We start from the raw sequence: 54000 nt of genomic DNA, 5'->3' as shown, positions 1-54000 counted from the left end.
TGTTTGTTGACAACACCAACATTAGCCGCCTTAACGTAGGCACCACCGGTTAAAGGATAGTAGCTTTTACCATTAATAGAAGTAGTTTTGGCACTACCGTTTACAGTGGTGCCCATACGCAATGTTCCTTTACCGTTATAATAAGTACGCTTGCCCTGAGCCGTATAAACATAAGAATTATGATTTAACGTAAGAGTATCAGTCTTAGCAGCTAATACTTCTGTATTGCTTGGCATTACTGCGGGTAGCATAGGACTAATAGCAAGAATGCTTGCTATAGAACCATAAACAAACTTTTTATTTAATTTCATGTAATCACCTCAAAAATTGATTAAATATCTACTAATCATTATAGAGCAGTATAGCTGTCTTCGGTTAGGCTTTCAAAGAGATTAATACTAATTAATGAATTGAAAATAAGCTAAAGCTATTTAAATTGGAAAGCAGATAAAAAATTAACTTCCCAAGAATAGTGAAGTTAATCAAGATAGAATTTTAATTTAACTGTAGTGCCTCATGACTTTCTAGATAATTTTGTCATAAAATTAGTCCCAAAAGTTATCCAACTTTTGGGGCTTAGTACAATATCATGCTATTGTAGGAATTCTAATTATTACACTGTTTTACTTTTTAAACCTTTTCCTTATTTTTGGATTTCACTTCAAAAAAATACATAACAAACGTCCAAATAATTGAACTAATTACACACCCAGCAATATTTCTCATTGTAAAAGTATTTTTGGGATCCATTAACCACCCTATAAAGATTATTAATATCAGAAAAGAAAAGAATTCCCAAATAAGTTTATAAATACTTTTTTTTATTTTTATCACCTCTTAATAATTGTATCATATATATATCATTTTAATATATACCTGGTCATAAATTTTATATGACTGGTAATGTTAATCAGATAAACGTAGTTGATGGCTATGTCAAGACAAAAGATGTCAAGTTTATTTATTGCATCAAATTGAAGCAAGACAACATAAAAGTAAAGGCATATATAAATTAAGTGAAAATTTATCAAATGATGAAATCATATTTAGGGTTTTTTAGTCATTTTCAAGCAGTAGTAACTCTAAGAATAAAAAAGACTGTCCCAATCATACTTTAGCAGGTTAGAGACAGTCTTCTATTTCTTAATCAACTTACCGCTTATCAAGCGGCTAATTATTTTTAAAAGAGCTACAAAACTTCTTTTTCTTTATTAAATTTGCTAAACATAGTAGGACAATATAATGGGTATTTCACAAGGTTTAGCACCTATCAAAATTAATTAAAACTTGTGTAAACCTAGCGCATGTTGTGCAGCCAAATTCAAGATATTCCATTGCCGATCAAAACTTGGTGAGAAGAAAAAGTCTTGCTCAGCTAAATCTTCTAACGTTAATTTATGACCAATTGCTAAACTTAAAACATTTCCTTGAGCAGTGATGTCATATTTAGACATAACTGCACCCCCCAGAATTTGATGAGTATCCTTATTATAAGTTAAGGAAATATATCCTAACGGATTATCATCTGCAGGAATAAAGTCTGGACGCAAATGATCGATGTAGATGCTAGTTGCACCATTAATGCCGGCAAATTCAGCAGATTTTTGTGGGAGGCCGCTAACTACCGCATGTACATCACCAAATTCTAGTAATTGGCCACCAACTAAACCTGGGAATGACCGGCTTGGTTTTTGCTCAAACAAATGTTGTACTAAGTAATTTGCTTCATGGCGAGCAGCGACTGCCGATGGAATCGGCATTCTTTTATTAGCCGGGATTGATAGTGGCCAAATAGCGTCACCCAAAGCATAAACGTCTTTTTGATTAGTCCTCAAATATTCGTCTGTTTCAATATAACCCCGTTGGTTTAAATTAATAGTATCTTTAAGCCAGTCAGTATTAGCAACAATGCCTGCAGCGACGATAACTAAATCAGCTTTAATATCACCATGATCAGTTTGGACTAGGTGATCATTGGTAAAGCCAGTAACTTTTGTATTAAGCTTTAAATCGACACCCTTGTCACGCATTTCTTGTTCAAAAACAGCGGTAAAGTCTTTTGAAAAATAATTAGCCAAAATATGGTTGCTGGCATCAACCAAGGTCATGTTTTTACCAGCTAAAACACCTGCCTCAACGGCAGCAATTCCGTTACCAGCACCCACCACAACGATATTTTTAATTTCATCATTATGAAGAGCTTCATTGATCTTTTTAGCCCAACTATAGCCCCGCATTAAATAAACATAGTCTAAATCTGCCCCTGGAACAGGTAATTGGAGTGGATCAACTCCCGGAGACAAGATTAATTTGTCATAATTAACTTCTTCAGTCTGTCCAGTTTGGGTATTTTTAATTGTAACTTGCTTATTCGCCGGATTTAAGGCAACTGCTTGCGAATTATTGACAATTTTACCACCTAATTTTTCTAAATCAGCAGGTGAAAAATTACGGACATTGTCTTGACCGGTAGTTTTTTCTTCTAAAAAGAGCTTCATTCCGCAAGACATAAATGAAACAAAGTCACTTGCTTCATAAATAGTGACATCAAGATCTTGATATCTGTCTAATAACTCGATAGCTGCTTCATGACCTGGATGAGAAGCACCAATGATGACTACTTTTTGATTCATTGAAAAAATCCCCTTTTTATCAATATCTGAAAGCGCTTGTAGCACTTTCGTTGTATTCTATCGTAACACAAGAAATGCGTTAGTTATACAAAGATGCACTAGTATAGCTAATTCGTTTATATATTAAAACTCATAAAACAACAAAAAAATTATGACCGTATAAATTGACTTTGCAAATTTCACTAAATATCAAATTTGCTGATAATTTATGAATAAAATACGGCCAAGTAAATTATTTAAAAAGAACCTAAGAAGTAGAAGTGATACTCAAATAGTAGTACAAATAGAGTATCATTTGAGAAAGAGAAGCATTCATTTAAGCATGGGAGATCAAAATGAAATTGCAACTTTTGCTATTGCTTTAAAATCGAAAAGAAAAGGCAAAAACAGTTCTTGGTCAAATACTGTTCGTTTTGCCTTATTTTCTAACAATCTGGTTTTAGTTAGCAGATTGTGAAAATTGGTGTAGCCAAATGCAGTGCGCTCACTTTATTTAATTTTGCGATTGAAGCCTTCTAAGTATCCGTTGGAATTAGTCCGATACTATCTCTTTGATTACCAGTGGTGCATGAATTTCTTTAGCAGTCATTAGAAAAAGCATGTCACTTTATGGTAAAAGTTCGAGACGAAAATTCATTATTACTCCTTTTATGTTAGCTTAAAAAAGGTGACATTCCATTATATTACTGGTATATATCTGTATAGTTAATTTAATGCTATATGATAACAGTGATTTTTGTATATAAAAAATAATAATAAATAATAATAATATATATATTTATATATAAAAATTATACTTTATAACAAATGTTATTTATGCTACACTTTGGTTAGGTAAAATTATATTGCTTAAAGGAGACGAATAATGAATAAACACCATTTTAGGATTAAACTTACAACGTACTTAGCTACTATTGCTATGACTGTGGTAGGTTTAAGTATTATTAAACCGCAAACAATATTTGCATCGGCTTCACCTCCTGCAAATTTAGCAAAAGAAACGAAAATTGCAACAAGAGACATTCAGACAGTTCCATGGGTCACTACTGATGATAGTACTGATACTGATCATATTAGGGAACTGTCACTTAGCTATGATTCGACTAGTAAAACATTAACTATTCCTGGTAGCTCCAAAGCTTTTAATGACCCGCAGCCGCTGGCAGATGCTTTAACTGATGCAGGGCTTGATCCTGCAAATGTTAACCATATTGTTATTCAGGGTCCCTTGGCACTTAGCGGGTCAGTCAGATATCTATTTGGCGGGTCAGCCAGTGAACTATTTAGAGAATTTAATAATATAACTAATATAGACGGCTTGGACAAGCTTGATACTAGTAAAGTTACTGATATGACAAGCATGTTTTCAAAATGTTTTAATTTAAGTGATGTTAATCTAAAAAACTTTAATACTGCCAATGTGACGACAATGTCAAGCATGTTTTATGGTTGCTTTAGGCTTAAAAATATTGATGTCAGTTCCTTTAATACTGAAAATGTTTCGGAATTAAGTGGCATGTTTGAAGAATGCAGAAGTTTAAATGCAATTGATTTAAGCAACTTTAAAACTAGTAAGGTGACCAATATCAGTACCATGTTCCAGAATTGCCGGTCACTAAAAAGCATTAAATTTGGTGAAGGTTTCAAAACTGATAATGTCACTGATATGAACGGGGTGTTTAACAATTGCCTTTCCCTAACAGACCTAGATGTTAGCGGCTTTTCAACTGCTAACGTTAAGACTATGTCATATATGTTTGGGGCCTGCCAAAGCTTAACAAAAATTGATGTTAGCAACTTTAATACTGATAAAGTAACTGTAATGAATAACATGTTTATGGACTGCGAGAATATCACAGAGCTTGATCTCAGTAAATTTAATACCGCGAATGTTTTTAATATGAAAGAGATGTTTCAGTATGATTTTCGGTTGCAAAGGCTTGATATTAGCGGTTTTGATATGAGCAAAATTATATACATTTCCGATATGCTAAATGATTTGCAAAGTTTAAACTTGTTAAAGCTAGGTAAAGATAATATTGTCAAAGGTACTGGATTAAATACTGATGGCACTTGGATCAATGTTGCTGATGGTACACTTAATGAGCCTAAAGGCAAAAATAGGTGGAGTTCGAAAGAGTTAATGGCAAAATATGTTCCAGCTAATGATGCGGATACTTATGTTCGTGAGGGCACACACTTTGATGAGCCTAAGCCACCAGTCAATCCGCCAACGCCTACTCCGACGCCAACACCACCAAGTCATTCATCTGGTACTATAGAGCCGATTGCAGGAGCTGAGGTCAGAGTCCATTATGAAGATAAAAATGGCCTTAAACTAACACCTGATAAAATCTTGAATGGTAATGTTGGTGATGGCTATGTTACCCAAGAACTGAAATTTGCTGGTTATTTATTAAAGGCAAGACCTTATAATTCGACAGGCTTCTTCAGCTACCAGCCTCAGACTGTAACTTATACTTACCTTAAAGGGATTGAAAGAATGGTAATGCATAATTCGTATCTCTATGATATTAACGGTAAGCGGGTAACGGGCAAACTTATGCAAGGCCAGATGATTACTACCTATGATACCGAAACCATAAACGGTCAGAAGTATTATCTTTTAGATAATAATACGTTTGTGAAGGCCACTAATATTACAGGCCAAAAGCGTAAGTTAAAGCATAATGCACTCATCTATAATCAAAAAGCAAAGAAAATAAGACATGCCAGTCTGAAGCGCGGACGCAAAGTTAGAACATATGGTGGTGCAGTAAAGCGGAAAGGTCGTTATTACTACATCATCGGACTGAACCGGTACGTGAAGAAGGCTAACTTTTAGAATTTTTGGTTAAGCAGTTCAGTAATACAGCATAAATATGTTTATAACTGCTGAGCAAAAGCGGTCAAGAAAAAATTCACAATTTAAATGCATCTAATAGTAAAAATCAGCTATTAGGTGCATTATTTTGTATTATGCTATTTAAATTAGTCCAGAAAATTGTAAAAAGGTCCCGAAAGTTACTTAACTTCCAGGACTTATTGTTTCTAGCTATAAATTTAATTCTGCTTTCAAGGCTTTAGTTAGTACAGCTGAAAAATTTAAATGGTTCTCTTTGCCCAGTTTTACGGATTTAGCCCAGTTAGAACCCTTTACACTTCGAAGGAGAAGAGTGGAATTGAATGGCACAACCGCTTCATTCTTAAGGTCAGAATCAAGGCTTTTAACCTTTAACGAAATTATGACATTAGTTCCATAAAATTGTATCAGTATTATCAGGTTAATTCGTTTGCCTAGTTTTGACCAATGTAGGAGTTAAGTAACGTTACCACAATTTGATTTGACTATAGTCAAAAAGGTAGTCAATGTATACAATTTGGTTTAATATAATAATTAGCTTTAAATTAAATAAATGATAAAGCGGTATTTAGGTATAATGAAAATTTTTTGATTTCTTACGGCAGTACAGTATTTCTGTATCCCGTTGGAGCTTATTATGTTATCCATAGAGAACTATACAATATCAATTTTCCTAAAAAAGATTTTTTATAAGTTAAAATCAGAATTGACTAAAAATGGATAAATTAGAAATATACAGAAACCAAATTCTGAATGATTTGACTAGTATAAAAAAAGGTATGAATCTGCCTATCACCATATAAAATTATCTAGTCAAGATTTGGTTACTAATAAAAAACATTAGTTTGTCTAAATAAATTAAACAGAAAAAATCTTATTTAACTACAATTAGTTGGAAGTATCAGTTTATAGTTTTATTATCTATATCTGATTTTTTGGTATAGGCACAAAATGAATAAAAAATATGATGTATTAATAATTGAAGCCGGACCAGCTGTTCTTTACACAAGTATAATTTTTAAAAAAGGTACGCCAATGAAAGTCTCTAATGAATTAATAAAAGTTGTTATTGCAGAGGCACAAGAAATTGGCGGTCTAACCCAATACGCATTCATTCAAATTCTATATAGTGAAGCGTTGGTTATACGTTAAATTTTTGTAGAATTATTATATTAAAAAAATAGTTGATATATATAATTGGCATAGTGTGCTAATTGTAGGAAATAATAAAGATTCTATAAATAAATTTGCTAAGGACCTCTATATATCTGAATATCTGAGGAATTTTAGAATGTTACTGCATATTTAATTGATAAATTATATATAGTACTATTTTTTCTTGCAGAACTTAGGTATTTTACATAAAAAGGCTTTATCCAAACAAGTTTTTTGGGGAAACTAGAATTCTTGGGTTATTTGCTGTGAGTAGTGTAACTAAGCCGATTTTTGGCATACCTGCAGCAATATATTCAGCTCAGGTTACAGGTTTCTATGTAGGTCATCTATTGGAAATGATGATCCTAGCGGTAGATTTCCTTTTTCCAGCGAGAAGAGAAGTTTCCAACATAAGGTAAAAAAGCAATAGAGAGGTATAAATTATTTGATTTAGGTATAAATATTATGACAATAGGTGAAGCTTTAAAAAAAGAGCAAGAGGAACTTGGCTTAACAGAAACAGAAATGGTTGAAAATATTATAACTACCAGTGCCTATTCTCGTATCGTCAATAATAAAAGGAGAATAAGTAGTGATCTTTTGCTCGAAATATTATTGATGCATGACATTAATTTAGAGAATTTCTTGTTTAAAATCAAAGACACATATTCATGTGAAAAGATTCGACTCGAACAAAATTTATCACAAAAGATGACAGTCGCTATAAACACTCACAATAAAAATGAGGTGAAAGTGTGCTATAAGCAGATCATAAAAAGTAACGTTAGCAGCAATCTTAAGCTCCGTGCGGAAATTGCAATGGCTTATATAAACGACTCTATAAATGAATTGGATGAAAGTTTTAAGAAAGTAGTAATTAACAATTTAACTGAAACCGAAAATTGGTTTTTTAACATTAATACTTTGAGTTTATTTAGTACTGCTATCATAATTTTACCTGAAGATTTTGTGGAAATGATGATGAATTCTTTTTTTCAAAAAGTTCAAAGGTTAGATGCGATATCAGACCCGATGAATGAACGTTTTGCTGACATTTGTAATAATTATTTACATTGGAGATATAGGAATAACAAAAGATTCAATAAAGAAAACAATGTCGAGAATGCAATAGAATTTCTTGATAATTTAAAGAATAGTCCTAGATTTATCATTTACAGAATATCGGCTAGATATTATTCTGCTCTATTTTCCAATAAGCTAAATAAGGCAAAAAAAATAAAAGATGAACTACTTGATATCAAGCGCATACTGGCAGCTAAAAATTGGCCTGGTTAAATCCACCTATATAAATGCCCTGCAAAAACAGGTTAAGAAGGCATTGCGGATTGGTGGTCACCCAGGTTACTTGCCAACGTTTCTAGGTGATGAGCAGTTATTTATTAAGTTTAAAAGGTTATAAAAGTGGTGTTAAAAAAGAAATATTTAAATGTGTATAAGTTATTAGGCGGTCGAATAGCAACCAATGTTGCGGACAGCCTGTTTTACATGGCGATTCTCTGGTATTTCAAAGAAACCAGTCATTCGCCCGCAATGGTTGCCTTGCTTTTTTCAATTGAGGCGGGGATAGACATAGTATCGTTTGGCTTCGGTCCTTTGATCGATAGTTTTTCAATCAAAAAACTGCTGGCCTTTTCAACCATATTGCAGACACTAATTAGTCTAGTTGTAGTATTCATTTTAAAAGTCGCAAAGAGCAACATCACAATTGATGTTCTCCTGCTTTTATTGTTCAGCGCGTCAACAATTCTGTCTTCAATTATTTATCCCACAGAATATAAGCTGCTGCCCGTTCTGGTTGAGAAGAAGGATCTGCTGCATTTTAACGGCCTTTTTCAGGTAAGCTACAAGATATTGGATTTAGTGCTGGACGGCATAACCACCTTTATCATTGCTACTACTTCCATTAGCATGACCATTGTTTTATCAGCAATCATTTTCGGCTTGGCTCTGTTTGTCTACGCTAAAATCCAGGTAAACGTGCTTGCAAAAGATCTTTTGCAAAACGAAGAATACTTTTCTGGCTCTTATCTCAAGGATTTACGGGTGGGTTGGACCACCTTAAAAGAGGAAAAGAATATCCTGAAATTGATTCTGCCCCTGTGTGTGGTCAACTTCTTTTTTGGCATTTATGATATTGGGCTGCCTTATTTCGCGCAAAGCTATATCCATGACTCCGCGATTGGCTATGGAGGATTGCTGATGGCTTCTTCCGCAGGTAGCATTATCGGTGCCTTTTTGGTGCAACGCTTTAAGCTGGGCCAGAAGAAAATGGAAATTTTTATTGCAGCCTGCTTTTTAGGCACGGGCATTTTTAGGATATTGGTACCGTTAGTCGTGCGGTTCAATATCTACCTTGCCCTATTTAACGCGGGTGTATCGTCTTTATGGGGCACGATGATGAACACCGTTTTTGAAGTCTTGGTTCAGACAAGCTTCTCAGCCGCGGTTTTGGGTAGAATAGACACCATTAACGACAGCATACTTTCGCTAATGATTCCGTTAGGTACATTTGCGGGGAGCTGGATTGTGCAAACATTTGGCTCAATGAGTACACAGTACGTTTATGGGTTTGCGTTATTGTTCAGTGCGCTTTATTACTTTAGTGTAACGCAGTATAAAAAGAGACAAAAATAAGTGGGTGGCTGGTAATAGCCAAAATGCCGTGCAAGCAGGGTATTCATGTACGATACTAAACAGGCAAAAATAGGACTTAACACCTAAACATAGTGAGACTTTTCATTAAATCTTGATAATTTATTTTGGGGTCTTCGTCATATAGTAAACCTTCCATGTTTCTTATTATACGTATAAATTTAACGGAGTAAGTTTAAAATTAAGTATCTTCCTATATATTAAGATATTTCCTTAATTAAATTCATCATTTTTTATCTTCAATAATTATAAAAAGGGGTACATGATTAGTAATAGTTATTATATTAGTTGTCTTTTACTATTGTCTCGTTTTGCGCTTTTGTTCCCAAAATAAAAGCAATGGCAAAAGATAATAATTTTAAAAAAGAGAGGTTAAAATATGAATAAAAAACTTGTTCATTATTTAGCAGCTGGTTTTTTAGGACTGACTGCCGTTCTGACATTTAATCAGCAAGTCCATACTGTTCAGGCAAAGATTCCCAGCACCATAAGAACTGTTATGTATACGTCACAAGCATACGATGAGGATGGACGGAAGGTTGAAGCTAAGTATCCAGCTTTTCATCAGGTCAAAGTTGAAAAAAAGCCATTAATCCTAACTTTCAAGCCCTATGCTCCATACTATAAAATTAGCGGGAAAAAACAATATATCAAAGCTAATAATATCGATGGTGTTAAACGCAAGGTCAAACGTAACTCTTATGTTTATGCTACCAGTTCACGCAGGGCTGACTACCGCCTAATTCGGAAAGGAACCTCAATTACAACTTATGGTGGTACCATCAAGTTTAAGAATGGTTTGCGCTATTACCGCATTGGTGGTCCTGCAAAACAATATGTGAGAGCCGGCAACTTGGGCAAAATCACTGCTTCAAACACCGAAGAAACTATCGCAACAGTGACAAAAGACGGTGGTACTCCAATTTATGAGATCAATAATGGTCTCAAAACTACTAAAAAGGCTAAAAAAGGTACTACTTTTGTAGTCGACCGAGCTCAAGAAGAAGGATATGCCGACGATATAACCAATATGGCTATCCCAAATGCAGTTATTTATCGTATTAAAGGGACGAATAATTGGCTCAATTGCCTAGACGTTAAAGTTCAAAAAGAACTTCCGCATCATTTTTATAACTCTGAGCATTATTCTTATATTAGATTTTATCAAGATACAGACGTCTATAATGCCGATGGCACCAAGAAAGATATTAATGGACAAAGAATTAGGAAACAAGGCGGTAATATAAAGGTAGATAAATTGCTTTATATTTGGGTGCCAGCCGAAAATAAAGCCGAACTGTTTTATCATATGAAGGGTCATTGGTTTTATGCCACTAATAAGCCAGACGGAAGTGGTGGTAGTGAAGTAGATTTTGGCGATAGCTATGTCAAAGCGAGTGATGTTAGATTTATTGACGGCGTAAAACTAAACCCGATCAACACAGCTGAAGAAGCAAGTCAAGCTGCCAAGCAAAAAACTGCCAAATAAATCATTTTAAGAAAATTAAATAATTTAAATGCACCTAATAGTAAAAGCCAGCTATTGGATGCATTTTTATTAAGATATTTGCCTAATTTAATTCACCATTTTTTAACTTCATTAATCGTTAAGAAAAGCACAGAATGAAATTATATAATTTCTTGTTTTGATTGCAGAAATTAGAGAATCAAAAATAAAGATAGCATTTTTTGAAGAAGAGAGGTTAAAACATATGAATAAAAAAATTACTCATTATTTAGCAGCTGGTTTTTTAGGACTTACTGCAATTTGGACATTTAATCATCAAGCCCATACTGTTCAGGCAAAGATTCCGAGCACCATAAGAACTGTCATGTATACATCACAAGCATACGATGAGGATGGACAAAAGGCAGATGCTAAGTATCCAGCTTTTCGCCGGATTGAAGTTGATAAAAAACCTGTTATCTTAGATTTTGAGCCATACGCACCATATTATAGAATTAGCGGTAAAAAACAATTTATCAAAGCTAATAACATTGACGGTGTTAAACGTGCAGTTAAGCATAATTCCTATGTTTACGCTACCAGCTCACGCAGGGCTAACTACCGCTTAATTCGAAAGGGAGCTTCTATTACAACTTATGGCGGTACTGTGAAGTTTAAGAACGGTCTGCGCTATTACCGCATTGGTGGTCCCGCAAAGCAATATGTAAGAGCCAGCAACTTGGGCAAAATCACCGCTTCAAACACCGAAGAAACGATCGCAACAGTAACAAGAGATGGTGGTGCTCCAATTTATGAGATCAATAATGGTCTTAAAACTACTAAAAAGGCAAAAAAAGGCACTACCTTCGTAGTCGATCGTGCTGAAGAACAAGGATACGCTGAAGAAATTAGCCAATTAGCTATACCAAATGCAGTTATTTATCGTATTAAAGGGACGAATAATTGGCTCTATTGCTTAGACGTTAAAGTTAAGAAAGATCTGCCTTCTCATTACTATGATTATGAGCACTATTCTTATATTAGATTTTATCAAGATATAGATGTCTATAATGCCGATGGCACCAAGCAAGATCACAAAGGACAAAGAATTAGGAAACAAGGCGGAAATTTAAAGGTAGATAAATTGCTTTACATTTGGGTGCCAGCTGAAAATAAAGCCGAACTGTTTTACCATTTAAAAGGTCATAAGTTTTATGCCACTGACCTTCCAGGTGGTGGAGGACCAGATTCAATTGATGTTGGTGACGGCTATGTAAAAGCAAGTGATGTCAAATTTATTGCTGGTGTTAAATTAAGCCCAATTAATACAGCAGAAGAAGTACAGCAAAACGCCAAGCAAAAAACTGTCAAATAAATCATTTTAAGAAAATTAAATAAATAATTTAAATGCACCTAATAGTAAAAATCAGCTATTAGGTGCATTTTTGTATTTATTATAAAAAGGTACCGAAATTGAGAAAATTTTGGGACCTTTGTCAAATTAAGATTACACTTTTCAGAAATAACTATTTCCAAACGTTCATTAGGGGAATAATACGCATAGCAGGCCAGCTTCCATAGAAACAAGACCTGAACCACTTCTCGGGTTATCTATAAGTTCCACTAAAGCCGTAAAGAGCAAAACCAAACCTACGCAAGTCGAAAATATCTGCCTATTCCTATAGACTTTTTCAGAGTATTTTTTAGGTTTATCGGCTGGATCTTTTCCAAAAAGAACATTTGCAAAATCCAAGAGAGCAAGAATTAAAAATATGACTATGACATAAAATTTGTGTTTTAAAACAAAAATTGCAAAGAGGCCTAGCAGAATTTGTATAAAACCAGATATTATATGTTTAGTTTTATAAGATAAGTTTTTTAAAACCATAACATTATGACGCTTTCTCTATTATCAAATAATCTTGTATATAACTTGATATCAAAGATGGTATTTATATTATATTTGGATATATTAAACCCTGATAATTAAAAAAGCAACAGGATTTTTAATTATTTCATAATTAATGAGGACTGCGTTTAACGCCATTTTTGTATATTCTTTTTTCATTTATTTTCATTTTATTAACAATGTCTTCGCCCAGGTCACTGTCCAGCATTTCTGCAATGCCTAATAGGAATATCCCTACATCGGCTAATTCCTCATTGATATTTTTCTTATTATTCTTGCGCCAGGCTTCAAATAACTCATTAGCTTCTCCATGTAATCGCAATAATTCAAATTCAATATCTGTGGTATTGAAACCGTGTTTTTTCTTATTTTCCATGACTGCTTTTTGCAGTTTCTTAGTGTCTATGATCAATTTTGACTCCTGAATAATGATTTTATTCTATTTTATATTTAATTTGCGTAATGGAAGTAATAAATATCAAATTAGGTTAAAATTTTACGATCTTAATACTCTGGAATTGCTTTACTTATTCTGTTAGGTTTATTTTATATTTTTAGTGATTATCGTTCAGCAAAATAAACGATAGAGTTATTATGAGGTGAAAATATGTTGTGGATTATGATTTTACTTCTTATCTTATTTGCGGGAATGGAATATACAGGAAGAGAACAACTGCAAGCTCTTAACAAGATTTTTGCTGGGGCAGCAATTGCAATTATTGTTATACCCCCAGTTGTATCTTACTTGCTATTTAAGAATTTTACTGCTTTAAACAGTATCACCATTATTCTTGGAGTAGTTCAGGTATGTATACTAGTAGCAATATATTTTATATTCAGAAAAATTGCTTTGAACGATTAGTTATTAAAAGCATAAAATAATTTGTAATAAGAATTTTAACGTTAAAGTGCTTCTATTAATAGATTAGTAATCTAATTATAAAAAGCATTTTTTCTATGATAAAAATAAAGCTATTTAACTTTGATAAAAAATCAAAATAAGAGTTTTGAATACATGTATAGTAATAATATGCTATTATAAAAGTGACAAAATAATAATCCAAATTTAAGAACAGGTGATAGCCATGATTCAGTGCAATAAAAAAATTAATTTACTACACAAATTAAGGAATATGTCTTTTTCGAGTTTACCTTGTAGCAAGATTAAAGAAATTAATGACATTGACTTAACAAAATTTAATGCAATTGGCTATATGGGGAGGAATTCTTCTTATTTATATTCCACTCATAATGGCGAAATATTATGCACGAAATCCAGTAAAAGTCAAACTGCATCTCATGTAAAGCAAGTATTTGAAGATATTCAAGACTTTTCTACCAAAGCAGATTGTAAACTTCTTATTGTTGTTGAAGAGGATTACGTCTTAAAAGATATGCAAAAAGCAGACTTTGAAAATCAAAATACGATTCTCAATAGAATGAAAGAAAATGGCTGCAAAATTATTGGGGCAGCAGAATATCACAGCAGGTTTGGTTTTAAAGTTCCTAATAATACCCCGCCTTTAAATGAACAAGAAAAAAGAATTGTTTATTACTTATATGATAGGAAATGTGTTTATTGTGGCAAGTGTCTCTGTTTTACTGATAGTCAAATAGATCATATTGTTCCTAAAAAAGAGGGCGGCAATGATTATTATAAAAACTGGGCATTAGTTTGTGAGCCTTGCAACGAAAAAAAGTCTAATAGGATTTTTGGCGATCCTGAGGAATGTATCGGGGAGAAAGGAAAAAACTACATAAGAAGGTTAAGTGAGTGTTACCACTTTTATAAAGCAAAAATAGATAATGACGAAAGATATATCTTAGTTAGAGAACAAAAAAATTTTGGCTTTAGAAAATACTTTACCATGTATAAAAAAGTAGATAATAAATATTTAAATATGGATAATAAAAACGGTGGGTATCAGTTCATTATAAATACAGTTAACAAAGATAATCTTGAGAAAATAAAAGAAAATGGGAACGAAATATCTGGAAAAGAAATAGAAAACGCGCTGGATCCTAAGGGAACGGATATGTGTGGAACATCTAAGATAGATAATTGGCTGAGTTAAATTTGAAATTAATAAAATTTAAAGGAAATTTTTCTACTAATTAGTATAGCTTATCAATATATAGTTAAGGACTGGTTATCATTATGCAAATGATAGCCAGTCATTTTTATATGTTGCTTTTTTAATAAAATGAACTATTATTTGTTCAATATTGCAAATGAGGTGACAATAATGACTAGAAAAGTAAAATTTGGTATATTTGCATGTATTGTTGCTGTTTGTCTTTTTTTATTTTACTATTGGGCATCAAATGACTATGTACCTGATGTAGCACAATATCAGGTTAATCAAATAATAAGAAAACACGATACCCGAGAAATTAACCAAGTAGCAACTAATAGGAAAACAGCGAAATTTTTACATTCTCTTAAAACTAGTGATCGTTGCCAGAAAATTAGCAAGTTTCAAGGTGGAACTGAAGAATGTGGCTATTATGTTGCAAGTATCAAAAATAAACCTGTTGGGATTTATATGCAAAAAAAAATCCAATTCTTTTTGGAATTGAAAAATAAAAAGTATTGCATGTTTTGATTAAGCTAACCCTATAAAAATGTAGGCTACTTCATATATCTATAAATGACAGGTTGCGAATTATTAAGATTTAGGCAACATTTTTACCAAGTCACTTAAATCCAATCCGTAGTTTCTAATACAAATTTGAAACTCTAATTCAGGCTCAGGTAAATACGAGGTACTAAAAAAGGCACCTATTGCTCCAAGTAGTCCTAAAGCCCTGCGGAAATCCTCTTTCGTAAAAACTGATAAGTAAATGTTATCATCATAATCATCTACTCTAGCAGTGTATTCTGTTTCTAAATTTTTTAGAGTGCTTTTGAAAAGCTTCATTAAATTTTCTTGTTTTGTTTTTTCCATGATAATTTGTAACTCCAATTTATGGTTATTGATCTGGCTAAAGTATAATTAAAAAATTATTCCTTGCTTTTTATGCTAGTTGACAAAATTTTGTATTATAAAACAATAATTTACTCAATTGATTTTTCTTAACTGGTACAATATATTACTGTAATATACTTATTTAATTAGATATTGTATCTAAAAAATAATGACAAAAGGAATTGAGAATTTTAATGGTAAAAAATAGTAAGCTAATTGGTTCAATACTTTCAGTGGGAATACTTAGTTTTTTGGGAATTGTGATAGAAACTGCACTCAATATTGCTTTTCCCCAATTAATGACTGAATTTAATATTTCTGCCAGAACGGTTCAGTGGCTAACAACAGGCTATATGTTGGTATCTACGATCATTATTCCTTTTGGTTCCTATTTACAAAAGAGATTCAAAGCTGTTTCTTTATTTAGAATAGCTGTTTTATGCTTTTTACTAGGTACTTTTTTAGCAGGTATTTCATCAAGTTTCACTTTATTGCTATTTGGGCGTCTTTTACAAGGAGTTGCTGCCGGCATTGGTTTGCCACTAATGTTTTCAATAATCTTAAGAGAATCACCTCAAAAGCAAGTTGGCATGTTTATGGGGCTCGGTACTCTTGTTATTGCTTTTGCTCCTGCAGTTGGTCCAGTATACGGTGGAATAGTTCTAAAACTATTTCAGTGGCAGAATTTATTTTTGTTTATTATCCCAGTAATTATATTGATCTGGGTATTAGGCGAGTTTAGTATCACTCAAACTACTAAAACTGAAAAAATTCCATTCGATTTTCAGGGCGGTTTACTTTTAATTGCGTTTCTCATGTCCGCTTTATTTGTACTTTTGGGTTTTACCAGTGGCAATAATATTTACCTGCAATTAATACTGGCATTAATCACTATTATTACTGGATTCTTCTTTATTTTGGTTGAAAAGCATAGTCAGCATGCAGTTTTAAAAGTTAGTTTATTTAAAAACTGGCAGTTTACTTTCTTTTTGCTGGCATTTTTTCTGTTGCAACTAATGTCACTGAGCATGTCATTTTTGATACCCAACGTGTTACAGACAGTTTTTGCACAAACAACGGCCACAGCTGGTTTGCTGGTTTTACCTGCTGCTATTACAGATGCGGTTGTTTCAGCGTTTGCTGGAATAATTTATGATAAGGTTAATCAAAAATTACCTATAATACTTGGAGTAGTAATAATTCTTCTCACTTTTATAATTGCTAATTTTTTAAACCCAAATATTACCAACATGGCCTTTATTTATATCAGCTTTATGTTTGGCTTGGGATTTAGCTACGGTAATATCATGACTTTTTGTTTATCCCATATTCCGACTGATGTCAAAAATGATGGAAATGTCATTTTTATGACTGCCCAGTCATATTCTGGGGCGATAGGCACAGCACTAGCAGCTTCGTTAATAACTTTGGCGCAAACAGGTTTTAAAAACAAAAAGTTAGCGGCATTGGCAGGTCTAAAACTAAATTACAATATGTTAGTATTCCTATCTTTGATCGTACTGGTTTGCATTTTAGTCTGCTTTATTTTTACTAAATCGAAAAGTAAAGCATCTCAAAATTTGTTTTAATTTTCAGGTACTTTTTTAATTCAGCACAATAATTGCGATTGACGTTGGGTAAACATCTTCCAATATTAAAAATGAACATTGGTCTACTTTCCCTAAAACCGGTAGGTTAAAATAGGATAAAAAATAAGTATGCATCAATCTGCGGAATATACAAAGTCAGATTAGTCCTATCAAAAATTAATACTAGAAGCGAAAATGCCAAAGTTGCTAAAAATAAGCACTTGAAAAACTTTTCTCCGCCATCCAGATTAGCCTTTTGAATAATTTTTACAGGGTGGGTGGTTTTAATGAAAATAGCGCCTAGCAGTAATATCACACCAAAGAAAAAGTAAGTATATATAGCTATTTTATTTTTATGATAATAAATAAAAAGAATACCAATTAAAAATTGTAAAATGCCCATTAAAAATAAGGCAATTTTCGGATTAAGTTTATATTTCAGCATGATTTGATACCCTCCAAAATTAAATTTAATAAGGTTACATAATAAAAAGTAATCTTTTTGTAACTACTACCTATTAGGACATTATGTAGTTGAATAATAAAAAATATGTGTTGAGTTTAGTTATTCCGTTCTAAAAGAGTGTTATCTTTTAACTCGTAATGTTTAAAGTTATTGTCTTTAAATATTTGCTCATCGTAATGGTGTGCAATTTCCAACACAGTGCAGTTCAACCTGTTTATTACTTGTTGCACTTTTTTACCTGTTTCATTATCTAAAGCCGAAGTGGCCTCATCTACTAAGATAATCTTTTTACGGTAAACCAGTGCACGAGCAATTTCAATTCTTTGCTTTTGTCCACCTGACAGATTTGCACCATTTTCACCATACTTTTTGTCTAAACAATTATCACCTAGTTCTGCTAATAAACCGACTGCTTTTAGTGCTTTCAAGCATTCTTCATCCGAAAACTCTTTACCTAGAGTCAGATTAAGACGCAAAGTGTCATTGAACATGAATGGACTCTGAGCAATATAAGCAAGTTCACCAGAACCAGCGATATTTTTAACTACTTGAGAACCATCTTGAAGAAAAATTTGTCCGCTTGTAGGTTTGATGAAGCCTTCTATTAAGTTGAAGATTGTTGATTTGCCTGCGCCGGATTTACCAGTAATTAAAATTTTGGTTCTGAATGGAATTGTTAAACTTAAATTTGTCAAAATCACCTTTTTGTCATTGTAAGCAAAACTGACATCATCTATCTTGATGCTAGGAGAATTAAGGTGACTATTCTTGTTTTCTGCAAATTCAAGCGAATACAGTTTGAGACTTTTACGAATATTTTCTGTTGTCTTCATCTCATTTAGGCATTGTGCGGCATTTCTCAGAGGCCCAACGACACGGTCACTGGCTAAGAAAATGGCGATAATAGCCGCTGGTTCAGCCTGACCTTTGATAACAAAAAACAAACCTGCACCAAGAGGAAGAATAAAACTCAATGCAGAAAGAATGGCGCTGAGAAAAATGGCCCAAGCTTGATAGTCATTCATCTTTTTGTACGAATTTTCTGTTTGCTGCAAGTAGTTTTCGGTATCCTTAAACATTGTTTTTTCGGCTAAATAAGTTTTAATTGTGCGAATACCATTAAACAAGTCGGTTACTTTGCCTAAATAAGTGCTGCTGCTTTTTTGCCAAGTTTCAGAGGAATCACTTAATACTTTGCCAAAAATTTTGGATGAAAGCATTGGCAGTAGTGAAAACAAAATGAATAAAATTCCAATTGCAAAATTAAGCCAAAGAATATAAAAGCTGGATATTACAGCCATCAAAATGGCACCACACAATTCAAAAAAATTTTTAAAATAATTAGTTTCAATCAACTTGAAGTCATTAAAAATTTTTGAAACATTATCTGAAGCAACTGCTGCAAAGTCTGGGTTAACTATCTGACCGTAAACAAAGCTGTCTTTTATTTTGATATTCATTAATTTGATTGCCTGATTGATCCAGATTTGCTTTAGGGTCATGGCGAAATAAACTAATCCCAGAGCCAGCAAACTGCTAATGATATACAACACTGCTTTTATAGCGGGTGTATGGCGGTTGAAAAGCGTCACATTTGAAACTACTGAAGATAAAACCACGCCATCAAAAGAATAAATTATAGTTGCAATTAGAATTCCCAATAATAATGACTTAGGTAATGTTTTAAAAAAAGTTTTGAAAGACATTGCATTCTCCTGATACTTTGGAATATAAAAAGCTTTAATTAAATTAAACTTCATTTTATCATTAAATCATAATAATATTAAATTATTATTTGAATATTTTATTAAAAACATTATGATGCTAAATTATTTTAAAAGGAGCAAAACGATGAGAATTAACGTTTTACAACACACGCCAAACGAAGGTCCCGGTTCAATCCAGGAATGGGCTGACTTGCATCAGCATGACTTTTATGTATATCATCCCTATCAGTTTGGCATTTTGCCTACTGCTGCCACAACAGATTTACTAGTTAATTTAGGCGGTCCTATGAGTCCAAATGATGATCTGCCATGGATTGAGCAGGAGCGTCAGTTAATTAAGCAGCTATTTAAAGAGGACAAGTCTATTTTAGGAGTATGCTTTGGCGCACAACAAATTGTTAAAACTTTAGACTATCAGGTTAAAAAGGCGCCGGTTAAGGAAGTAGGCTGGGGGCCGGTCAAATTGCAATCCAAATTAATAAGCGGTTTGCCTGAACAATTAGAAGTATTGCATTGGCATGAAGAGATGTTTGAAATACCAAAAGAAGCTGACGTTTTATTTTCTAATGCTAATTTACAAAATCAAGGTTTTGTTCTGGGTAAGCAAGCTGTAGGTCTGCAGTTTCACTTAGAACCAGAAAAAGATAATATCAAAGAGATTGTGGTTAACGATTCTCAATATCTTTCTGGGTCGATGTTTAAACAAACAGCTAAACAAATTATTGAGCATCCTGTTCCTAAAGAAAATAAAAGGGCAATGTTTCGCATTTTAGATTATTTGACGGAATAAAAATATATAATTCGCTTTAAAGTATTACTTTTTGCTGATAGTTTTAGAATCAGATCAATTATTTGTAAAAGCAGAAAATAGACGAGACTTAGCAATGAAGTGCCCCAAATTTGGGGGTATTTTTATATCTAAATTATCTAAACAAAATAAAATTGAAGTCTATCATCTTTGGCATAATTAGCATTTGGCGCAAACAATATAAGTATTGTAACTACTGAAATAACCTTCAAAATAAAAACCAAGCCATTTTAATGGCTTGGCATATACGATTATAGGTAATTTTCCTAAAATCTGGTTAATATTTGAGATTGGTTTGTTATAATTTAATTAGCGTAGAAAAGTTAAAAGGACGGTAGCTGCCGCTTTCATGAAGGAAGTGAGGCCTATGAACTATTTTGATTCATACTTCAGTCTCCCAAAAGAAAGGAGCAGCAGTTGATGAGCACTGCCGAAGCGTTAAGTTTAATGCTTAACTTTGGTATGTTTATCTTGACCTTGTTAATGTTTATTGACAAGCATCATGATAAATGAGCAAATCAAAAAACCGTCCTAGATACTGGCTGGGCGGTTTTAAATATTAAACAAAAAATATTATAAGCGCAGCTACCGTCCTTTGTGGCGGCTCTACGTGAGGAAGACTTATTGGCGTAAGTCTTCCTTTTTCTTACACTTGTATTTTAGCATGAATGCTTTTATGGTGCAATTAAGTATTATAGAGCAGAATTCATAGCGCTAAAGTATATAAGGCATTTTTAAATTGCAAAGCTAGCGCTAATTTAATAATATGCAGTTAATTTTACGCACTACACTAAACCGACTTGAACAATCATATCTTGCTCACACAAAAACCGTCTCAATGGAAACGGTTTTTATTGACAAGCATCACGATAAATGAGCAAATCAAAAAACCGTCCTAGAGACTAGTTGGGCGGTTTATAAATTTAAAAAATTATAACTATAAGCGCAGCTACCGTCCTTTGTGGCAGCTCTACGTGAGGAAGACTTATTGAGGTAAGTCTTCCTTTCACTTATACGTGCATTTTAGCATGTATACGCTTTTACTGCAATTAAGTATTATAGAGCAGAATTCATTGCGTAAAATAATACGAGGCATTTTAAATTGCAAAATTAGCACTAATTTAGCATTATGCAGTTAATTTACGCACTAGGCTAAACTGCCTTGAACAGTCATAGCTTGCTCACACAAAAACCGTTTCAACAGAAACGGTTTTTATATGTCTTATTTAGTTTTGATTAAACAAAGTTCTATTTAATAAGCAGCTCCATCATAAAAGTCAAAACGAGGTTTATTGAAATCAAAGTCTTTCACTTCACTGAGCTTAAGTGCAATATCACAAACGCCCCAGCTCATTAAATTGATTGGTTTGCCATAGTCTTCATCAGGAATAACCAACACAATGTATTTTCCTTGAGACAGCGCATAACCCAATTCCATACCGAGACCTACATCTTCTTCATCTGGTAAATAGACGCCGATCATAATATCGCTGGTCTTAATACCAGTTAAATCACCGCGGTAAGTAGCGGTTTCCCATTCACGATCACGCAGATATTCAGGATGCTCCTCGACATTGATACCTTTGTATTGATGATCTAAAGGAACATAGCTGTTTTCCAGGTCAATGGTTGGGTTTTCTTCTAAAGCTTTCATTGTCTTCTTGTAAGCGTCGTTTTGCTTATCGTTAAACCAACCAGCACCAAAATAAACAGTCTTTGTTTTAGTCATAAAATTTCTCCTTACCATTTAAACCTATTTTAAATATATTTCACGTAACTTACTGATTTCATCAGCAGTTAATCTCATAATATCATGTAAGTAGTTTTCAACGCTACCATAATTTTTATTTATAGTTGAAACTACAAAGTCAATGTACTCGGAGTGCACGGTTTGCAAGTCTTTTAGGATATTTACTGTAACGTCATTTGCCCCTTCATCTTTGGCTTTTTGCAAAAAATCATGGACAAAGTCTTTGGTGGCAACGTTTGTTAACAGGTAATCTTTTTTGATAGTTTCAAATGGCACACCAAGTGCTGATAAAATCAGTAGTGCTGCAAAACCAGTTCGGTCTTTCCCAGCGGTGCAATGGAAAATTACACTCTGGTCTTCTTCGTCATTGGCTAGCAGTACATCAAAAAAGTGGCGGTAAGCTTTTTGAGCAGATTCGCTTTTAATCATGTCGTCATAGGCCAAAAACATGTGGTCAAATCCCGCTTGAGGATCTTGATGCTTTTGACTGAGAATTTCATCAATTCCCTTTGATGACTCAGTCAAGTCCTCACTAAATACCGGATCAAAATTGTAAATGGCGCCTGCAGGAACCCGATCAGGCTCTTTTTCAGCCTCATCTTTGCTCCGGAAGTCAACGACATACTTAACGCCATAGTCATGTAAAAATTTCAGATCGGTTTTATCCAGTTTGGCCAAGTTAGCTGTTCTGAGTAATTTATGCATTTTAACAGTTTTGCCGTCAGTAGTTTGATAGCCGCCAAGCTCGCGGAAATTACGGCCGCTTGTTACGCCAATTAATTGATTTTTAAGTTTTTGGGTCATTGAATACCTCCACCTTTGCATTTGACAATTACACTTAATTTTAGCAATAAACTAGTATATAAACAATTATAAAAAAACCTAAGTGGATAGTGAAATTATGGTAAAATAAACAAAAGAACATTATATTTCAAAAGGGTGAGAACATGGAAACGAAAAAAGCTAGCATTTTAGTTCCAGTTGACGGTTCAGAGTCGGCAGAAAGATCCTTTGATAAAGCAGTTAAAATCGCAATGACGGAAAATGCGCATATCGATGTCTTAAGTGTCATTGATACCAGACAATTTTTGGGTGAGATGCAAGATACACTGATTACGGGCGACACCGTTTATCAGATGACGCAAGATACAGAAAAATATCTTAAAAGCTTGAAAGAATGGGCTCATGACAACTTGGGCTTCGATGATATTGATTATCATATTCGTTATGGCAGTCCGAAGGCGATTATTTCCTATGACTTTATTAAAGATCATCACAATGATTTGATCATCATGGGTGCAACAGGATTAAATGCAGTCGAAAGAATGTTGATGGGTTCAGTTACTGAATATGTTAATCAACATGCTTTGGCTGATGTTTTAATTGTTAGAACAGACGTTAATAATAATCCGCTTAAGCCGCAAAGCGACAAAAAATAATTATATACAAATTTAAAAGCATACGATCAATAATTCGTATGCCTTTTTTATGCCCAAAAGCCAAAACTAATTGCTAATAGTGTTCGGAAATACTATTTTAATAACACGATAATTAAATAAAATTTTATTATTCCTTGCTATTTTACGAATATTTATGGTATTATCTTTATGAAATGAACGTAATTATAGTGTTTGGAAGGTTGAGGGCAATGATGGTAACAGGAAAAATTTATAATTTATTCTCCTATTTATATACTGTTCAACCCGCTTTGTTAACCGTTCGTTTTTCTTTCAGGATAACTACTAGGACGTGATGTGACATTGGTCATATCATGCCTTTTTATTTGCTTAATTTCAGGAGGATGTAATGAAAAATAGAAGCGGAAGTTGATTTAGGTTGATTTTATTTGAATATTTACATGAATAAATTGCCACGAAAATGACAACGAAGTTTATGCTTAAACAAAATTAAAGTTATGGTAAACGTATTTATTAGGAGTAAAAAAGCAAATGACCAAAATCAAAAAGTTTCTGATAGCATGTTTTGCATTATTATTAACCGTTGGTGCTACTGCATGCTCGAATTCAAGTAAGAAATCAAGCTCAAACAGTAACACGCCAAAGTCACTCAACGTACAGTTTGTTCCCAGCGTAGCTGCTAACAAGTTGGAAGCACGGGCTAAGCCTATGGAGAAGATGCTTTCTAAGCGTCTGGGAATTCCGGTACATGTTTCTATGTCTACTAACTATAATGGCCTAGTTGAAGCTATGAAGTCTAAAAAAGTTGATGTCGGTTTTTTACCTTCTGATGCGTACATTATGGCTCATAAACAAGGCGCAGCAGATTTACTACTGCAGGCAGAACGCTATCGCGTTACACAACCAAATGGCGTAAGAACCAAAGAATTAGTTAATTCATATCGTGGTGAAGTAGTAGTAAAGAAAGGCTCCTCAATTAAGAGCTGGAAGGATTTAAAAGGCAAGTCTATTTCAGTAACAGATGTTACATCTGACTCGGGTTACATTTTCCCTATTGCAGAGTTAAAACAAAAGGGCTTAGATGTTACTAAAAAGTGTAAGTTGGTAACAGTTACAGGTGCAGACCAAGCAGTTCTTAACGTGTTAAACGGTGATACTGACGCGGCATTTGTTTATGAAGATGCTAGAAATGATGTGCTGAAGGATGAACCAAAGATTATGAGCAAGGTTGTACCTATTTACTTCACTAAACGTATTCCTAACGATACTATTTCGGTTCTTCCAAGTATGTCTAAATCATTTAGGAAAAAGTTAGCCAAAGCCTTTATTTCAATTGCTAATTCAAAAGATGGTAAAAAGATGATAGAAAATATTTATAGTCATGAAGGATATACATACGCTAAAGACAGTGATTATAACATCATCAGAAAGTACGATAAATTAATTGCTTCTACTAAGAAATAGTTTCCCCCATATTTAAAAAATCTCAAAAGGCTACATACTAAGAATTAAATAAACTTTCTTAAACAAAATAAGATTTCTAGTCAATTCTCTTTTCTAAATAAAACATTTCTGCTATTATTTGATAGAATAAATACGGTATGTCGAAAGGAGGGTGAAGGTAATGCAAAAACGGCGCTTGGCGTTCAATGAAGTTTTTGCAAAAAAGCCTTTTCGTTCCTTTCAAAATGGTATTGTTCGCTTTTTAGTAAAAGTGTTATTGAAAGACTTAGTTTAATTCACATTCGTGTTTTTAGCTAAAGTCTTTTTTTATGTCTGGGAGGGCATGATGAAAAAATTTAGAAAAATACTAGCTGGTGCCGCTGTTTTTTTAGTAGCATTCATGATGGCTGCCTGCTCAAACAAAGAAAAGAGCAAAGATACTGGCACGCCAAAGTCTTTGAACGTCCAATTCGTTCCTAGTCAGGCTGCCACTAAACTGGAATCTCGTGCAAAGCCGCTGGAAAAAATGTTGTCGGATCGTTTAGGCATTCCAGTACACGTATCAATGTCTACCGACTACAACACGGTGGTTGAAGCCATGAAGTCTAAGAAAGTTGATGTGGGCTTCTTGCCGCCAAATGGCTACATTTTAGCTCATAAGCAGGGTGCAGCAGATGTCTTGCTCCAAGCTCAAAGATATGGTGTTAAGCAACCTGACGGACGACCAACTAAGGAACTGGTCAACTTCTATCGCGCTGAAATTGTGGCAAAGAAGAATTCCAAAATTAAAAGCTGGAAAGATTTAAAGGGCAAGTCTATTTCTATTCAAAGTCCCACTTCTTCAGCTGGCTACGTTTTCCCAATTGCTGAATTAAAGGAAAAGGGCCTTGATGTGCGCAAGAGTTGCAAACTAGTGACAGTAACTGGTCAAGACCAAGCTGTTTTAAATGTTCTCAATGGCGACACAGACGCCGCGTTTGTGTTTGAAGATGCACGAACAATTGTTAAAGACGATAATCCTAAGATCATGAGCCAAGTTGTTCCCATTTACTTTACTAAGCCTATTCCGAACGATACCATTTCCGTTGTTCCGAGCATGAGTGAATCATTCAGAAAGAAATTGGCTAAGGCATTTATCGCTATCGGTAAGTCCAAGAAGGGTAAAAAGGTCATCGAAAGTATTTACACTCACGAAGGATATGTCCACACTAAGGACAGCGACTTTAATGTTGTGCGTAAGTATGAAAAAATTATTGAATCGACCAAAAAATAAAGAATACAAAGGAAGTTTATAATGGCAGATTCTGCAGTTAAGCCAATAATCGAATTAAAAAACGTTAAAAAAGTTTATGGCAAAGATGTTGTTGGTTTAAAAAACGTCAATTTAACTATTAATAAAGGTGAATTTGTCGTTATTGTTGGTCTATCCGGCGCCGGCAAATCAACACTTTTGCGGTCGATTAACCGTTTAATTGATATTACTGAAGGTGATATTTTAATTAATGGTGAATCCATTACCAAGGCCAAGGGTAAAAAGTTAAGAACGCTGCGCCGGCATATTGGAATGATTTTCCAAAGCTTCAATCTGGTTAAACGGTCAAGTGTTCTGCGTAACGTTTTAACAGGCAGAGTGGGTTATTATCCTACTTGGAAATCTACTCTCAACCTTTTTACTAAAGAAGATAAGCAGCGGGCATATGATGCACTCCAGCAAGTGGATTTGGCAGACAAGGTTTATTCACGAGCTGATGAATTGTCTGGTGGTCAGCAACAAAGGGTAGCGATTGCTCGTGTTTTGACTCAAAATCCGGATATTATTTTGGCGGATGAGCCGACAGCTTCACTTGACCCGCAGACTTCACGCCGGGTGATGAAAGACTTGCAGATGTTGAATGAAAAGCATGGTATGACGGTAGTCATTAACCTGCACAGCGTCCAGTTAGCACAAGAATTCGGTAAACGGGTCATTGGTGTTCGTGCTGGTGAAATTATTTATGACGGCAAGATGTCAGATACTCCGGCATCCACGTTTGATCAGATCTATTCCGGTGGTGATCAAGATGAGTAGCACAGAGCAAGAAAAGCTGATGACTTTACCTAAGAAAAAGCTTAAAATTTTGAATTGGCTTTGGGTGCTGCTTTTTGTCGCCGGACTATTCATTTCAACTAATGAAACCAAAACAGATTTGGGTGCTCTATTTGCCAACTTTGGGGAATTTGCCGATATTTTCTTGCAAATGTTGCACCCTGACTGGTCATACCTGGCAACAGTGGTACCGTTGTTGCTTGAAACTATTAAAATGGCGATCTTAGGCACGGCAATAGGTTCTGTAATTGCTTTTATTTACTCTTTGCTTATTGCCCGCAATATTGTTAAAAATAAGGCAGTTACAGGAATTTTGCGGATAATCATGAACATTATCAGAACTATACCGGACTTGCTTCTTGGTGCCATCTTTGTCGCTATTGTTGGTATCGGACCGGTAGCCGGTGTCTTGGCACTGGCCATTTGTACTTTTGGAATTGTGGTCAAGCTCTTTTATGAAGCTATTGAAACTATTGATCCGGGTCCGATTGAAGCATTAACTGCAGTTGGGGCTAATAAAATACAAATTATTGTCTTTGCGGTTTTGCCACAAGTTATTACCTATTTTATTTCTTATTGTTTATACGCATTCGAAATTAACGTGCGGGCCTCAACCGTTTTGGGTTATATCGGTGCTGGTGGTATTGGACTATATCTGCAACAAACACTGCAAATTTTCGATTATCCGAAGACAGGTACAATTATTATTGTAATTATCATAGTGGTAGTGCTGATTGACTACGTTTCATCTAAGTCACGGGAGGCGTTGATGCAATAATGGATACAAGTATGAAAAAGTTGCCTCCTAGGCCTATAGATGTTAAAAAGCGTGTCTTTCACTGGTTGATGGCCATTATCACAGTAGTGCTGATTATTTGGTCATGTACCGGCATTGACTTTGGCGGCATTAAAGAAACAGCTGGTCAAATTGCAGGTGCGATCTTTTCCGGCATTTTCCACCCGGACTGGTCGTACGTTTATAATGGTACGGGTGAAGATCTGCTTTCGCAGCTTTGGGAAACTGTCTGCATTGCCTTTTTGGGCACATTTATTTCCGCTATTATTTCACTGCCCTTTGCTTTTTGGGCAGCGCATACCAAGCATAAGCACTGGTATGTCTCACGCTCTGGTAAAATTGTGCTGGCAATCATCAGATCATTCCCAGAAATTGTTTTGGCTCTGATGTTTATTAAAGCTGTAGGTCCAGGATCGGCAGCCGGTGTTTTGGCCTTGGGTTTTCACTCAGTAGGAATGCTTGCCAAGCTCTTTTCTGAAGCAATTGAAAATTTAGACGATGGCCCTAACGAAGCAGTTACCGCAGTTGGTGGTTCAAAAACAAATATTATTATGTTTTCTACTTTGCCTAATCTGATGCCGGCACTTATTTCAAACACGTTATACCGGTTTGACGTTTCAATTCGGTCGGCTTCTATCTTAGGCTTAGTTGGAGCTGGTGGTATCGGTTATCCGCTAATTATTGCGCTACAATACCGCCAGTGGAACCGTGTTGGTATCATTTTATTAGGTATCATCATTATGGTTGTTGTAATTGACTGGATTTCAGGCTGGATCCGGAAGAAATTAGTATAAAAGTCAAATATAAAAATGGTGAATCAAGTTGGTAACTAGCAACTTGATTCTTTTTTTAGCCGTGATATTTAAACGGGCAATTTTCAAGGTGATCGTTAATTAAGCCTACGCTTTGTAGGAAAGAATAAAGAATTACTGGACCCACAAAAGTAAAGCCGTCTTTTTTCATCTGCTTTGCTAGTTCTTGTGCAATCTTGTTTGTCGTTGGTACTTCAGTACTTGTTTGGGGGTGATGAATAATAGGAGTAGGGATAAACTTTTGCAAATAGTGCGCGAAACTACCGTATGTGGCATCAATAATTAACAGAGCGCGAGCGTTGGTAACTGCCGCCGCAATTTTCCTTTGGTTGCGGATAATTGCCTTGTTCTGCAGTAAGCGAGTTTGGTCCAGCGCACTCATTTGAGCAACTTCTTCTGGAATAAAGTTGTAAAAAGCCTGCCGAAAGCTTAAACGTTTATGCAAAACAGTGGACCAGCTGAGTCCAGATTGAAACAGTTCTAATACCAACATTTCAAATAAATAGCGTTCATCTAGGTTTAACTTACCCCATTCGTGATCGTGGTATTCACTAATTAAAGCATCATCATGGTCACTCCAGGGACAGCGAGTGATATCATTCATTTTTATTCTCCTTAAATATATCTTAGCGTTCATAAATAAATACGCCAAAAGTTTGCTATTCTTTGTAAAACAATTTGACTAGTAAATTTAATTATTTTCTTTTTCCTAAAATATCAGAAACTTTGCCCTCAAAAAGTGCAATAGCAGTTTTTTTGGTATAATATATATTGAACTTTAGGAGGAAACCATGGAGAAGTTAGAAATAGTAACTTTGGCCGATGACTTGGCCGCAAATCAAGAGAGTATTTTAAATAAAGAAACAGATTTTGACGCCGAGGCAGTTTATCGTGTAATTGATAATTTGCACGTATTGCATAAGCCAATAAAAGAATACTTCGGCATGACTCAAGAAGAGTATTATGACACTGAAAGTGATCATAAACTGACTTTGATTAAATTATCAGAGCAGTTAACCGATTTACATGATCGGATTTTAACTAACCACGTTGACGGTTTTGTTGACAAGAATGAAATCAACCTGACTTATAATCATGAAAATCCTTATGAAGATGGATTTTACAATGATATAGTAGACTTTCACGTTGTTAGTTACAGCTTAAAAGTAATTGGAGCCGTTGAAGAAGTTGCGCCAAAAACATTACAAGGAGTTTTGTCTAAGGATGCGCTTCTGTCAATTGGTTTAGCGGCACACGCTTTAGAAAAAAGTTTATAATTTTAGAGCTGAAACATGTGTGTTCAGCTCTTTTTCTTTCTGCTTGAGGCAAAAAATGGGTGTTTTTAAGTATGCTAAAAGATTAGCTGATAAAATAAATGGGGCTAAGCTGCATTCCTTATTTAAGAAAAAAGATGTACAGCTTGATCCCATGCAAGACTATTTGACAGTAGGAGAGTATCACGTTGACGGTGAACAAAGAACTCCCAATGATCAACCTTATACCCTGACTGTCTATCAAGATGAAGAAAAGGTACTGCACCAGGCACTAAGCTTGGAAAGCACGGATAAGTTAGAGCCTGAATATGTGCGCAGGTATAGTCCTGAATTGCAGCGTTATCGCGCTTTTGTCAGCCGTAAAACCGGCAGGCGTTACGTTGTAGAAGAATATCTCGACCGCTTTATTGAAAGAGTAAAAGGCCACATTCGTACAGGGAAAAATTCTGTGAATGTGAGTGTCATTACGGACACTCATTATAAGGACCGTAACAGTATGGACTTTTATGGCTGGAATGGTCTGACACATGTTAATGAATTTTCTTATCTTGATGATTCTGGTCTTCTTAGTTTAAAAGTTCATTTAGGTGACTGGATTGATGGCTCTGATACCGGCTTTTTGGGCGAAAGCGAGTTAACTAAACTGCGTGATTCCTTTAAATCAGATAAGGTGCCATATATTTTAATTAAAGGAAATCATGATGAAAATGATAAATTTGATGAACATCATGATTTAAGGGCCTCTTTTCCAGAAAATGAATTTGAAGGAATTATGTGGCCTGCTATGTATCAGCAAGATGGCATCCATTATATTTCCCGCCAGCACGGTGTTTGTTACTATGACGTGGATGACTTGCGCTTTATTTCTGTGAATACTTCAGATTTGCCCTATTATCTGGATGCACAAGGCAGAAAAAAATATGATGCTAAACTCACTTTGGCTGTGAGGGAAGATCAAATAGAAGAAATTATTGAAATTCTGGAGCAGTCATCGAATAAGCAAATTATCTTGATGAGTCATGCTAATCCCATTAATCGTAAGGGTTCAAACGCATTAAAGTACAATGGTCGTTCACTGCATGAACTGTTGGTAGCTTTTAATCAAGGTGAAAAAGGAGAGATGCATTCCAGCTTTGGTCTGCCTCCTGAATTTCGTTTGGCAAATGAGTTTGATTTTACTAATGTAAAAAATGCCCGCATTATTGCCTACTTCTGCGGCCACAGACATAGAGAAGATCAGTACCGGATTAACGGGATCCAGTATATCTTGTTTAACTGTTCTGCACTGATGGGTCCTAATCACGCCTTGACCACCAAATACAATAAAAATTGGAAAAGGCAAATTGACCACCAAACCGAATTTGCCGGTTATATTGTAAACATTGATTTACAAAGACACTATATTCAGACCTTCGGCTATGGTGCTGCCAGCAAACGCAGAATCTTTTATATTTAGTAAAGTCGCGACGGGCAATTTGGAAATTGCCCGGTTCTTAGCATATAATGGAAAAGTTAAAATGAAGACAAAAATATACAAAGTAAGACAAATTAAGGGAAGTTAAGCAATGTGCGGAATTGTTGCATTCTATAATCCAGAAATAAATGATAAACAAGCTGCTATCGGTAAAATGATGGCGGCAATGAAGCATCGTGGTCCTGATTCAGATGGTTTTTATACTAACGATAAAGTTGCCTTAGGTTTTAGGAGACTGTCAATCATTGATTTACGTGGCGGCAGTCAGCCAATCTACAACGAGGACAAAACAAAGGCGATTATCTTTAACGGTGAAATTTATAACTTCCAGCCCTTAAGAGAAGAATTGCTTGCGGCAGGTCACACGTTTACTACTAAGTCCGATACGGAAGTACTTTTGCATGGTTTTGAAGAATGGGGCATGGCTGGCCTGCTCAAAAGAATCAGGGGCATGTTTGCCTTTATTATTTGGGATGATAAGACCCAGACAATGTATGGTGCCCGCGACTTTTTCGGTATTAAGCCGCTGTATTACAGCAATGAAAATGGCCACCTGATTATGGGCTCAGAAATTAAAAGCTTTCTGGCACTGCCCGGCTTTAAACGGCGTTTAAACATTGAAGCCGTTAAACCGTATTTAATGAATCAGTATAATGACTTGCATGAGACTTTCTTTAAGGGTATTTACAGATTTCCTGCCGGTCACTGGTTTGAATACAAAGATGGCGCAATGAAAATCCACCAATACTGGGACGCGGAATACAAAGCCAATACTTTAAGTTTCGAAGAAACCGTTAATAAAATTAACGAAGACTTGCACGAATCAGTTAAACTGCACCATATCGCGGATGTTCCTGTCGGTGCCTTCTTATCAGAAGGGGTCGATTCCAGCTATATCACCAGTATCTTAAATCCAGACGATGTGTTTTCAATTTCGTTTGATGATGCCACTTATGATGAAGCGTCAAAGGCCAAGGCGCTAGCGGACATCAAGGGCTGGAACTTCTTTTCCGACAAGGTTAAAGCCGATGAAGCAATGCATGACTTCCCCGAGATGCAGTATCATATGGATGAACCGGATGCCAACCCGTCAATTATCCCGTTGTGGTACCTCTGCAAAATGGCGCGTAAGCATGTCACGGTCGCATTGTCCGGTGAAGGCGCAGATGAGTTGTTTGCCGGTTATGTCAATTACGGGATGCACACGCATAACAGTATTATTAAGGCCTTTACTTCACAGTGCAAGAAATTGCCTAAGAACACCAAGGTTAAGCTGGCGCGCAGAATTAAGAAAATGCCGAACTTTCCGGGCAAGGTGCATCTGTATACCAACTTAGCTGAGCCAAGTGAATTTTATGTTGGTCAATCGGTTATCTACGACATGGATTACCCGACCATCTTCTCTTCAGAAGATGCTAACAGCATCTTAAAGCCGTCTTACCGGAATAAGCTAACTGTTAACGGGATTTACCAAAGTGACTTTAAGAAGGTCAAAAATCTCGATAATGTCCGGCAAATGCAGTACATTGATCTACATCACTTTATGCTTAATGATATTGAACAAAAAGCTGATAAGATTTCTATGGCTCATTCGCTGGAATTGCGGGTACCATATCTTGATAAAAAGGTGGCAGAAAGGGCAAATTCAATTCCCACCGATTATCTAGTTAATAAGCATGATACTAAATATGCTTTACGCAAGGCTTCAGAAAAAGTTTTACCAGCTGAATGGGCTAAACGGCCAAAACTAGGTTTCCCTACCCCAATCAAAGAATGGCTGCAAGAACCTCGTTTTTATAAACAGGTGCGCGAACTGTTCAGTGAAGACTTTGTCCAGGATATCTTTGAACAAGATAAAATTTTAGACTTACTTGATGAAAACTATAAAGGCGATGGTTCTCATCGCAGACAGATTTGGACAATTTATACGTTCTTAGTTTGGTATAAACTATTCTTTGTTGATTATGAAGGTACGGTTGCCAAATACCAGCGTGTCCAACCAGAAGTAGCCGATTTGATTAAACAAGGCAAATTGGTTTAATGAGGAGCAGAATTTATTAATGAAACGAAACTTTACACCAATTTTACTTGGTAGTGACATTAATGTTTACGGCATGGCCCGATCGTTTAACGAGGCTTATGGTATTAGCGTGAAAGCACTGGCTGACAGCCAGCTGGCAGCAACGCGTTATTCTAAAATTGTTAGTGTGGAACTACATCAGGGTTTTAGTGAAGATCCCACTTTTATTGAAGTAATGCGCAAGCAAATGAAACTCTACCAAGACCATGAAGAACCGGTGATTTTGATTTCATGCGGAGATGGTTATTCGGAACTGCTTGCCAAACATAAAGCAGAACTAGAGCAGGTATTTGTTGTTCCTTACGTGGATTATGATCTCTTACAAAAATTAATTTCAAAAGAAAACTTTTATCAAATTGCGGAAAAGTATGGCCTGCCGTACCCTAAGACTAAAATTGTGACTATGGCAGATTACAAAGCAGAAAATTATTTGGAGCTGCCTTTTGGCTATCCACTGGAGCTTAAGCCGGAAGACCCAGTATCTTGGCTTGATGTGCAATTTGAAGGTCGCAAAAAGGCTTTTACCATTCATAATGAAACTGAATTGCGCGACATTGTTACTAAAATCTATGAGAATGGCTACAAAGAAGATTTAATTCTGCAGGATTTCATTCCCGGTGATGATTCCAACATGCGGGTGTTAAATGCCTATGTTGATAAGGATCATCATGTTAAGATGATGTGTATGGGTCACCCTTTGCTGGAAGATCCCACGCCCCAGTCAATTGGCAATTATATGGCGATTTTACCTGATTATGATGAAAAGCTGTATGAGCAGGTTGAAGCATTTTTGGAAAAAATCAATTACACGGGGATGGCTAACTTTGACATTAAATATGACGCCCGCGATGGCAAATATAAGTTCTTTGAAATTAATTTGCGTCAGGGTCGCTCAAGCTTCTATGTGACACTTAATGGTTATAATTTAGCGAAATGGTACGTGGACGATTATGTTTACGATTCACTGCAGGACAAGGAACCAATCTACGGTAATAAATTAAAGTCGAAGCATGAATTGTGGCTGGGTATTCCGGTGAGCGTATTCAAGCAATATGCCGTGGACAATGAAGCCAAGCAAATGGCCGAAGAATTAATTCATGAAGGTCGCTATGGTACGACTGTCTTTTATGATCAGGATCGCAATTTTAAGCGGTGGCTGCTTTTGAAATACATGTTTCATAATTATAAAGGACGCTACCAAAAGTATTACCAGGAAAATAAGGGCCAGTTCTTTTAGGCCTATTGCCATTGCATAATAACAAAGATGATTGCAGCAAGACATGTGATCATCTTTTTAGATAAAAACTATCTTTTTTACCCGGTTAGTTATTAGTTTTGGGGTGTTCTTTTTTAATACTTCTTGCTAAACTGGTAAATGGAATTTAAAAAAAGAAAGGACTGAATAAATGAAACTTAAACACGGATCTAATGAAAAAACAGAAATTAAGCTGCGTTGGCTGTTACTAGGGGAACTGGCCACGTGGATTGGGTCAAGTTTTGTTTGGCCCTTAACTTCGGTTTATTTAAACAAGCAATTACACATCAGCCTTTCTGTAATAGGGGTTGTTTTATTTTGCAATTGTGCCAGCAATGTCTTGGGCTCATTTTTAGCCGGGCGCTTGTACGACCGCCTGAACCCCTACCCGTTAATTGTCACTGGTTTAGGACTTGATGCGCTGGTTCTGTTTTTGATGGCATTCTTTCATGGCTGGCCGGAATATTGGATATGGCTGATTATGACGGGATGTATCAGTGGCTGGAACGGCACGCTGATTAATTCAATTGCGACGAGTTTGCGTAAATATTCAGGACGTTACGTTTTTAATTTGATTTATTTTGCGCAAAACGTTGGTACTGTCACTGGTACTCTACTTGTCGGTTATCTCTATGATTTCTCGATTGAATTTTTATTCATTCTGGCAGCATCTTTATTTGCCATTGCTTGCGTCAATGCGGCTATTCATTACCGCCCGATCAGCACTTTTCACCAAAACCGTAAAAAGAATGGTGTTAAAAAGAATGCACAATCCAAGGCGATTCCTATGCCAAAATATAATGTGATGTTAATGGTCGGATTTTTGGTTTCTTTAGCTGTGACCTGGTTAATGTATATGAACTGGGAATCAAACCTGTCAGTTTACATGGTGTCTTTGGGAATACCTTTCCACATGTACAGTTTGCTATGGACCTTTAATGGTGCGATCATAGTTACTGTCCAGGTAATTTTGGCACGCTTTCCCCATATTTTTAAAAACCTGTTTCAGCAAATTATTTTTGGCACGATCATGTTCGCAATCTCTTTTGCCACATTGATTTTTGCCAAGGACTTTGCCCATTTTGCACTGTCAATGTTTGTGCTGACGCTAGGTGAAGCGACAGCTTTTCCTGCCGTTCCTGCTTACATTAACTATTTATCCCCCGCAACGAGTAAGGGTAAATATCAGGGTGAAATTAATGTTGCCCGCGGGATTGGTCAGGCCTTTGGTCCCTTATTTGGCGGGATGGTAATTGATCGTGCGGGTTACATCCCGTTTTTCATAACAGCTGCCTGCGGTATTTTTCTGATGGTGCTAATGTTATTGCCCCTTCACGCAAAGTTGCGTAAACATATCACACTTTATAAATGATTTTGTAAAGGCTTTTTAATATTAACGGTTTAATTAAAATGATAAGATTAATTTAGTCTATTTTTAATTTAGATATAAAAGGGAGGACTTTCTGAATGAATAAAAATTTTGCTGTTCGCGGCGGTAGTGGCGATATTATTGAACCTAATGTTGCCGCTCGTCCACAGGACAACCTTTACTTGGCTATTAATTCTGAGTGGATTAAAAATACTAAAATTCCTGAAGACCGTTCACGGATGGCTTCATTTGACGGCATCGATGTAGATGTTGAAAAGCATTTAATGCAGGATTTTGCCGATTTTGCATCTGGTAAAAAAGAAGTACCGAATGTTCCTAACTTAGGTGAAGCAGTTAAGCTCTATAAATTAGCAGGCGATTTTGACAAGCGTAATAGGGAAGGTGCTGATCCAATTAAGGACGATTTAGCTATTCTTGACGGCATTAAGGACTTTTCTGACTACAACTTAAATGCGCCTGACTTAGCAACTTTTGCCTTGCTCCCATTTAGCTTTAGCGTTGAACCTGACATGAAGAATACCAAAGTTAATGCTTTGTATTTTGCTGGTCCTGGAACTTTCTTGCCTGACACTACAACTTATCAAACTCCTGATGCGCCAAAACTATTAGATACTTTGCAAAAGCAGTCAGTTAAGCTTTTAACCATGGCTGGTATTGCTCAAGCTCAAGCAGAAAAATATGCAGAAGATGCTATTAAGTTTGATGCTAAGCTAGCTAAGATCGTTAAGTCTACAGAGGAATGGGCAGATTATCCTGCTACTTACAACCCAATGAAGATTGAGGACTTTGAAGCTAAGTTTGATAAATTCAAGATTGCTTACTACTTGAAAGAAGCAATTGGCGAAGAACCAGAACGAATTATTGTTGAAGAACCACGCTACTTGGATCACATTAACGAAATTATCAATGAAGAAAACTTTGATGAAATCAAGGGCTGGATGATTGTTACCTTTATTAACGCGGATGCCGACTCCTTGTCACAAGACTTCCGGGAAGCAGCGTTCCCATTTAGCCAGGCTTTATATGGCCAGCCTAAGTTGTCTAGTGGTGAAAAGCAAGCTTACCACATTGCCAACGGCGCCTTTAGTGAAGTAGTCGGTGTTTATTATGGTCAGACTTATTTTGGCGAAGATGCTAAAAAAGACGTTGAAGACATGATTCACCGTATGCTTGACGTTTATAAGGAACGCCTGCAAAATAATGACTGGCTTTCTGCACAAACTAAAAAGCGTGCGATTGTTAAGCTTGATGCTTTGGTCTTGAAAATTGGTTATCCGGATAAAATCGAGGAGATTTATAATCGTTTGAAGGTTATCCCTGCAAGTCAAGGTGGCAGCCTTTATGCAAATGAACGTGCATTTATTATTGCAGAGCAAAAGTACAACATTGAGCAATTGCACAAGGAAGTTGACCGGACAGTCTGGGCAATGCCTGGTAATTTAGTTAACGCCTGCTATGATCCGCAGAGAAATGATCTGACTTTCCCTGCAGCCATTTTGCAAAAGCCATTCTATGACTTGAAGCAAGACAGAGCAGCCAACTTTGGTGGTATTGGTTCCGTAATCGCTCATGAAGTTTCTCATGCGTTTGACAACAACGGTGCACAATTTGATGAATTGGGCAATATGACTAATTGGTGGACTGATGAGGATTACGCCGAATTCAAGAAGCGGACACAAGCTGAAATTGATTTGTTTGATGGCATCGAATATGGTCCGGTTAAACTTAATGGTAAGCAAATAGTTTCAGAAAATATTGCTGATCAGGGTGGCTTGACCGCTGCCGTTGAAGCCGCCAAGAATGAAAATGATGACTTAAAGAAATTATTTGAAAACTTTGCACGCATTTGGGCTAATAAGCAACTGACTGAATCAATTAAGAGTCAAACCGCGGTTGACGTTCATGCACCTGGTCCATTACGTGCCAACGTTCAAAGCCAATGTCAAGATGACTTTTACAAAGCCTTTGATGTTAAGCCTGAAGATGGCATGTGGCTCGACCCAGAAAAACGAGTACATATTTGGTAATTACTGCAATATTAAGTTGTCAGATAATTTGACAAATCTTATTATTAATAGTAACATTAAAACAAAAGAATCTGTGGGTTAGTGGATATAGCTTGCACCCGCCTGTGGGCTTCAGATAGAAGTGAAAGAATGACAGGACTACCAACCCTTGAGGTAAGATAGGGCATATCTAGCGTGAGGTGAAACTCAATACGTGAAAAGAAGGATGTTTAATCCTTCTTTTTTGATATTTATTGTATTAAAAAAGACACATTACTCTGAATGGAGCCAATGTGCCTTTTCATTGTTTTATTAATTTTTGAAAATTAAAGAGCCACAAAATCTACCAACTTTTCATTAATTAAAATTTGATAAGCATAATATTCAGGCCCAATGTGTTGTACAATGGAGTCACTCACTTCAAGCTTATCGATATATTTATTCATAATTCGCTGGGCTTGGTCTTCACTTATGCCTTTACTCACAGCAAATGCGATCATTTGCTTAAGAAAAATATTTCTATTCATTGTACTCACACCTCACTATCCTAACTCGATCAACTGCTATCTGTTTGACTAGACTTTTACTACTTGGTCATGATTTCTTCATATCACTTATTATAAACGCTTTTTGCTTAAAATAAAGCCGCCCCGACTCTAACAAGTCGTGGACGGTTATTTATATTATTCAGTTTCTTTTTTCTTTAAGTTGGAATAGTCACGTGGTGCAACCCGCTTAATGTGCAGGTTGTGTCTTGGCTTGCCTAAAATCAAAGGCACTTGTTCGACCACCGTATCAGTGTATTCCAAACCAAACCAGGAGGCAGGATTGGAAGACAGGTTTTGCAGCCATACCCGCGCTTTTAACATTACTTTTTCAAAACCCTTTAGTCTGGTTAAAGGACTGACAACTTCATTAACAATTACAAATGAGAAGTCGCCAACTTTACGACCAGGGGTAGTGGTGTATTCCTGCGGTTGAGCCTCAATGGTGCCGTCTTTGATCAAGTCGTGGACAATTTGCCGCAGGTAAACGTTGACACTGGTTTGTTTCTTGAAACCGAGATACAGCTGCACGTTAATGACATTTTTAGTGCCAAAAGTATTAACGGCGTATCTGGCTGTAAACGGTTCGTTGGTAATGTTAACAGTGACAAACCAGTAGGCCTGAGCGCGTTTAGGCCGTTTATCCAAGATGGAGTACATGATTTCCCGTTTAATAAACTTATTGTATTTAACTTTAGCCATGTAGACCAAGTTAGTCGCATAAGTAGGGTAATCATCATCATGACTTAGGTCCGTTAACATATCGGTGTATTCATCTAAACGTACGTAGGAATGAGCACCTTCGTGCTTGTCGCGGACTTTATTACCGAAGTACCAAATGAACATGATAACGCCAATAAAACCGGCAATTAGGACGGTGACATAACCGCCATGCATGAATTTGGTCAGACTGGAGATTAAGAACATGCCTTCGATAAAGCCAAAGGCAAGTAAAAAGCACAGGCGCAATATTAGCGGATGGTGTTTTGAACCCAAGTACTCAAACAAAAGCAGGGTAGTCATTAACATTGTGACCGTGATTGACAGACCGTAGGCTGCTTCCATGTGTTCTGAAGTCCTGAAGAAAATGACGATTGCAATAGTAGCAACGCAAATCATTTTGTTAACGGAAGGAATATAAATTTGGCCATGCTTAGTAGTAGGGTAATTAATATTCATTCGTGGTAAAAATTTCAGACCACTTGCTTCGGATACCAGTGTAAATGAACCGGTGATTAAAGCCTGGGAGGCGATAATGGCGGCAACTGTGGCTAAGATGATGGCGAACAAGCGCAAATCAGTCGGTACAGCCTCAAAGAAAGGATTGAGCTCACCGCCATTAGTCTGGTAGTGCGGGTTCTGCAGTATCCATACTCCTTGTCCCAAGTAATTAAGTGACAGACAAAGAAAGACATATGGCCATGATCCGCGAATGTTACCTTTGCCAACATGACCAACATCAGAATACAGCGCCTCGGCACCAGTCGTAGCTAGGAAGATTGAGCCCAAAATGAAAATACCGGCTTTATTAGACGGGCTGAAGAGAACTTTAACAGCCCAAACCGGATTCAGTGCTTCCAGAATTGACCAGTCGTTAGCCATATTATAGATACCGATCAAACCTAAAAAGGTAAACCAGACAAACATAATCGGGCCGAAGGCTTTACCGATACTGCTGGTGCCCAGCATTTGAATTGAAAACAGTACCAGCAGAATGGCGATCGTAATAATGATGACGGCATTCTGGTTAGGAACGGGAACGTGGGAACCAAAGTGCATGTTCTTTAGTCCCTCGATTGAGGTTGTGACGGTCACGGCCGGCGTCAATGTTCCGTCAGCTAGTAACGCTGCTCCGCCAATCAATGCTGGCATCACCAGCCACTTGGCTCTTTTGCGTACTAAAGCATATAAAGCGAAAATACCACCTTCACCACGGTTAGTGGCCTTAAGCGCAATCATAACGTACTTAACGGTAGTTAGCAGCGTGACTGTCCAGAAAATCAGCGAGATTGAACCTAAGATCAGTTCCCGATCAACGTTGGCAATACCGCCATTACCCGTAACGATTGACTTCATTACATAGAGCGGACTAGTACCGATATCGCCGTAAACGATACCGATGGTAATTAACAAACCGGCAGCTGAAATCCGCTTCTTCTTTTTATCCATAGTAAATATGTACTCCCATAGACAAGATTGAACTATTCATTTTTAAGTAAAAAAGAATGTCAATGTGGCATTCTCATTCAAGTATCTATTTTGTTCTTTTTTTTGCTTTAGTACAAGTAAATTATGATAAAGAAGCTGAAATTTTATTGCGGCGGTCTTCGTACCAGTTATCCCAATCCTTGTATGATGTCATTTTTTCTGCTTCAACACCATCTTTAGCCGCAATTTCATCAATTATATTTTGGAAATTTTGCGCATGATATTGTAATACATGTTTAACTAATTCTTTACGGGTAAAGTGAATGTTGTTAAGAAGATAGTGATTAATATCCACCATGTTGGAATTAGTATCGTATAAGTTCATGATTTCTAGGTCGCGCTGATTAAATTGTGCGATGTAGAAGTCAGCGAAGACTATAAGGTAATCTGGCTGCTGCGCGAATTCTTTCTGCGGCATGGTAGACCACTCAGCCTCAGGCATGACAACCTTAAGTTCCTTTTCTTTTCTAGCTTTTTCTTTATCTTTTTCTTGTTGTTTTTCGTTATCTTTCTCTTTGGTATTATTTTCTTTATCAGTCAAAGCAGACACTCCTTTAATAAAAATAGGAAACGTGAAAGTCAATAGTCATTTTACAGAGTTTAGACTATAAAAGCAACTATTGGAGCAATTTACCCTTTACATAATAGTAGTTTTTCTCAATTTTAATAAAATTATAGCATTTTTACCCACGCACAAAAAACTGCTGAATAGTTAAAACTTTGACAAGAAAAATCGTCTTAAATTGCAGTTTAGCAGTTCAAGGCGATTTTACTTAATTCAGAGATCTAAAAAGAATGATTATGGTCTGAGATAATCTTGGATGTCTTTTTTGGTAATCTTGCCTGGCTTGGTTCTGCCGGATTTTCTATAAAGATCAATTAAGTCTTGTGGACTCCAGGAGGTTGCATCATAACCGAACTTAGCTACACGTTTACGCAATTGCGCAATCTGCTTCTTAGTAACGGTCTTGCCGTTTACCTTATGGTTGCCCATTGCTCCTTCACCGGTCTTACCAGCATTGCCTGTGTCTGGTCCTTTACCGGAAATAGCTTTGTAGCTTTGAGCTGCGTTACCGTTTGTGCCGTCTTTAGCAGCCTTTTGGTTATTCTTCAGTCCCTTTTCTGCTTCTTTCTTATATTGGCTGTAGTATTGTCCGTCGATATATGGCAGGTCTAGAACTTTTTGATACTCGTCAGCGGCTTTAAGGTATTGTTTATTCAGTTCGGCTTGGGATGCAGCAAGAAAGATAGGCCGAATTTCGTGCTCGTAATTGTCCTGCACATCTTTAATAGTAGCTTTGAGATTTTTACCTTGTTTTACTAAAACGGAGTAGCCATTTTTTCTTTGAATTACGTCTGCAGTTTTGCTTAAGGCATCATAATATTTACCCTTTTTAGTAGCCTTAATTGCAGAAGTCATATTGTCCGATTGGTTTTTATAAGCTTTAGCCTGGTCACTCTTCTTAATTCTGAAAGCTTTGGCAAATGCGGAGCTTGCTTCTGAGTAGTCTTTGTCAGCAACTGCATTTTTACCGGTAGTCATTGCACTGTTATAGGAAGCATTAATTTTATCACTGTTAGATTTTTGGGTAGCATAAAAGACGCCACCACCAATAGCGATAATTACTACTGCCACAATCGTACCAATTGTCGTTTTTTTCATAATAGGAATTTATCCTCCTTACTTATACTTAGTTTAATTATAGATGGTTTAAGCAGATTTGACTACTTAATGGTGTTTTTTCACTTGTTTTAGCTAAAAAATTACGACTAAAAAGTTACATTTTACGGTGCCAATTCGTTAGTAATAGTGTAAGACATCTGGCGCGCGGGTAGATTACAGCATTAAGATAATTTAAAAAAGGGAAGAAAGATACTATGAATTTTGCATTATTAGATCAAGCAGTCCAATACACATTTTTAAACTCCAAGTATGGCAAACAAGGTGCTAAAACACGCAATTTGAAGAATGTTAAACGGGGCGTTGCAGCAGACAGTTTAGCTAAAGTCGGAAACGCACTGGCTCACTTGCAAGGCGATGAACTGGGAGCGGCAACCTTAATTCAAAAGCAGGGCATTTCATTAGCAAGAGATTAAAACTAGGTAGTCAATAATTAAGTGGGATAGGAGTATATAATATGGAAACTAAAACCAAGACTTTACAATTAGTATTTTTAAATGGTGCGGGCAAAAAGGTTAATTTGTCCTTGGCTAACGCTGCGGCTAACTTAACTGGCGCGGAAGTTAAAACGGCAATGACTACAATAGCAAATGCTGATGCATTTGAACAAGAAGGGGTGAGTCTATATCAAACTCCTCAATCTGCTGCATACGTTGAACGAACTGTTACTAGTTTGTTTGATAATACTGCGGATCAGTCTCTGTAATTTGCAGATACTGAAACTGATTAGCAAATTGATTGCTAAAGTCAGGCGGATTTTAAGACGAGAGTAAATATTAATAAAGGAAAGGGTTGCACTAAGATTGTTAAGTGCAGCCTTTTTTACTTTATAAAAAGTTTTTTTGTTATTATTTTGTAAAATTTACCGGCAAATAAAAAAGTTTTTTTAACTAAAATTAGCCAGAAAACCCGCAAAGCATTGTTGCACAACGTTTTTATAAGAATAGCAACTTTACATATCTATTTTACAGCTGTAAGCGTTTGTTACAAAAGTGTGTAAAATAATTGGATGCCTTGCAATTTAAGCAAAAGGTTAGTACAATATGAAATGTGGTAAGTAATAGCTATGCTTCAGGTTCGATAGCCTGTACGCATGCGCGTTCTTCAGCTTGAAGGCTACCTCATAAGAGTTATAAACTTATGATTTCAGCTCGAAGGGTGTTGTAACAATGTAGGCTCATAACGACTGAACCTATAGTCTATTACTATTTTGTATATACACAAGGAGGAAAGACCACATGAAGAAAAATTTAAGAATTGTTAGCGCTGCTGCTGCTGCTTTATTAGCTGTTGCTCCAGTTGCTGCAGGTACTGTATCAACTGCTTCAGCTGCTACTGAGGGTGTAAGTACACGTGCTTTTGATCCAAGCTTAGCTAACGTTGGTGCAAGTATTAATGTTAGAAATGCAGAGGGTATCAATGGTGGTGAAAATGTTTCTGTTTTACGTTTTTATTCACACCTTGATAGAGTCAATGATAATGTTCCATCTGTTGGTATTACTGATGGTGGATCGACTACCGTTTATCTAGCTGCAGATGTTACCACTGATAGTAATGGTGAAGTAACAGTTAGTGCTACTGCTAAACCAGTTACTACTTTACAAGCAAATACTCAATATGTTGTTGTAAAGACACTTGTTCAGATAACAGGCTTAAAAGCTAAACAAAAGTATAATTTAAATGTAAATGGTGGTACAAAGACAATAGAAACTAATGCTAATGGTGTTAGTGGTACATTTGATTTGGCACAAGCATTCACAACTTCTAAGAAAGCTTTTATTGGTGCACCATATGTATACCTAAATGGTACCAATACTCGTGTATCTTCTGGTAGCGTTGGTCTTGTAAAAGGCTTTTATAGTGTTGATGCTGTTGTACGTTCCATCATCGCAAAATATGGTGTTGGAGTAGATACTGCTGCTGGCGTTGGTGGCTCTGCTAACGGAACCATTAAAGGCGAGTTTTCACAATTAACTCAGGATGTTAGAGACGGTCTAAGTAAGGCAGTTACTCTTAATTCAGATGGTACTTTTGCAAAACCTTCATCTTCTATCACTTTCCCAGTAACTATTCAAGCTGGTAATAATACAGAAAGCTTTTTCGTAACAGTATCTCCAGAAGCTATTGATGTAGACTTCTCGTTCCCAAGAATCAGATTTGCTGGTGATGCAGCTGGTGTTGTACATGCCGGTTCAGGTGATGTTGTTAACGTTAATGGTGAAGGATTTAATTACGTTGCCCTTAATGGTACAGTAAATGTTCCATTGATTAGTAATCGTTTTTCAGCTACTATGAGTGAAAATAACAGTACTGCTATTCCTGTTAAGGTTGATGCAAGTAAAGTTAACACTAAAGTTGCTGGCGTTTACCCTGTAACAGTAAGTGCTACTAATGCTGAAGGCAAGACCAGTTCTGTATTGTTCTACATAACTGTTGGTGACGCTGGTGCTACTTATGTAACTGTTCAAGCAGATATTGATAATGTACCAGTTTATGAAATCAATGGTAATATTGTAACTGATACTAAGACCACTGTTAAGAACGGTGACAAGATTGCCACTTACGGTACTGTAACTGTAAATGGTAAGTCATACACTCGTATTAACAGCGCTGACTCAACTAAGTTTGTAGAAACTAAGTATGTTGACGGTTCAACTAAGCCAGTTGCAGCTACACCTAAGACAGTTATGCACAACTCTTACATCTATGACAAAGATCACAAGCGTGTTGGTACTAACAAGCTTGCAGCTTACAGCACTGTAAATGTTTACGGTACTACAACTAAGCTTGCAGATGGCAGCCTTGTTTACAAGATTGGTGACAACCAATACGTAATGGCTGACAACATTGACGGTACTGCTCGTGTATTGTCACACAATGCTTATGTTTACAAGACCTCTAAGAAGCGTGCTGACAGACGTGTATTGAAGAAGGGTTCAACTGTTGTTACCTTTGGTTCACCTTACACATTCAAGAATGGTAAGGCTTACTACCGTATCGGCGGTCCTGCTAAGCAATACGTTAAAGTTGCTAACTTTAAGTAATTAATTCTTAGTTAATTATACGAAAACGGAAATGTGTTACATTTCCGTTTTTTTGTTGCCTTTTTAAGCTATGCAAGCGATAACAATATTGGTATAATGGCTTTTATCAATTTTAAAATTAGGAGAAGCTTAAATGATAAAAGAAAATGATACCATTTGCAACTTACCCCCAAGTAAGGACTATCCCATCTGGTCAGAAAGGTTATTGCGCCAGCGCATAGCAGAAGATAAGAAGATTTTAGACTATCTGGTGTTTGATGAAGAATACTGTGTTGGTGCCAGTACAATTGCCCTGTACCAGTTTCAAAATCAGCCGCTGTGGGGCAAGTTCAAAAGCGCTATTTTTGACAGTAAGTGCGGCATAGTCCTAAGTGGTCGTAGTACCAAGTCTCACCTGACTTCATTTGCGCAGAAGTGCCTGTTTGCCGGTCTTGAGTTTCAGCGCGAATTTGCCCGCCAGATAGGTTTAGCAGGGCACAATGTCATAGCTACTGGCAGACTGGCTTATTTTTCCACTCGCAGTTACAACACCAGCAATCTTGACTGGGTTGCGCTTCATCAAATGGCCGACTATCAACCATTGCAGAACCACATGTTTGTCTTTAAAACTGTCAGTATTAGCGACAACAAATACCTTTTTGCTTACCGCAACTGTAGCCGCCATTTAACAGAAAAGATCGGTAACAGCTTATTCTTTAACCATGCCCTCTATGTGCTCAACAGCAATCATTTAGAGCAGAATTTAGGCTGGCGGGTTAGGAAATTTCATGGCAAATCTCTGATTGATCAACCGGCTAATTTTCATCCGCATCAATCTCTGGCCAATTTAAGTCTCAAAAGTATTATGACGGAAGTTCTGGACAAAAAGCACTTGCGCTACGGTAACTGTTTGGCAGATTTTTATGAATTGCCTCAAATGACCGAGGCACATAAGAAGGCCTACTATTCCAGTAAGAGACCCGACAGCTTATATTAGCTTGCTACACGAATTAAGTAATTGATTCGTGTATTTTTTTAACTCTTTTTTCACCCAGAAATTGTGCGTTATTAGGCTGTCTGCAGCTATAATTAAGTAAATTTTCTCTTTTATTAAAATAAGCAGTGATAGTATAATTAAAGCCTCATTTTATGTTTTTGCTATTTTAATAAACCTTGTTAATCTATAGGGGCACAAGCGCTTGTGACAAAATCACATAAAGGAAACGTCACAAATGAAGATTAACCAACAAGCATTTATAACGGCATGGGATAACCAAAAACTAGTTAGAGGCGCATTAAAGGCCGCCCACGTCAGAGTGGACTATACTAATTATGAAGACCTTTTTCAAGAAGGTATTTTAATATACGCGGAAATGTTAACCAAGTTAGCAGATAAGAAGCGTCCAGAAGTAGATCGGCTGAGTTTTCGTAAGATTATCTGGCACACTATTGATCTGTTGCGCAAAAAGCAGCGTCAATCAGAAGAAGAAATTGCCTTTGATTCGCTCACAGAAGCAGCATTAATAACTAACTGGAATAACCAGCTGGTTCTTAAAGGTGAACTTGCTCATATGAACAAGATAGAGAAATTGCTATTTATTAATCACTTAATTGGTGGTCAAACTATCAGTGCCTTGGCTCAAGAAGCCCATGTGAGCCGAGTTCAGCTGCAAAGAAGCAAGCATAATTTGTTAATTCACCTACGTGAAATTTTAGAAAAATAATTACTATTTGTAATATAAAAACGATCTATATTACTTTTTGACTACAATTCAAGTGCAGCTATTGTTTATAGTCTAATTGCCCGATACAATAAAGGTGTCGGTTAAGGAGGAAATATTATTTATGAAGAAAAGACTAATCACTGGTTTTGCGACAGCTGTCCTCGCCTCAGCGGTTGTCATGCCGGTTACCAACAACTTAATTGCCAATTCTCCAGTACGTGCTGAGAAAGTATCTGCAGCTACTGCGGCTGAAACTACGTTTTTAAATACTATGTCTAAACAGGCACAGAAGGTATCAAAGAAATACGGCTTATATCCTTCAGTGATGATTGCCCAGGCAATCGTAGAATCTAATTGGGGCAAGTCAGGCTTGGCAGTCAACGCCAATAACTTATTTGGTATGAAAGCTAATGACGACTGGCCCGGAGCAACATATTCGTCTAAGACTCGTGAAGAAGATAAGAACGGCAAGAGCTATTATGTAACCGCTAAGTTTAGAAAATATGACTCCTGCCAGGATTCATTTGATGATAATGGTAAGAAATTGCGCTTAGGAGTAACTTGGCAGCCTGAGCGCTATCAAGGAGCCTGGTTGGAAAACGCCGCTTCTTATACAGATGCCACTCAGGCGCTAACTGGTACGTATGCGACTGACAGCAAGTACAACACGACCTTGAATGCCAGAATTGCTAACTACAATTTGACGCAATATGACCCTACGATTTCAAACACCAGCAAGTCTTATGTTGTCAAGAAAGCGGGCGCAACTTATGCGTGGCCTACTGACCATTCGGTTTCAGCTAAGACTAATTCTGTTGCTAAGGGCGATGCTGTGACCGTTACGAAGACCATTACTTATTATAACGGCAAAAAGCGCATGTATATCTCCGGCAAGGGCTGGGTTAATGATACGCTCTTAGACTTGGGCAGCGCACTTCCTCCTGCTTCGCAAGCCCCTAAGGGTGAAAAAAAGGTCAACAAGACTTTAATGCACAACTCTTATGTTTATAACTCTGAGGGTAAACGTGTTAAAAAGCTCAAGGCTATCAAGGTACCTAACACTGGCAAAGTAATTGCGACCTACGGTACTAAAACTATTAACGGTAAAAAATATTACCGTATTGGCGAAAACCAGTATATTGCCAGCGGCAATATTGATGGCACAGTGAGACCTTTAAAAAAGAATGCTTATGTTTATAACGATTACGGCAACCGTGATAATCAGCTGGTAATGAAGAAGGGGCAGTCAGTCGCAACCTTTGGCAGTGCAATTAGTATTTACGGTCATAAGTATTATAGAATTGGTATTCACCAATATATTAAGAAAGGCAATTTCTAGAGCAGGGTCAAACGGTAAAAAGCAGAAATAAGGAATGAAAATTTAGATGAAGATAAAGAAACTAATAACTACTATTGCTATCGGAGTAGGTTTAGTTGCACCTATTTTTAATGTTAATCACACACAGGTAGTTGAAGCTGCCTCAATTAATTCAATCGCAAAACAAAACAGCTATGTCGGCGAGACATTTTTGTATCAAATGTTGCAGACGCAGAATATCAAGTATAACAAATTTTATGCTAAAGGCAATAAAATCAAGTATCGGCAAGGAACACCTGAAGGTATTGTCATCCATGAGACTGCTACCCCTGGAGCTTCCGCCTATAACGAAGCCATTTACTTCAACCGTGAATGGATGAATATGTACTCCTACGTTCATGCCTTTGTCGACAGTAAGCAAGTTATTCAAATGATGACGCCCAACTACGGTGTCTGGGGTGCGGGCGCAATTGCCAACAACCGCTTTATTCAAATTGAGCTTTGTCGGGAAAACACGCGCAACAAATTTGCTAAAAGCGTCAATAATGATGCTATTTATGCCGCTAAGTTATTGCACCGCTATAACATCACGCCGGTGAATGCTTCAAATACTGGCACGGGAACTATTTGGTCGCACCACGCTGTATCGCGCTTTTTAGGTGGTACCAATCATACCGATCCGGATGGCTACTTCCAAAAATGGGGCTATTCGATGAATGACTTTTTCTCCCTGCTCAAATATTATTATGACTTGCAGGCAGCTGAAACATCTAATACCACAGTGCCCGATAATAACGTTGGCACAAATGATCCGGTGGTTTCTGAGCCTAACACTGACCCCGTTTCTCAAGCACCGACTGGCAACAAGACTTTAATGCATGATGCCTATACTTATGATGCCCAGGGTAACCGCACCACTGCTGCACTGAAAACTGCAGGTACTGTGGTAACTGTAGCGCAAGAGAAGGTTATCAACGGTAAAAAGTACTTGCAAATTGGTGAAAATGAATACGTTGTTGCCAGCAACATTGTTGGCACTAAGCGAGTTTTAACTCATAATGCTTATGTTTATGACACTACCGGAATTCGCTGTGATAATTCAAAACTCTTACGTGGTACTTCTGTGCGCACTTATGGCGGCCGCATCAATATTGGTGGCAAAATGTACTACCCAATTGATACTAACCGCTTTGTCAAAGCAGCTAATTTTAAGTAGCAAGTAAAGAAACAGGTTATGATATGACCCCCAAGTTTGGGGGTCATTTTGTTATTTCTTACACGTATTATTTTCTTCATTTGACAATTTCTTGTATAATCGACTAAGAATAAATGAGGGGGCATTCCTTGTGGCACAGTTGTCTTTATTCTTAGTTATTTTGTTTGCGCTGGTAGTGCCTATATTAATGGCGCGTTTGCGGGTTAATGCAGTTCCAACTGCAGTTGCAGAAATTATTGTTGGTATTGTATTAGGGGCAAGTGGTTTCAATCTCGTCCGGCCGACTCATGACCTGTCTTTTCTGTCAAATTTAGGCGTGATCTTGTTGCTATTTTTGTCAGGGATGGAAATTAACTTTGACTTGTTAAAGCCGGGGCAAAAGTCCAAGAGGAAAAAGGGTCAGATCGCTCCTTTTAAAGTGGCACTCAACGCCTTTTTAGGTGTGACAATTTTGTCTATTTGCTTAGCATTATTTTTAAAAGTGTTGGGTTTATTTGGGGACGTCATGCTGGCAACTATCATTTTTATGACTGTTGCTTTGGGCGTGGTGATTGCTACCTTAAAGGAAAAGGATATTTTAAACAGGCCTATCGGTCAGACGATTTTACTAACTGCGGTTTTAGGGGAAGTAATTCCCTTAATGCTTCTAACGGTTTATGCAGCTATTAATGGCGGTAACACTAAGCAGTTGTGGCTGATTATTCTGCTCTTTGGCGTTGCTATCCTATTATTGTGGCGCTTTAAGCAGCCGTACTTATGGTTTGTAAAGGTGACCAAATCAACCACTCAGTTGGATGTCCGTTTAGCCTTCTTTCTAATATTTGCTTTGGTTACGGTAGCCGAAAGAGTGGGAGTGGAAAACATCCTGGGGGCGTTTTTAGCCGGCATTGTCATGAAGTTGTTAGAGCCCAGTCAGGAAACAGCAGATAAGTTGACCTCAATTGGCTATGGCTTTTTCATTCCTATTTTCTTTATCATGACGGGAGTAAAGCTTAATTTAAGGTCACTTTTGGCTCACCCCAAGTCACTCATTTTATTACCAATATTAGTTTTGTTTCTCTTCTTGGCTAAAGTACCTGTTGCTTTGGTTTACGCGCAAAAATTCGGCAGACGCAATGGTATTGCCGGTGGCTTTTTAACCGCAACTACGATTACTATAGTCCTTCCGACTTTAGCAGTAGCACGTAAATTAAACGTCATCACAAGGTTGCAATCAGATGTTTTTATCTTGGCTGCTGTGATCGTCTGCATTCTGTGTCCGATTTTATTTAATGCCATTTTTAAATTAAAAGCAGAAGATCGCATTAAAGAAAAAGTTGTGATTTTGGGTACGAATGCCTTGACTGTTCCCGTAATGCTTGACCTGCATGATAACTGGTATTCGGTTAAGATGTTTACTACCAGTAACGAACACTATCATATTTATAAAAGCCGCGTGCCTCAGCTAAAATTATTATTCCCATTGGATAGTGAGAGCTTGGCACAATCCGGTGCCTTTACTGGTGATATTTTCGTTGCGGCCATGAGGTCTGACGATACTAATTTGCGCCTAGGCCAGCTGGCACAAGAGCAGGGTGACTTTAAGCGCATTATTATTTGTCAAAAGCGTGCTGATATTGCCAGGGTCAAGGACTTGCGCAAGAGCGGTATGGAAGTCTTTGACTTGAGTAATATTACTTCCGCACTCTTACGAGCACTAATTGAATCGCCCGCTCTCTATAGTGTCTTGAGTGATACTAAAAATGCGGTTTATTCCGTTATTGTCCGTAATACGCAGTATTCTGGTCGGCAACTGATGGACTGGGACGTGGCTCATGACATCACTGTCAGCCGTATTCGCCGGGGCCAAGAGTGGCTGGTGCCGCACGGTCACACTGTTATTGAATTAGGTGATGAACTGATTTTCACCGCAAAATATCAGGCAGCTGATCGTATGCGCAAGGTTATCGGCAAAAAATAATTGCTAATTATATTGACTAACAAAGGACTGATTTTGACTATCAGTCTTTTTAATTGCAAATTTTTCTGGGTTAGAAAATGATACAAAAATTAAGAAGTGGCTGACTGTATTTTTTAGTTCTCAGTTAAAATTTACTCTTGTATAGTTATAATAATTTTCATTTTTAAATATCGAAAGGTTTAGATATGAGTAAAAATAATCTTTGCAAGAAAGTGATCGTTTCTTTGACCACTGTGACTTTACTGACAGGGTTTTTAAAGCAGGCGCCGCCGAGCGTTTTAAATACCATGCAGGAAAAAGTAAATGCGGCTAAGAAAAGTGGTCGAACTAGGAGAATAAAACGGGTTGGAGTCAATTCCGCTGTCTATGTCCGCAAGGGCCAAAAGCTGGTTAAATCCAAGAAAATCATCAAGGCGGGTCAAAAAGTACGTATTTATGGCCAAAAAACTGTTAAGGGTAAACTGTTTTATCGCATTGGTAAAAATAAATTTGTTAAAGCCGTTAACATTCAAGGCAAAATTTATCAAGTAACCAAAGATACGGTACTTTATACTCGAAATGGCAAAAAAGTAAAAGCAATTCACAAAGGACAAAAAATCAGGATTTTTGGTGCGCCAAAGGTAATTAAGGGCAAGAAATGCTACGCCACTAGCCACGGTTACATCAAAAGGAGTGTGTTAGCCAAGATAAATGCAGCGGCGAAATCACCTAAGCAGGAAATTAAAACCGTGTCACCGGCAGTAAATGTCAGTTATGAATTGGCAAAAAGTATTGCTGATAATAAGACGCAAACTGCCACCACGTTGGCATTTAATGGCTCCGGCTTGAATAATACGCCAAGCAATAGTTTTACTCCTAATGTGAATAAGACTACTCAGGGTGAAACTAATAATAACCATATTAATAGTGCATCAAATGCAAATGGGGCAGAGAATTCTGATAAGTCTGAAGGTACTAATGATAGCAATACTGCACAAAATCCACATAATGCGGATGCTCTTGCAGATGCATCTGGTGCTAATGTGGTTCAGGAAGACTCTGAAGCTAATGGTAAAAATATCTCTGAGCCTAAAACACCAGAAGACAAGACAAATCTTAATCAGGAGGATATCTCTGATGATGCGGCACAGGATACAGCCTCCGCTAATTTACCAGATCCTAGTGCTGCTAGTGAGAATGTTTCAGACTCTCATACAAATGAATTTTCACCTAGTAAATTTAGACAAGTCTTTTTAAGAGAACTTAATCAGGAACGGGTTAGCCGGGGTTTAACCAAATTAACAGCAGCCCCTACTTATGACAAGGTTGTTCAAGAACGTGCCCAAGATTTAATCAAGAATTTTGGACTTTATGATAAATCTGGAAGGTCTATTTTACAAAAGGCTTTTCAAGAAAGAGGCATTGATTATCCCATATTGGGAGAATGTATTGCTAGTTTTTCGTGGGAGTGGACTATTAACCGCACTACCAACATGCTAGAACTTGCACTTGATGGTGGATCAACTGAAGATGTTGCCAGCAGTATTCTTTACGAATATCTTAACAATAATATAACTAGAGACGGGAAGTATCGGGACATATTGCTTAATCCGGCCGCCAGAACAATTGGTCTAGGAGCAGCCTTTGAGAAAACTACTGTTTATTCGGCCGTAGCTGTGATGCCATGATAATATAACAGTGATATTTCAGTTACTAAGAAAAGCAAATTATTTATAGTAACAGTGTTATCATTTTTAGACTGACTTATAAATAAAGTTAAAGAATTAACTTATTAATATTTATATTCTTTTTTCATAGTGCTAAAATATAAGCCATGTAACTCAATAGGAGTTATAGCGTTCTTAATTTTTAACTAAGTACGTCAAAATGTTGTCAATGGAAAAAGGAAGGCTCAATATGAGTAAAAATAGTTTTTATAGAAAAATGATAGTTTCTGTAGCTGGTGCAACATTGTTAGCAGTTGGCGTAAATCAATTGCCTGTCAATGCTTTAGGTAGTACTCCAACTGAAGTTAGTGCTGCTAAAAAAGCTAATAAAACTAAAAAAGTTGGTGCAAACTCTGCTGTCTACAAGCAAAAGGGCAAGAAGTTAGTTAAGACTAAGGTAACAGTTAAGGTTGGCCAAAAGGTTAGTGTTCTTGGCAAAAAGACTGTTAAAGGCAAAGTTTACTATAAGATCGGCAAAAACCAATATATTAAAGCCGTTAATGTTGATGGTAAAACTGTTCAAGTAGTTAAAAACACTGTTTTGGTAACTAGAAGTGGTAAAGCTTTAAAGAAGAGTAAAGTTCGTAAAGGCCAAA

48 protein-coding genes and 1 pseudogene (1 of these 49 running past the window's edge) are annotated in these 54000 nt (G+C 36.6%); 34 read left to right on the top strand and 15 right to left on the bottom strand.

The features are described from left to right. The 3 genes and pseudogenes from ACFQ32_RS06245 to ACFQ32_RS06235 all read right to left on the bottom strand — a co-directional run. Window positions 1-311 (bottom strand): SLAP domain-containing protein (locus ACFQ32_RS06245; protein ID WP_379907114.1); only part of this gene is annotated, 311 nt, incomplete at its 3' end. Window positions 312-1280: 969 nt separating this feature from the next. Next, a complete protein-coding gene (locus tag ACFQ32_RS06240; RefSeq protein ID WP_046325589.1) occupies window positions 1281-2633 on the bottom strand; it encodes an FAD-dependent oxidoreductase in 1353 nt (450 codons plus the stop codon). A gap of 330 nt (window positions 2634-2963) precedes the next feature. Then, window positions 2964-3164, bottom strand: a pseudogene (locus ACFQ32_RS06235) (transposase); the annotation flags it as partial. Window positions 3165-3498: 334 nt separating this feature from the next. On the opposite strand from ACFQ32_RS06235, the gene ACFQ32_RS06230 reads away from it, so the two are divergent. The 6 genes from ACFQ32_RS06230 (at window position 3499) to ACFQ32_RS06205 (ending at window position 12146) form a co-directional block, all read left to right on the top strand. Then, window positions 3499-5478 (top strand): BspA family leucine-rich repeat surface protein, encoded by a 1980-nt coding sequence (locus ACFQ32_RS06230; protein ID WP_052724669.1) that lies wholly within the window; start codon window positions 3499-3501, stop codon window positions 5476-5478. Between the two features lie 969 nt (window positions 5479-6447). Further along, window positions 6448-6648: a hypothetical protein gene (locus ACFQ32_RS06225; protein ID WP_046325588.1), complete on the top strand. Its 201-nt coding sequence runs from the start codon at window positions 6448-6450 to the stop codon at window positions 6646-6648. A gap of 468 nt (window positions 6649-7116) precedes the next feature. Beyond that, a complete protein-coding gene (locus tag ACFQ32_RS06220; protein ID WP_046325587.1) occupies window positions 7117-7947 on the top strand; it encodes a helix-turn-helix domain-containing protein in 831 nt (276 codons plus the stop codon). Window positions 7948-8076: 129 nt separating this feature from the next. Then, window positions 8077-9306: an MFS transporter gene (locus ACFQ32_RS06215; RefSeq protein WP_046325769.1), complete on the top strand. Its 1230-nt coding sequence runs from the start codon at window positions 8077-8079 to the stop codon at window positions 9304-9306. Window positions 9307-9703: 397 nt separating this feature from the next. Continuing rightward, complete coding sequence (locus ACFQ32_RS06210) at window positions 9704-10813, top strand: SLAP domain-containing protein (RefSeq protein ID WP_046325586.1); 1110 nt, start codon at window positions 9704-9706, stop codon at window positions 10811-10813. A 223-nt stretch (window positions 10814-11036) separates the two neighbouring features. Next, on the top strand, window positions 11037-12146 hold the full coding sequence (locus ACFQ32_RS06205; protein ID WP_046325583.1) for an SLAP domain-containing protein: 1110 nt from the start codon (window positions 11037-11039) through the stop codon (window positions 12144-12146). 168 nt (window positions 12147-12314) lie between these two features. Here the strand turns inward: ACFQ32_RS06205 and ACFQ32_RS06200 are convergent, their stop codons facing one another. Together ACFQ32_RS06200 and ACFQ32_RS06195 are read right to left on the bottom strand one after the other, a co-directional pair. Beyond that, window positions 12315-12659 (bottom strand): hypothetical protein, encoded by a 345-nt coding sequence (locus tag ACFQ32_RS06200; protein WP_046325582.1) that lies wholly within the window; start codon window positions 12657-12659, stop codon window positions 12315-12317. A 133-nt stretch (window positions 12660-12792) separates the two neighbouring features. Then, complete coding sequence (locus tag ACFQ32_RS06195) at window positions 12793-13092, bottom strand: MazG nucleotide pyrophosphohydrolase domain-containing protein (protein WP_046325581.1); 300 nt, start codon at window positions 13090-13092, stop codon at window positions 12793-12795. A gap of 195 nt (window positions 13093-13287) precedes the next feature. Here ACFQ32_RS06195 and ACFQ32_RS06190 point away from each other — a divergent pair, with 195 nt between their 5' ends. The 3 genes from ACFQ32_RS06190 to ACFQ32_RS06180 all read left to right on the top strand — a co-directional run bounded on the left by ACFQ32_RS06190 (window position 13288) and on the right by ACFQ32_RS06180 (window position 15286). Continuing rightward, window positions 13288-13542 (top strand): hypothetical protein, encoded by a 255-nt coding sequence (locus ACFQ32_RS06190; RefSeq protein WP_046325580.1) that lies wholly within the window; start codon window positions 13288-13290, stop codon window positions 13540-13542. Window positions 13543-13765: 223 nt separating this feature from the next. Continuing rightward, window positions 13766-14755 (top strand): HNH endonuclease, encoded by a 990-nt coding sequence (locus tag ACFQ32_RS06185; protein ID WP_046325579.1) that lies wholly within the window; start codon window positions 13766-13768, stop codon window positions 14753-14755. A gap of 171 nt (window positions 14756-14926) precedes the next feature. Further along, the gene (locus ACFQ32_RS06180) at window positions 14927-15286 is read left to right on the top strand and encodes a hypothetical protein (protein WP_046325578.1); all 360 of its coding nucleotides are present in this window, start codon (window positions 14927-14929) and stop codon (window positions 15284-15286) included. A 63-nt stretch (window positions 15287-15349) separates the two neighbouring features. Here the strand turns inward: ACFQ32_RS06180 and ACFQ32_RS06175 are convergent, their stop codons facing one another. Next, window positions 15350-15628, bottom strand: a complete 279-nt coding sequence (locus ACFQ32_RS06175) for a hypothetical protein (RefSeq protein ID WP_046325577.1) — start codon at window positions 15626-15628, stop codon at window positions 15350-15352. A gap of 215 nt (window positions 15629-15843) precedes the next feature. On the opposite strand from ACFQ32_RS06175, the gene ACFQ32_RS06170 reads away from it, so the two are divergent. Next, the gene (locus tag ACFQ32_RS06170) at window positions 15844-17238 is read left to right on the top strand and encodes a DHA2 family efflux MFS transporter permease subunit (protein WP_046325576.1); all 1395 of its coding nucleotides are present in this window, start codon (window positions 15844-15846) and stop codon (window positions 17236-17238) included. Window positions 17239-17344: 106 nt separating this feature from the next. On the opposite strand, the gene ACFQ32_RS06165 is transcribed toward ACFQ32_RS06170, so the two are convergent. After that, window positions 17345-17683 carry a hypothetical protein gene (locus ACFQ32_RS06165; protein WP_046325575.1) on the bottom strand — a complete coding sequence of 113 codons (339 nt, stop codon included), beginning with the start codon at window positions 17681-17683 and terminating at the stop codon, window positions 17345-17347. 116 nt (window positions 17684-17799) lie between these two features. Further along, window positions 17800-19410, bottom strand: coding sequence for an ATP-binding cassette domain-containing protein (locus ACFQ32_RS06160; RefSeq protein ID WP_046325574.1), 1611 nt, complete (start codon window positions 19408-19410; stop codon window positions 17800-17802). Window positions 19411-19555: 145 nt separating this feature from the next. On the opposite strand from ACFQ32_RS06160, the gene ACFQ32_RS06155 reads away from it, so the two are divergent. Both ACFQ32_RS06155 and ACFQ32_RS06150 read left to right on the top strand, forming a co-directional pair. After that, the gene (locus tag ACFQ32_RS06155) at window positions 19556-20221 is read left to right on the top strand and encodes a type 1 glutamine amidotransferase (protein WP_046325573.1); all 666 of its coding nucleotides are present in this window, start codon (window positions 19556-19558) and stop codon (window positions 20219-20221) included. Window positions 20222-20659: 438 nt separating this feature from the next. Beyond that, the gene (locus ACFQ32_RS06150) at window positions 20660-20752 is read left to right on the top strand and encodes a putative holin-like toxin (protein ID WP_081945322.1); all 93 of its coding nucleotides are present in this window, start codon (window positions 20660-20662) and stop codon (window positions 20750-20752) included. A gap of 739 nt (window positions 20753-21491) precedes the next feature. Here ACFQ32_RS06150 and ACFQ32_RS06145 read toward each other — a convergent pair. Then, entirely contained in the window at window positions 21492-21968 is a 477-nt protein-coding gene (locus ACFQ32_RS06145; RefSeq protein WP_046325572.1) for a nucleoside 2-deoxyribosyltransferase, read from the bottom strand. Between the two features lie 24 nt (window positions 21969-21992). Further along, window positions 21993-22793 (bottom strand): tyrosine-protein phosphatase, encoded by an 801-nt coding sequence (locus tag ACFQ32_RS06140; protein WP_046325571.1) that lies wholly within the window; start codon window positions 22791-22793, stop codon window positions 21993-21995. Window positions 22794-22936: 143 nt separating this feature from the next. Here ACFQ32_RS06140 and ACFQ32_RS06135 point away from each other — a divergent pair, with 143 nt between their 5' ends. The 6 genes from ACFQ32_RS06135 to phnE (ACFQ32_RS06110) all read left to right on the top strand — a co-directional run bounded on the left by ACFQ32_RS06135 (window position 22937) and on the right by phnE (ACFQ32_RS06110) (window position 28526). Next, window positions 22937-23428 (top strand): universal stress protein, encoded by a 492-nt coding sequence (locus ACFQ32_RS06135; protein WP_046325570.1) that lies wholly within the window; start codon window positions 22937-22939, stop codon window positions 23426-23428. A gap of 510 nt (window positions 23429-23938) precedes the next feature. Then, window positions 23939-24871, top strand: a complete 933-nt coding sequence (locus ACFQ32_RS06130) for a phosphate/phosphite/phosphonate ABC transporter substrate-binding protein (RefSeq protein WP_046325569.1) — start codon at window positions 23939-23941, stop codon at window positions 24869-24871. 325 nt (window positions 24872-25196) lie between these two features. Continuing rightward, window positions 25197-26123 carry a phosphate/phosphite/phosphonate ABC transporter substrate-binding protein gene (locus ACFQ32_RS06125; RefSeq protein WP_046325568.1) on the top strand — a complete coding sequence of 309 codons (927 nt, stop codon included), beginning with the start codon at window positions 25197-25199 and terminating at the stop codon, window positions 26121-26123. A 21-nt stretch (window positions 26124-26144) separates the two neighbouring features. Beyond that, the gene (gene phnC, locus ACFQ32_RS06120) at window positions 26145-26918 is read left to right on the top strand and encodes a phosphonate ABC transporter ATP-binding protein (RefSeq protein ID WP_046325567.1); all 774 of its coding nucleotides are present in this window, start codon (window positions 26145-26147) and stop codon (window positions 26916-26918) included. Next, window positions 26911-27714, top strand: coding sequence for a phosphonate ABC transporter, permease protein PhnE (phnE, locus tag ACFQ32_RS06115; protein ID WP_046325566.1), 804 nt, complete (start codon window positions 26911-26913; stop codon window positions 27712-27714). Before phnC ends, phnE (ACFQ32_RS06115) begins: the two co-directional genes overlap by 8 nt. Then, the gene (gene phnE / locus ACFQ32_RS06110; protein ID WP_046325565.1) at window positions 27714-28526 is read left to right on the top strand and encodes a phosphonate ABC transporter, permease protein PhnE; all 813 of its coding nucleotides are present in this window, start codon (window positions 27714-27716) and stop codon (window positions 28524-28526) included. The genes phnE (ACFQ32_RS06115) and phnE (ACFQ32_RS06110) overlap by 1 nt, the downstream gene beginning before the upstream one ends. 55 nt (window positions 28527-28581) lie before the next feature. On the opposite strand, the gene ACFQ32_RS06105 is transcribed toward phnE (ACFQ32_RS06110), so the two are convergent. Further along, window positions 28582-29148: a DNA-3-methyladenine glycosylase I gene (locus tag ACFQ32_RS06105; protein WP_046325564.1), complete on the bottom strand. Its 567-nt coding sequence runs from the start codon at window positions 29146-29148 to the stop codon at window positions 28582-28584. A gap of 187 nt (window positions 29149-29335) precedes the next feature. On the opposite strand from ACFQ32_RS06105, the gene ACFQ32_RS06100 reads away from it, so the two are divergent. The 6 genes from ACFQ32_RS06100 (at window position 29336) to ACFQ32_RS06075 (ending at window position 38044) form a co-directional block, all read left to right on the top strand. Next, window positions 29336-29821 carry a hypothetical protein gene (locus tag ACFQ32_RS06100; RefSeq protein ID WP_046325563.1) on the top strand — a complete coding sequence of 162 codons (486 nt, stop codon included), beginning with the start codon at window positions 29336-29338 and terminating at the stop codon, window positions 29819-29821. Between the two features lie 55 nt (window positions 29822-29876). Continuing rightward, window positions 29877-31274, top strand: coding sequence for a metallophosphoesterase family protein (locus ACFQ32_RS06095; protein ID WP_046325562.1), 1398 nt, complete (start codon window positions 29877-29879; stop codon window positions 31272-31274). A gap of 109 nt (window positions 31275-31383) precedes the next feature. Further along, complete coding sequence (asnB, locus tag ACFQ32_RS06090) at window positions 31384-33333, top strand: asparagine synthase (glutamine-hydrolyzing) (RefSeq protein ID WP_046325561.1); 1950 nt, start codon at window positions 31384-31386, stop codon at window positions 33331-33333. A gap of 19 nt (window positions 33334-33352) precedes the next feature. Further along, the gene (locus ACFQ32_RS06085) at window positions 33353-34609 is read left to right on the top strand and encodes a carboxylate--amine ligase (protein WP_046325560.1); all 1257 of its coding nucleotides are present in this window, start codon (window positions 33353-33355) and stop codon (window positions 34607-34609) included. A 169-nt stretch (window positions 34610-34778) separates the two neighbouring features. After that, on the top strand, window positions 34779-35999 hold the full coding sequence (locus tag ACFQ32_RS06080) for an MDR family MFS transporter (RefSeq protein WP_046325559.1): 1221 nt from the start codon (window positions 34779-34781) through the stop codon (window positions 35997-35999). A 95-nt stretch (window positions 36000-36094) separates the two neighbouring features. Then, window positions 36095-38044 (top strand): M13 family metallopeptidase, encoded by a 1950-nt coding sequence (locus ACFQ32_RS06075; RefSeq protein ID WP_046325558.1) that lies wholly within the window; start codon window positions 36095-36097, stop codon window positions 38042-38044. A gap of 305 nt (window positions 38045-38349) precedes the next feature. Here the strand turns inward: ACFQ32_RS06075 and ACFQ32_RS06070 are convergent, their stop codons facing one another. The 4 genes from ACFQ32_RS06070 to ACFQ32_RS06055 form a co-directional block, all read right to left on the bottom strand. After that, entirely contained in the window at window positions 38350-38550 is a 201-nt protein-coding gene (locus ACFQ32_RS06070) for a hypothetical protein (protein WP_046325557.1), read from the bottom strand. A gap of 156 nt (window positions 38551-38706) precedes the next feature. Next, on the bottom strand, window positions 38707-40737 hold the full coding sequence (locus ACFQ32_RS06065; protein WP_046325556.1) for a KUP/HAK/KT family potassium transporter: 2031 nt from the start codon (window positions 40735-40737) through the stop codon (window positions 38707-38709). Between the two features lie 121 nt (window positions 40738-40858). Next, the gene (locus ACFQ32_RS06060) at window positions 40859-41317 is read right to left on the bottom strand and encodes a hypothetical protein (protein WP_046325555.1); all 459 of its coding nucleotides are present in this window, start codon (window positions 41315-41317) and stop codon (window positions 40859-40861) included. Window positions 41318-41575: 258 nt separating this feature from the next. Further along, entirely contained in the window at window positions 41576-42439 is an 864-nt protein-coding gene (locus tag ACFQ32_RS06055; RefSeq protein WP_046325554.1) for a hypothetical protein, read from the bottom strand. A gap of 215 nt (window positions 42440-42654) precedes the next feature. Here ACFQ32_RS06055 and ACFQ32_RS06050 point away from each other — a divergent pair, with 215 nt between their 5' ends. The 10 genes from ACFQ32_RS06050 to ACFQ32_RS10290 all read left to right on the top strand — a co-directional run. Beyond that, on the top strand, window positions 42655-42873 hold the full coding sequence (locus ACFQ32_RS06050) for a DUF1659 domain-containing protein (RefSeq protein WP_046325553.1): 219 nt from the start codon (window positions 42655-42657) through the stop codon (window positions 42871-42873). A 41-nt stretch (window positions 42874-42914) separates the two neighbouring features. Further along, a complete protein-coding gene (locus tag ACFQ32_RS06045; RefSeq protein WP_046325552.1) occupies window positions 42915-43163 on the top strand; it encodes a DUF2922 domain-containing protein in 249 nt (82 codons plus the stop codon). Between the two features lie 532 nt (window positions 43164-43695). Continuing rightward, window positions 43696-45501, top strand: a complete 1806-nt coding sequence (locus tag ACFQ32_RS06040; RefSeq protein WP_052724668.1) for an SLAP domain-containing protein — start codon at window positions 43696-43698, stop codon at window positions 45499-45501. Between the two features lie 133 nt (window positions 45502-45634). Beyond that, a complete protein-coding gene (locus ACFQ32_RS06035; RefSeq protein WP_046325551.1) occupies window positions 45635-46477 on the top strand; it encodes a hypothetical protein in 843 nt (280 codons plus the stop codon). A gap of 235 nt (window positions 46478-46712) precedes the next feature. Further along, on the top strand, window positions 46713-47204 hold the full coding sequence (locus ACFQ32_RS06030; RefSeq protein ID WP_046325550.1) for a sigma-70 family RNA polymerase sigma factor: 492 nt from the start codon (window positions 46713-46715) through the stop codon (window positions 47202-47204). 121 nt (window positions 47205-47325) lie between these two features. After that, on the top strand, window positions 47326-48543 hold the full coding sequence (locus ACFQ32_RS06025; protein WP_046325549.1) for a glucosaminidase domain-containing protein: 1218 nt from the start codon (window positions 47326-47328) through the stop codon (window positions 48541-48543). Between the two features lie 46 nt (window positions 48544-48589). Continuing rightward, window positions 48590-49738: an SLAP domain-containing protein gene (locus ACFQ32_RS06020; protein ID WP_046325548.1), complete on the top strand. Its 1149-nt coding sequence runs from the start codon at window positions 48590-48592 to the stop codon at window positions 49736-49738. Between the two features lie 130 nt (window positions 49739-49868). Next, the gene (locus tag ACFQ32_RS06015) at window positions 49869-51698 is read left to right on the top strand and encodes a cation:proton antiporter family protein (protein WP_046325547.1); all 1830 of its coding nucleotides are present in this window, start codon (window positions 49869-49871) and stop codon (window positions 51696-51698) included. A gap of 185 nt (window positions 51699-51883) precedes the next feature. Further along, window positions 51884-53365: an SLAP domain-containing protein gene (locus ACFQ32_RS06010; protein ID WP_046325546.1), complete on the top strand. Its 1482-nt coding sequence runs from the start codon at window positions 51884-51886 to the stop codon at window positions 53363-53365. A gap of 229 nt (window positions 53366-53594) precedes the next feature. Further along, window positions 53595-54000, top strand: the start of a protein-coding gene (locus ACFQ32_RS10290) for an SLAP domain-containing protein (RefSeq protein WP_052724667.1). 416 nt of this gene lie beyond the right edge of the window; the window shows 406 of its 822 coding nt (coding positions 1-406); it begins with the start codon at window positions 53595-53597; its stop codon lies beyond the right edge, outside the window.

This window comes from Lactobacillus melliventris (genome assembly GCF_042679465.1).
GTDB lineage: Bacteria > Bacillota > Bacilli > Lactobacillales > Lactobacillaceae > Lactobacillus > Lactobacillus melliventris.
The sequence above is the reverse complement of the archived record's forward strand: the minus strand, read 5'-3'. Positions and strand labels throughout refer to the sequence as shown.

Coding starts and splice junctions, on each gene's coding strand:
- ACFQ32_RS06240 (WP_046325589.1), bottom strand. CDS start 2,633: ATGAATCAAAAAGTAGTCATCATTGGTGCTTCTCATCCAGGTCATGAA.
- ACFQ32_RS06230 (WP_052724669.1), top strand. CDS start 3,499: ATGAATAAACACCATTTTAGGATTAAACTTACAACGTACTTAGCTACT.
- ACFQ32_RS06225 (WP_046325588.1), top strand. CDS start 6,448: ATGAATAAAAAATATGATGTATTAATAATTGAAGCCGGACCAGCTGTT.
- ACFQ32_RS06220 (WP_046325587.1), top strand. CDS start 7,117: ATGACAATAGGTGAAGCTTTAAAAAAAGAGCAAGAGGAACTTGGCTTA.
- ACFQ32_RS06210 (WP_046325586.1), top strand. CDS start 9,704: ATGAATAAAAAACTTGTTCATTATTTAGCAGCTGGTTTTTTAGGACTG.
- ACFQ32_RS06205 (WP_046325583.1), top strand. CDS start 11,037: ATGAATAAAAAAATTACTCATTATTTAGCAGCTGGTTTTTTAGGACTT.
- ACFQ32_RS06200 (WP_046325582.1), bottom strand. CDS start 12,659: ATGGTTTTAAAAAACTTATCTTATAAAACTAAACATATAATATCTGGT.
- ACFQ32_RS06190 (WP_046325580.1), top strand. CDS start 13,288: ATGTTGTGGATTATGATTTTACTTCTTATCTTATTTGCGGGAATGGAA.
- ACFQ32_RS06185 (WP_046325579.1), top strand. CDS start 13,766: ATGATTCAGTGCAATAAAAAAATTAATTTACTACACAAATTAAGGAAT.
- ACFQ32_RS06180 (WP_046325578.1), top strand. CDS start 14,927: ATGACTAGAAAAGTAAAATTTGGTATATTTGCATGTATTGTTGCTGTT.
- ACFQ32_RS06175 (WP_046325577.1), bottom strand. CDS start 15,628: ATGGAAAAAACAAAACAAGAAAATTTAATGAAGCTTTTCAAAAGCACT.
- ACFQ32_RS06170 (WP_046325576.1), top strand. CDS start 15,844: ATGGTAAAAAATAGTAAGCTAATTGGTTCAATACTTTCAGTGGGAATA.
- ACFQ32_RS06165 (WP_046325575.1), bottom strand. CDS start 17,683: ATGCTGAAATATAAACTTAATCCGAAAATTGCCTTATTTTTAATGGGC.
- ACFQ32_RS06160 (WP_046325574.1), bottom strand. CDS start 19,410: ATGTCTTTCAAAACTTTTTTTAAAACATTACCTAAGTCATTATTATTG.
- ACFQ32_RS06155 (WP_046325573.1), top strand. CDS start 19,556: ATGAGAATTAACGTTTTACAACACACGCCAAACGAAGGTCCCGGTTCA.
- ACFQ32_RS06150 (WP_081945322.1), top strand. CDS start 20,660: ATGAGCACTGCCGAAGCGTTAAGTTTAATGCTTAACTTTGGTATGTTT.
- ACFQ32_RS06145 (WP_046325572.1), bottom strand. CDS start 21,968: ATGACTAAAACAAAGACTGTTTATTTTGGTGCTGGTTGGTTTAACGAT.
- ACFQ32_RS06140 (WP_046325571.1), bottom strand. CDS start 22,793: ATGACCCAAAAACTTAAAAATCAATTAATTGGCGTAACAAGCGGCCGT.
- ACFQ32_RS06135 (WP_046325570.1), top strand. CDS start 22,937: ATGGAAACGAAAAAAGCTAGCATTTTAGTTCCAGTTGACGGTTCAGAG.
- ACFQ32_RS06130 (WP_046325569.1), top strand. CDS start 23,939: ATGACCAAAATCAAAAAGTTTCTGATAGCATGTTTTGCATTATTATTA.
- ACFQ32_RS06125 (WP_046325568.1), top strand. CDS start 25,197: ATGAAAAAATTTAGAAAAATACTAGCTGGTGCCGCTGTTTTTTTAGTA.
- phnC (WP_046325567.1), top strand. CDS start 26,145: ATGGCAGATTCTGCAGTTAAGCCAATAATCGAATTAAAAAACGTTAAA.
- phnE (WP_046325566.1), top strand. CDS start 26,911: ATGAGTAGCACAGAGCAAGAAAAGCTGATGACTTTACCTAAGAAAAAG.
- phnE (WP_046325565.1), top strand. CDS start 27,714: ATGGATACAAGTATGAAAAAGTTGCCTCCTAGGCCTATAGATGTTAAA.
- ACFQ32_RS06105 (WP_046325564.1), bottom strand. CDS start 29,148: ATGAATGATATCACTCGCTGTCCCTGGAGTGACCATGATGATGCTTTA.
- ACFQ32_RS06100 (WP_046325563.1), top strand. CDS start 29,336: ATGGAGAAGTTAGAAATAGTAACTTTGGCCGATGACTTGGCCGCAAAT.
- ACFQ32_RS06095 (WP_046325562.1), top strand. CDS start 29,877: ATGGGTGTTTTTAAGTATGCTAAAAGATTAGCTGATAAAATAAATGGG.
- asnB (WP_046325561.1), top strand. CDS start 31,384: ATGTGCGGAATTGTTGCATTCTATAATCCAGAAATAAATGATAAACAA.
- ACFQ32_RS06085 (WP_046325560.1), top strand. CDS start 33,353: ATGAAACGAAACTTTACACCAATTTTACTTGGTAGTGACATTAATGTT.
- ACFQ32_RS06080 (WP_046325559.1), top strand. CDS start 34,779: ATGAAACTTAAACACGGATCTAATGAAAAAACAGAAATTAAGCTGCGT.
- ACFQ32_RS06075 (WP_046325558.1), top strand. CDS start 36,095: ATGAATAAAAATTTTGCTGTTCGCGGCGGTAGTGGCGATATTATTGAA.
- ACFQ32_RS06070 (WP_046325557.1), bottom strand. CDS start 38,550: ATGAATAGAAATATTTTTCTTAAGCAAATGATCGCATTTGCTGTGAGT.
- ACFQ32_RS06065 (WP_046325556.1), bottom strand. CDS start 40,737: ATGGATAAAAAGAAGAAGCGGATTTCAGCTGCCGGTTTGTTAATTACC.
- ACFQ32_RS06055 (WP_046325554.1), bottom strand. CDS start 42,439: ATGAAAAAAACGACAATTGGTACGATTGTGGCAGTAGTAATTATCGCT.
- ACFQ32_RS06050 (WP_046325553.1), top strand. CDS start 42,655: ATGAATTTTGCATTATTAGATCAAGCAGTCCAATACACATTTTTAAAC.
- ACFQ32_RS06045 (WP_046325552.1), top strand. CDS start 42,915: ATGGAAACTAAAACCAAGACTTTACAATTAGTATTTTTAAATGGTGCG.
- ACFQ32_RS06040 (WP_052724668.1), top strand. CDS start 43,696: ATGAAGAAAAATTTAAGAATTGTTAGCGCTGCTGCTGCTGCTTTATTA.
- ACFQ32_RS06035 (WP_046325551.1), top strand. CDS start 45,635: ATGATAAAAGAAAATGATACCATTTGCAACTTACCCCCAAGTAAGGAC.
- ACFQ32_RS06030 (WP_046325550.1), top strand. CDS start 46,713: ATGAAGATTAACCAACAAGCATTTATAACGGCATGGGATAACCAAAAA.
- ACFQ32_RS06025 (WP_046325549.1), top strand. CDS start 47,326: ATGAAGAAAAGACTAATCACTGGTTTTGCGACAGCTGTCCTCGCCTCA.
- ACFQ32_RS06020 (WP_046325548.1), top strand. CDS start 48,590: ATGAAGATAAAGAAACTAATAACTACTATTGCTATCGGAGTAGGTTTA.
- ACFQ32_RS06010 (WP_046325546.1), top strand. CDS start 51,884: ATGAGTAAAAATAATCTTTGCAAGAAAGTGATCGTTTCTTTGACCACT.